At 59.0% G+C, this 55,948-nt stretch carries 35 protein-coding genes and 3 pseudogenes; 14 read left to right on the top strand and 24 right to left on the bottom strand.

The features are described 5' to 3' along the window. Window positions 1–776 (top strand): annotated as a pseudogene (locus AKN84_RS46375) (IS110 family RNA-guided transposase); the annotation flags it as partial. Between the two features lie 324 nt (window positions 777–1,100). Here AKN84_RS46375 and AKN84_RS33625 read toward each other — a convergent pair. From AKN84_RS33625 to AKN84_RS33600, 7 genes and pseudogenes are all read right to left on the bottom strand, one after another. After that, a pseudogene (locus AKN84_RS33625) lies at window positions 1,101–1,514 on the bottom strand (ATP-binding protein); the annotation flags it as partial. A 693-nt stretch (window positions 1,515–2,207) separates the two neighbouring features. Further along, the gene (locus tag AKN84_RS33620) at window positions 2,208–3,038 is read right to left on the bottom strand and encodes a Crp/Fnr family transcriptional regulator (RefSeq protein ID WP_050424761.1); all 831 of its coding nucleotides are present in this window, start codon (window positions 3,036–3,038) and stop codon (window positions 2,208–2,210) included. Between the two features lie 946 nt (window positions 3,039–3,984). After that, the gene (locus AKN84_RS33615; protein WP_050424760.1) at window positions 3,985–5,007 is read right to left on the bottom strand and encodes an IS110 family RNA-guided transposase; all 1,023 of its coding nucleotides are present in this window, start codon (window positions 5,005–5,007) and stop codon (window positions 3,985–3,987) included. Window positions 5,008–5,021: 14 nt separating this feature from the next. After that, complete coding sequence (locus AKN84_RS50820; protein ID WP_128971393.1) at window positions 5,022–5,225, bottom strand: hypothetical protein; 204 nt, start codon at window positions 5,223–5,225, stop codon at window positions 5,022–5,024. 693 nt (window positions 5,226–5,918) lie between these two features. Then, window positions 5,919–8,168 (bottom strand): di-heme-cytochrome C peroxidase, encoded by a 2,250-nt coding sequence (locus AKN84_RS33610; RefSeq protein WP_050424758.1) that lies wholly within the window; start codon window positions 8,166–8,168, stop codon window positions 5,919–5,921. Between the two features lie 64 nt (window positions 8,169–8,232). Beyond that, window positions 8,233–9,603, bottom strand: coding sequence for a hypothetical protein (locus tag AKN84_RS33605; protein WP_244485655.1), 1,371 nt, complete (start codon window positions 9,601–9,603; stop codon window positions 8,233–8,235). 108 nt (window positions 9,604–9,711) lie between these two features. Continuing rightward, window positions 9,712–12,912, bottom strand: a complete 3,201-nt coding sequence (locus AKN84_RS33600) for a hypothetical protein (RefSeq protein WP_244485654.1) — start codon at window positions 12,910–12,912, stop codon at window positions 9,712–9,714. Between the two features lie 1,317 nt (window positions 12,913–14,229). Here AKN84_RS33600 and AKN84_RS33595 point away from each other — a divergent pair. The 7 genes from AKN84_RS33595 to AKN84_RS33565 all read left to right on the top strand — a co-directional run bounded on the left by AKN84_RS33595 (window position 14,230) and on the right by AKN84_RS33565 (window position 29,638). Then, window positions 14,230–15,537 carry a carbon-nitrogen hydrolase family protein gene (locus tag AKN84_RS33595; RefSeq protein WP_050424756.1) on the top strand — a complete coding sequence of 436 codons (1,308 nt, stop codon included), beginning with the start codon at window positions 14,230–14,232 and terminating at the stop codon, window positions 15,535–15,537. 70 nt (window positions 15,538–15,607) lie between these two features. Further along, entirely contained in the window at window positions 15,608–17,284 is a 1,677-nt protein-coding gene (locus tag AKN84_RS33590; RefSeq protein ID WP_050424755.1) for a hypothetical protein, read from the top strand. Between the two features lie 720 nt (window positions 17,285–18,004). Continuing rightward, window positions 18,005–18,694: a hypothetical protein gene (locus AKN84_RS33585; RefSeq protein WP_128971392.1), complete on the top strand. Its 690-nt coding sequence runs from the start codon at window positions 18,005–18,007 to the stop codon at window positions 18,692–18,694. A gap of 827 nt (window positions 18,695–19,521) precedes the next feature. Beyond that, window positions 19,522–21,351 carry an AAA family ATPase gene (locus AKN84_RS33580; RefSeq protein WP_050424753.1) on the top strand — a complete coding sequence of 610 codons (1,830 nt, stop codon included), beginning with the start codon at window positions 19,522–19,524 and terminating at the stop codon, window positions 21,349–21,351. Then, the gene (locus AKN84_RS33575) at window positions 21,348–22,001 is read left to right on the top strand and encodes a 4Fe-4S single cluster domain-containing protein (RefSeq protein ID WP_050424752.1); all 654 of its coding nucleotides are present in this window, start codon (window positions 21,348–21,350) and stop codon (window positions 21,999–22,001) included. Before AKN84_RS33580 ends, AKN84_RS33575 begins: the two co-directional genes overlap by 4 nt. Window positions 22,002–22,007: 6 nt before the next feature. Further along, window positions 22,008–28,274 carry an AAA domain-containing protein gene (locus tag AKN84_RS33570; protein WP_128971391.1) on the top strand — a complete coding sequence of 2,089 codons (6,267 nt, stop codon included), beginning with the start codon at window positions 22,008–22,010 and terminating at the stop codon, window positions 28,272–28,274. Continuing rightward, complete coding sequence (locus AKN84_RS33565) at window positions 28,271–29,638, top strand: hypothetical protein (RefSeq protein WP_050424751.1); 1,368 nt, start codon at window positions 28,271–28,273, stop codon at window positions 29,636–29,638. Before AKN84_RS33570 ends, AKN84_RS33565 begins: the two co-directional genes overlap by 4 nt. Window positions 29,639–29,694: 56 nt before the next feature. Here the strand turns inward: AKN84_RS33565 and AKN84_RS33560 are convergent, their stop codons facing one another. From AKN84_RS33560 to AKN84_RS33525, 8 genes are all read right to left on the bottom strand, one after another. Continuing rightward, window positions 29,695–30,357: a nucleotidyl transferase AbiEii/AbiGii toxin family protein gene (locus AKN84_RS33560; RefSeq protein ID WP_244485653.1), complete on the bottom strand. Its 663-nt coding sequence runs from the start codon at window positions 30,355–30,357 to the stop codon at window positions 29,695–29,697. After that, complete coding sequence (locus tag AKN84_RS33555) at window positions 30,354–30,614, bottom strand: hypothetical protein (RefSeq protein WP_050424750.1); 261 nt, start codon at window positions 30,612–30,614, stop codon at window positions 30,354–30,356. Before AKN84_RS33555 ends, AKN84_RS33560 begins: the two co-directional genes overlap by 4 nt. Before the next feature lie 611 nt (window positions 30,615–31,225). Further along, window positions 31,226–31,702 (bottom strand): DNA-binding protein, encoded by a 477-nt coding sequence (locus tag AKN84_RS33550; protein ID WP_050424749.1) that lies wholly within the window; start codon window positions 31,700–31,702, stop codon window positions 31,226–31,228. Next, a complete protein-coding gene (locus tag AKN84_RS33545; protein ID WP_050424748.1) occupies window positions 31,699–32,883 on the bottom strand; it encodes a Wadjet anti-phage system protein JetD domain-containing protein in 1,185 nt (394 codons plus the stop codon). The genes AKN84_RS33550 and AKN84_RS33545 overlap by 4 nt, the downstream gene beginning before the upstream one ends. Further along, entirely contained in the window at window positions 32,880–35,168 is a 2,289-nt protein-coding gene (locus tag AKN84_RS33540) for an SbcC/MukB-like Walker B domain-containing protein (RefSeq protein WP_050424747.1), read from the bottom strand. The genes AKN84_RS33545 and AKN84_RS33540 overlap by 4 nt, the downstream gene beginning before the upstream one ends. Next, the gene (locus AKN84_RS33535) at window positions 35,165–36,337 is read right to left on the bottom strand and encodes an ATP-binding protein (RefSeq protein ID WP_050424746.1); all 1,173 of its coding nucleotides are present in this window, start codon (window positions 36,335–36,337) and stop codon (window positions 35,165–35,167) included. The genes AKN84_RS33540 and AKN84_RS33535 overlap by 4 nt, the downstream gene beginning before the upstream one ends. Beyond that, window positions 36,334–37,023: a DUF4194 domain-containing protein gene (locus tag AKN84_RS33530; RefSeq protein ID WP_050424745.1), complete on the bottom strand. Its 690-nt coding sequence runs from the start codon at window positions 37,021–37,023 to the stop codon at window positions 36,334–36,336. The genes AKN84_RS33535 and AKN84_RS33530 overlap by 4 nt, the downstream gene beginning before the upstream one ends. Further along, on the bottom strand, window positions 37,020–38,408 hold the full coding sequence (locus tag AKN84_RS33525) for a Wadjet anti-phage system protein JetA family protein (RefSeq protein WP_050424744.1): 1,389 nt from the start codon (window positions 38,406–38,408) through the stop codon (window positions 37,020–37,022). Before AKN84_RS33525 ends, AKN84_RS33530 begins: the two co-directional genes overlap by 4 nt. 524 nt (window positions 38,409–38,932) lie before the next feature. Between AKN84_RS33525 and AKN84_RS33520 the strand changes: the two genes are divergently transcribed. Continuing rightward, a complete protein-coding gene (locus AKN84_RS33520; protein ID WP_050424743.1) occupies window positions 38,933–39,598 on the top strand; it encodes a hypothetical protein in 666 nt (221 codons plus the stop codon). A 269-nt stretch (window positions 39,599–39,867) separates the two neighbouring features. Here AKN84_RS33520 and AKN84_RS33515 read toward each other — a convergent pair whose 3' ends face one another. Continuing rightward, window positions 39,868–40,689 (bottom strand): DUF3800 domain-containing protein, encoded by an 822-nt coding sequence (locus AKN84_RS33515; RefSeq protein ID WP_050424742.1) that lies wholly within the window; start codon window positions 40,687–40,689, stop codon window positions 39,868–39,870. A 746-nt stretch (window positions 40,690–41,435) separates the two neighbouring features. On the opposite strand from AKN84_RS33515, the gene AKN84_RS33510 reads away from it, so the two are divergent. Then, complete coding sequence (locus AKN84_RS33510) at window positions 41,436–42,731, top strand: CHASE2 domain-containing protein (RefSeq protein WP_050424741.1); 1,296 nt, start codon at window positions 41,436–41,438, stop codon at window positions 42,729–42,731. 1,413 nt (window positions 42,732–44,144) lie between these two features. On the opposite strand, the gene AKN84_RS33505 is transcribed toward AKN84_RS33510, so the two are convergent. From AKN84_RS33505 to AKN84_RS33495, 3 genes are all read right to left on the bottom strand, one after another. Then, on the bottom strand, window positions 44,145–44,753 hold the full coding sequence (locus AKN84_RS33505; protein WP_128971389.1) for a hypothetical protein: 609 nt from the start codon (window positions 44,751–44,753) through the stop codon (window positions 44,145–44,147). 768 nt (window positions 44,754–45,521) lie between these two features. Then, the gene (locus AKN84_RS33500) at window positions 45,522–46,238 is read right to left on the bottom strand and encodes a hypothetical protein (RefSeq protein ID WP_050424739.1); all 717 of its coding nucleotides are present in this window, start codon (window positions 46,236–46,238) and stop codon (window positions 45,522–45,524) included. Window positions 46,239–46,718: 480 nt separating this feature from the next. After that, entirely contained in the window at window positions 46,719–47,399 is a 681-nt protein-coding gene (locus tag AKN84_RS33495) for a dethiobiotin synthase (protein WP_050424738.1), read from the bottom strand. An 891-nt stretch (window positions 47,400–48,290) separates the two neighbouring features. Here AKN84_RS33495 and AKN84_RS33490 point away from each other — a divergent pair. The 4 genes from AKN84_RS33490 to AKN84_RS46355 all read left to right on the top strand — a co-directional run bounded on the left by AKN84_RS33490 (window position 48,291) and on the right by AKN84_RS46355 (window position 51,614). Next, entirely contained in the window at window positions 48,291–48,650 is a 360-nt protein-coding gene (locus AKN84_RS33490) for a Dabb family protein (RefSeq protein ID WP_050424737.1), read from the top strand. Window positions 48,651–48,760: 110 nt separating this feature from the next. After that, window positions 48,761–50,155, top strand: coding sequence for an aminodeoxychorismate synthase component I (gene pabB, locus AKN84_RS33485; protein WP_050424736.1), 1,395 nt, complete (start codon window positions 48,761–48,763; stop codon window positions 50,153–50,155). Beyond that, the gene (locus tag AKN84_RS46365; RefSeq protein WP_128971388.1) at window positions 50,152–50,736 is read left to right on the top strand and encodes an anthranilate synthase component II; all 585 of its coding nucleotides are present in this window, start codon (window positions 50,152–50,154) and stop codon (window positions 50,734–50,736) included. The genes pabB and AKN84_RS46365 overlap by 4 nt, the downstream gene beginning before the upstream one ends. A gap of 623 nt (window positions 50,737–51,359) precedes the next feature. Next, window positions 51,360–51,614 (top strand): helix-turn-helix domain-containing protein, encoded by a 255-nt coding sequence (locus tag AKN84_RS46355; protein ID WP_347337378.1) that lies wholly within the window; start codon window positions 51,360–51,362, stop codon window positions 51,612–51,614. Window positions 51,615–51,620: 6 nt separating this feature from the next. On the opposite strand, the gene AKN84_RS33475 is transcribed toward AKN84_RS46355, so the two are convergent. The 5 genes and pseudogenes from AKN84_RS33475 to AKN84_RS33455 form a co-directional block, all read right to left on the bottom strand. Further along, window positions 51,621–51,908: a hypothetical protein gene (locus AKN84_RS33475; protein WP_050424734.1), complete on the bottom strand. Its 288-nt coding sequence runs from the start codon at window positions 51,906–51,908 to the stop codon at window positions 51,621–51,623. 54 nt (window positions 51,909–51,962) lie between these two features. Beyond that, a complete protein-coding gene (locus tag AKN84_RS33470) occupies window positions 51,963–52,835 on the bottom strand; it encodes a hypothetical protein (protein ID WP_128971386.1) in 873 nt (290 codons plus the stop codon). Window positions 52,836–52,938: 103 nt separating this feature from the next. Then, entirely contained in the window at window positions 52,939–54,117 is a 1,179-nt protein-coding gene (locus AKN84_RS33465; RefSeq protein ID WP_050424732.1) for a hypothetical protein, read from the bottom strand. Continuing rightward, window positions 54,110–55,111 carry a nucleoid-associated protein gene (locus tag AKN84_RS33460; protein ID WP_050424731.1) on the bottom strand — a complete coding sequence of 334 codons (1,002 nt, stop codon included), beginning with the start codon at window positions 55,109–55,111 and terminating at the stop codon, window positions 54,110–54,112. Before AKN84_RS33460 ends, AKN84_RS33465 begins: the two co-directional genes overlap by 8 nt. A gap of 694 nt (window positions 55,112–55,805) precedes the next feature. Further along, window positions 55,806–55,948 (bottom strand): annotated as a pseudogene (locus tag AKN84_RS33455) (IS5/IS1182 family transposase); the annotation flags it as partial.

The raw sequence follows: 55,948 nt of genomic DNA, 5'->3' as shown, positions 1-55,948 counted from the left end.
GTCAAGCGGCAGAAGAACGACATGGCCGATGCAGAGGCGATCTGTGAAGCAGCGCAGAGGCCGACCATGCGTTTCGTTCCCGTCAAGAGTGAAGAGCAGCAAGCGAGCGCGGTGGTGTTTCGGACCCGCGACCTGCTGATCCGGCAGCGGACCCAGGCGATCAATGCTTTGCGTGGTCATCTCGCCGAATACGGGGTGATCATGGCAAAGGGCACGGCCCATGTCGGAGAGCTTGTCGAGCGCGCAATGGATCCAGAAACAAATGTGCCCGAAGCGGCACGGTTCGTACTCGACATATTGATCAAGACGATGGTGACGCTGGAAATGCAGATCAAGAAACTCGACAGCGAGATCACCCGTCGCGCCCGAAAAGAAAAAGATGCCCGCCGTTTGATGACAATCCCAGGCGTGGGACCAATGACGGCGACGGCGTTGCTTGCCCTTGCGCCTGCCGCCGAAGCTTCCGGTGCGGACGCGACTTCGCCGCATGGCTGGGGTTGACCCCGTTGCAGCGCTCCACGGGCGGCAAACAGAAGCTGGGTGCGACGTCGAAAATGGGGGAGCGAACGTTGCGACGGTTACTTATCATCGGCGCGACTGCGGTCGTGCAGCAGGCACGGCGGCGAGTCCCTTCACCGTCATCGTGGCTCGGGCGCATGATTGCCCGCAAGCCACCTATGCTGGTAGCCACCGCTCTTGCCAACAAGATGGCCCGCGTCGTCTGGGCTCTGATGGCCAACGGTGGGGTCTATAAAGCTCCGGCTGTGGCGGCATAGCCGTCCGGTCAGAGGTCGTCGAGATGTAGGAAGGTCAAACGGAAGGTATGGCGCAACAGTCGAGAGACGGGGTTGGGAAAACCAGTACATGCCCAAATGCTATGCAAGCACGCCGCTGTGATTTGGACCTGATCCGCGAACTCCCATACGGGCCCGCGACAAACGACGGTCGCGTTAAAGGCCGGACAGATGTCAGCACCCGACTACAGCGCAGCGCTTGACGAAAGATTCTTCTTGCATCCCCGGGGGCGTCCACAGAGGGCATGTGGGCAATGCCCTTCGCGGTCTCCAGGCGTAGCAACATGTCCACAGCGCCACTTGTGCTCAGGCCTTTCGGCTGTGTTTGCGGGTTCGCCACATGCTCTCGCCATTCAGATCGAGCCGGTGGGCGTTATGGACCAGGCGGTCGAGGAAGGCGTCGGCGCAGGTAGGGTCGCTGATCAGCGCGTGCCATTGGTCGACGGGGAGCTGGCTGGTGACGATGGTGGAGCGGCGGCCGCAGCGATTTTCGAGGAGATCTCCAGGAGGTCGTGGCGGACTGCTGCGTCGAGCGGCTCGAGGCCCCAGTCGTCGAGGATGAGGAGATCGACACGGCCCAGCGCACGCAGCAGACGGGGATAGCGGCCGTCGCCGCGCGCCAAACCGAGATCGGCCAATAGCCGCGGGACGCGCTGATAAAAGCATGGAGCGATTGTTGCTGCAGGCCTTGTAGCCGAGCGCCGAGGCGAGCCAGCTTTTGGCGGCCGGGGAGCAGGCAAGTGCCTATCTTCTAAGCGGTCGGCCTTTACAACAATGCATGCGAAGCGTGGAGAGCAGTCGAAAACGGCGAACTTGGCAACTAGGCCGGCGTCACCGTCGGCATACTGACCTCTTGAGCCGCCCACCCTAGCAAAAAGCCTCCCCGGATTCATTGAGCTGGTACACTGAGGCACGGGTGTTCTCAAAGCTCGGCAATGCTGCGAATCCCACCCGCGGAGTCAATGCGCGAGACGATCGGCCATACGGCCATACTCGGCAGTCGGTTACTTGAACGGCGGCGACAACGGCTCGCACGCGAAACGGTCAGCAGGATGAGACCGCAAGCGAGCGACTGCCGAGGCTCTATATGAACCTGGCGGATGGAATCGCCTTTCTCTACAGCAGAAAAGAAGCATCGAAGTCTGCTGCAGCGCAGACGTCTGCCACTGCAGGCAGATCCACCGTGCTGATAGCCATCTAATTCGCGCAGCGGCTAAATCTGGAAAAGTTCGTCAACGCATACCGTGGAATAAACCCGCATAATGGGCGATCGCCGCGCGCTAAATGCCAATCGGCGCAGGCTAAGAACCTACCAACGATAGTAGGACCGTAGGCAAAACAACAGAACAAGGCAGTTGTGTGAGTCCGATGATCATCGGAACCAGCAAGGACAGGATTGTCGCAAGTCTCAGATCAATCCGCGCACGAAGCAAATGCGGACAAAGATGAGGCATAAGCGCTTGAGACTAGCTTGTAACAACAGCAGGCTCTTTGCTCGAGAGATTCGCGCTGGTCGATCTGCAAAACGCCACGCATCTTGCGGATTAACCCTTGTTGTTCGAATCGAATTAGCGTCTCCGTAACCCCCGCGCGGCGCAATCCCAAGACGGAAGAAAGATAGTCGTGAGTAACTGGCAGCACGCAAGCATCAACAGCGTCACTCGCTAGACAGAGCCAGCTCGCAAGCCGCTGCTCGCGATTGTGCCGAACACCGCACAGTCCTGTCTGGACGCATTGAAAGGTCAGCGCCTGAAGGTACTCAAAGAGACGCTCTCGGATGTCCGGCCTTTCCTTCATCAGCCGGCGCAAATTCTCAACCCGAATCCGGTACGCGCTTCCAGGAAAGAGCACCACAGATTGATGGGGCGAAATATGTCCACCCCACAAGAACGAAGTGCCGACGGCGCCCCGATATCCTATGACCGCCGTTTCAAGCATGCTTCCCGCCGCGACGACCCTTAGCGAGACGAGACCCGATTCCATGAAATAAACGTGTTCGACCGGTCTTCTCGGCTCTTGCAGAACCAGACGTTCTTTCAGAACGATCGGCTCAAGGCTCCCCCCTATTGCGGCAAGGTCCTCTACAGAAAGTCTCGCCAGAATCGCATTTTTGACCGAAGCCTGCTTCTTGGAACTTACCGCTAGTCGTCCGTGAAGGATCGGCGGCGTGGCGGCCACCCCCTTGAGAGCTCCATCTCCAGAACAGTCACGCAGTTGGAGGACGGTGGTCACGTGATCGGTCACTGTCCTTCTCCTAGCATGCGGCTTCGATACCGCCCCTCGCTGACACGAACTTGGCCACGGCTTCTAGCACCCGCCCTCATTCAAATTGATGCAATGAACGCCGTGCCAACGCTCAAATCTTGCGCCAAGTGCCCACTCTGCACCGGATTTCAACCATTCAGTCGATCGGCCTAGAAGCAGGCAGAACGGCAAATCGAAGCTGGATTTGCACCGCGTGGCCGGTGTTGACAACCACGCCGCTTACTATGGTGCGACCGGATTCACCGGTCATCCTGACGACAAGTGGAGCTAGGCTGGTCAACTGGGCCTTTCATCAAAAACGTCCCTGCCGGTCCCGGTGACTCGATCAACTTGTTCCTCGCAGGCTGCTTGATCAATGAGCTCAATCCCGCTTCATGAGAGCCGCATGTTCCGGTAAATGACTGCCTTACCGCGACCCAAGCCATCTTGCGGAAGCCTAGCCGTTTCGGATCTGCCTCCATAACGGCGCGCTCCGCGAATGCTCTCACGTCGCCGGGCGCTCTGCTGAGAGTTCCGAATCAACCCATCAACGTGCTCAATCCTGTTTGGTAGGGCCGACGGGTTTGCCGGAACCGCTCCCTTCAGATGAGTGGCGATGAGAGCCTTGCTCGGGCCACATCGACGGGGCGCCGGCCAAGGCCTTCCGCCCAATTTGCTTGAGAACTTCATGTATAGACGGCCCCGCGGATGCAAGGGATTTCAGCAGCACTTTGGATACCGGTCGGGTGCGTTCATGTATACGGCCTGTTAGTGCGACCGATGCCATGGCCGCTGGCCCTGATGGAGATCGCGGATCGAGGCCTCATCAACGGGTCGCGCTTGTTGCGCTTAAAGCTCTTCGGGCTTGCTCGATCCCCAGCTCCGCCGGTGTCCATCATGCTGTCATTTGCCCTCGCACCATAAGGTGGCCAAGATGCGCGGAAAGTCAGGCCGCGAGCTTAGGCCGATAGAATTCCCCGGTCGTCATCATCGCCCAGACGATCCGGGCCAACTTGTTGGCAACGGCGATGGCGACGACCATGGGCCGACGCCGTTCAAGCAGGGCTTCGATCCAGCCGCCTCCAACCCGGGAGCGTGCCTTTGGGTACCGAACGACATTGCGTGCTCCGATGACAAGCAAGTGCCTAAGATAGGAATCCCCCTGTTTCGTAATCCGGCCGAGCCGATCCTTCCCGCCGGTGGAATTCTGCTTAGGCGTCAGGCCAAGCCAGGCCGCGAACTCCCGCCCGGAGCGGAACATTGTTGCGTCCGGTACAGTCGCGGCGAGCGCCGTGGCCGTTATGGGACCGATACCGGGAATTGAGGATAGCAACTTCGCCATCGGATTTACTCGCAGGATCTGAGCTAGCTCGCGCTCGATGGCCTCGACCTGCCGGTCCAATTCCTTCAGTTGGTTCACAAGGACGGCTAGTGCGATGCGGGCGTGGGCCGGTAGCGTCACTTCCTCGTCATCCAACAAGTCCACCAGACCATCCACCCGTTGCCGGCCTTGCCCGACAATGATTCCGAATTCAGCAAAGTGAGCCCGAATCGCGCAGGCTGTCATGGTTCGTTGGCGGACCAACAAGCCTCTTGCACGATGAAGCATCAAGAAGCCCTGGTTCTCGACGCTCTTGATTGGAACGAACCGCATATTGGGACGGGCGACCGCTTCGCAGATCGCGGCCGCGTCAGCGGCGTCATTCTTGGCTCCTCTTCGTACGTAGGGTTTAACATAGGCTGGCGGGATCAATCTCACATCGTGTCCAAACTGCTGAATCTCCCGCGCCCAGTGGTGAGCAGTCGCACAGGCCTCAATGCCGACCAGGCAAGGTGCGAGCGAGGAGAAGAACGACACGATCTCGCCTCGCCGGAGGCGTTGGCGACCGGCCACTTGGCCTTGGCCATCAACTGCATGGATGTGAAATACGTGCTTCGAAATGTCCAACCCAATTGTCGCGACTTCCATTGGTGTTGCTCCTTTTAGCGGTTTCGTCCATTGCCAGTATATCGCCGGCGCGAGGGAGCGGGGCCGTCTTCCCCATCAACGGAAGTCTCGCCTCGCGATGCGGCTTCTAGAATTTTGGAAGCGACGTGCGCTCGGGTGCCCGTCTCTTGAAGCGGCCCCCCCTTGCAAACTTCATCTAGCACTCGACGGAGGCAGGCAATAGTTTCGGAGTCGAGCATAGCAGGTCCCCTCCAATCGAGGCGGCGCAATGAAGTACACCGCAAACGCAAACTTCCCGACGAAAATATTCTCAATTCGATGACATGAATGGCATGAGGCGAATTTTACACCATGCTACTTATGGTTGCATTATCATACAGTAAGCAGCTCGCGTGTCATCAAGCCTGACTCCTTTGGCGAGCCGACACACTTGGGCAGATCGTTCGATAAGCCTGACCATCTTGACGCCAAACCAAGGCTTCGCCAGTGAACATATCCGCTCGCGGAACCTCCTCAACGATCGCCGAACTATTCTTCTGACGAAGCTCGGTTCATGCGCCAATGATCCGCGTACGCACCCCAGTTCACAGTTCCGAGTAGATGTCTGCGCATCAGTATGAAGCTCGATCGCGGGAGCACCTCCCGAGTTAGTGGCACGAAAGGACATCGGACTTCTACTCTCGGCGGCCAGAGCCCAGCCCTGCTGCTTCAATTGATCAACGAAGCTGAGCGGAGCCCTGGACATGAACGCTCATCAAACCAAGGACCACCGCCATCATCCAATGCCCCGACGACATTGGACAATTCTTTGTAAGGCACCGAATAAGATGTCTCGACACGTGCACAGTTCTTACGTCGACAGTATTCTTCCCGCAGATCGGCTTGCTCTGTATCTCTGTGACGAACTCTGAGCTCTCAAGCTAACGGCTTCCCTACAGCGTCTTCAAATACTCAAGAAGTGCTCGCCTTTCGGCGTCAGTCAGTTCCGGACCGACGACCCCAGGCGGCAGCTTCGTAATATCAGTTTCCTTGCCCTCGAATGAATGCCCACGATTGCTGTTCCCAAGCAGCGATACGTTGAAGTCCGTCAGGCCGGCCGCGCAGGCGTCATTCGCGCGCACTTTCGCAACAAGCCCAACGTTAACAGGATCGAATTTGCGGCTACCAACGCAGAAAGAGCTTGGCCGCCGGCCCTGCGGCAATAACATGTCCTTGAGCGTCGGCACCGATCCGTTGTGCAGATACGGGGCTGTTGCCCAAACACCGTCCAGCGGACGCGCGCGGTACTGAGGTTCAAGGGCAAGGACTTCTTCGTCCTTGCCGTTACGGCGCACCCGCGCTCCAATGTATGCTCGCGGGTTTTGGCAATTCTTCCTCGGCCCCCACATCTGCTGCTTGGTATTTTCGGAAGAGTTGTTCGCGAGGTTCCATCGATCTATCGTCTTGCCCACCACGTCCATCAGGGCTAGCACAAATAGCGGATCTGCCGCCCGATCAGTTGGAAGGCCGCAGCCCCAGGTCTTGTTGAGGTCATCGACTGGATTCAGACCGAGCGAGTCGGGTAGGTGGACACGCCGCGTCGTCAGGACGTTGGATTGTTGACGATCGGTACCGATCACGTTCACCGGCAGTTGAACGACATTGAAATAGTGGCGTCCGCCGACCTCGACCCAATTTTTCTCGCCCTTGGCCGATCGATCCGGGTTCTCCGGCTTCCAGAAGGAATCTTCCGGCCACTTTGCGTCGAACGCGGGATCATTCACGGGCCCTCGGTGGCATTCAAAGCAATGCGAGTGATAGAGATCCCGACCTTTCTCAACGAGCTTTTCGTCGATGGCCCAAGCCGGGTCGCCTCGGAACTTGTCCTGCGCGTCCTTCCACCGGGGCGCGACAAGCCCGTTGAATTTCGTGCCGCTTGCCTCCGGCGACGAAAAGGGATCGGTCCCGCGCAAAAGCTCCTCGAAGCGCGCAATGTCCGACAGATGGATGGATGATTCAAAAAGCGGCCGGCCCGGCGCGGGTGCCCTCATATTGATTTTCGCGCTGACGCCGAGCGCTTCGCCGGAATTGCGAACAAGCTCGTTGAGGACAGAGGCGTCGTACTGCGCCCACAGGAAGTACGGCGTGTCCCAGATCGGCGGAAAGCTTACAGGCGCGTCGTTACGCGCAAAGTTGCCCTTGAGAAGCGGATCGGAAAGTTCTCCGGTCACAGGATCCAGGAAATTGGTATAGAAGACCTGGTTTCCGATCCTGTTCAAGGCATCAAGTCGGCCGAACCCCTCATCGAGATCCGCAACACCCTGACCCGCCAAAAGACCATCGCTTGCAGCCTTTTGAGCCTTGATCTTCTGGAGTGCTAGTTCGAGATCACTTCGCAGCTTCTTGCGGTCGACGCTTCGACCTTCAATGCTTTCTAGCCGGTTGGCGAAGCGCTCGAACCGCCACGGCAAGATCAGCGTGTAGCCGATCGATAGTCCAATGACCCGTTCCACCTCACCGAGGTTGACCATTGCCGGTCCACCATCGAAGCGAATGCTGACATTCTTATACTCGAGATGACCGGTATGACAGGCGGCGCAGGTTAATCCGATCTGATCTTCGTAGAAGGCCCCCGTTGTCGGATCGATGCCGCCTTTCAGAATTGCGAAGCCAACCGGCAAACCAGCTTGATTATCAGGCGTGCTCGCCGTCCAAGAGGAGCCTGTCCCCTTCGCATCCTCGCGGTAGCCGTATGCAGGTGAGCTCGCGTCAAAGTCCTTTGAGCTTGGACTTGGGATGAAACCAAGGCGTCGCAGATACTCATTGTCGGTCAAGCTCGTGTAATGGATCGATAGCTCGGGACGTTCGAGAGCCAGAAACCATCGATAGGGCACGGGAATGGTCGCCGTGCCCTGGGAGGTATGGTGGAACCAGTAACGCAGCCGCGAACTCCAGTTCTGGGGCAGCCAATACGCGCTATCGATCTTCGACGGCGCCGGCAGCGTCGCCGGCAGCAGCTGGGCAACCAGATTTGCGCTATTCTTGATCTTGAGCGCCGTATCGCGAAGCTTCTCCGGTACAAAGTATGCCATGCCCGCGACCAGTGCCGCGACCACGAATATGATCGCGACCAAGAGACCGATGGCGTGCGGCAACCGCCTCAGCCGGCCACCGACCCAAGACCTGAACGAACGTGCCCCCATGGCAATCCTCCCTCATTTCAAATAACGCGCGTCGCTCTGCGAGCGCGCCGGACGACGGCGGCCCTTACTTGTTCAGCAATTGGCTATTGATGAAGGAGACGACGTCGGCGGTCTCGGCTGCTGCGCGTCGCGTGATGGTCGCGGCCGCAGGGCCACCATGCAAGAACGAGGGAAACCAACCGAAATTACGAACATTCCAGTCTTCTTTCGGGAGAACCGCTCGGTTCACACCGGGCACCGTGAAGCCTTGCACGTTCCTTTTGAGGGGCTGTGCCGTCTCGGTATGACAGCTCACGCAATCCGTATTGAAGAAATGGCTCTTCTTCGTATCCGCAACGATGTTGACGATCTCGAGCACGCGGCTATTGGGAACGTTGCCATCGATGAAATCGGCCGTGGAGACGCCCTTACGGTTCGAGATCGGCAAGGGAGGATTCTGCAGCGCCGCGTGGCGGCAGGTCACTGGATTTTGGTTATTCGTGACCGGCCGCGGGACCACATGCGTGTCGCCGACGATACTGAACATCTGCGCGGCATGTAGGCCATCGAGCGTCGGACCCGGCACGGGTATCAGCCCGGCCTGCGGCACCCTTAGCATCGAAACGAACACCCAGGGCTCGGGCGGTGAAATGCCCATGACAGCCATGGTGTTGAGGCGCTGCGGCGAGAGATGCTTTTCAAGCAAAGCTTTAACCGCATCACGAAACGGCTTTGCAGATGAACCGACCAGCCCGGGGTGCACATTCATGTCGCCGACAGTCGAGATCTTGACAGTGCCGAACTTTCCAGCGGCAAGTTGATCGCGCAGAGCCGCAACGTCCCGAATAATCGCCTTGAAAGTTGCGTCGTCAGGCTTGAATCGCGGGAATGGCGCGCACCCTTCGAGCGGCGGATCGGGATCGAGGTTGAAGCTGAAGATCAGGTGGCCGGCAGTGTCATGGACCTTGAATCCGTCAGGGCCATTGGTCACGGGTTGAATGATCAGCCGGATTTGCGGCTGCCGTCCAAACTGGGCGACGACGTCTGGAGATAGGCCCGGTGCTCCCGGATCGATCCGGATACCCGCAACGAACCAGGCATTAATCCTTTTGACGGCATCCGGCAGATGGATGTGGCGCGCGCCGGAGTCCGGCACGCCTTCGCGCTCGGGATTTTCGGCGTTTGCGACAAAGCGCGCGAAATCATCATCTGACAACAGCCGGTGCGCGTCCCCAGCGGGACCGGCAAGGTCGGAAACCGCAATCAAATTGACGAGGTCTGCAGGCGACTTGGGGGGCGGAAACAGGATGGACACGTCGTTGGCCGAAAGTGGCTTCGATGGCGTCTGGCCCTCTGCTGTTGCTGGTCCCAAAGCACCGCCCAAGATCAGTCCCGCTGCGAGCAGATTTGTAAGGACCCACCCAAGCATCGAGCGGCGGATTTCACCTTTCGCCATCGTCGGCATTCCCTTGTAAGATTGAAAACTCGAACGTCTGATCGAGATACAACCGTCTTCAGCGAGATATCCTGCAAATTTTGCCGCGCAGCCGCGGATAAAGGACGCTCACTCGCTACCGTAAAACTTGCTTTGCAACGTCTTGAGTTGAGTAGGATGCAAAGCCTCATCTATGCAGTTGAAAAACATCTCACTTCTTGCATTGACACGCTCCCGATCAAGCGGGCCATGGTCCATGTCTGTTTGCAGGGCGCGCACGGCGATCCAGTCCTTCGACGGATCCTTGAGCAGCTCAAACAATGTTCCATTCTGATAGGGATGAAGACGAAAATGGGCAAAAGCCACCTTGGCTGAGATCTTGGCATCACGAAGTGCGTCGGGGAGCGCGAGGAGATCAAGCCCCTCCAGATCGCCGATATCTTGTATTTGGTTCTGTGCTTCCTGATACTGCTCCCGACCCACCAGTTGATACATTCCTCGTGGACGAAACAGCCAACCATCGTCCGTGCCCGCCTGGTTTCCGAACGGGTTGCCCTCGTAACCAAGAACAAAATTCGCCAATTCCTTGGGATGATTGAGCAATGTCTCGATCGCGATCGGCGGCTTGCTCGCCGCCACCAGATCGGCGTTGTTTTTGGCGATCCGGTCGCGCCATTTGCGTGGCAATTGCGAGACCGCGCTGTAAGAGAAATTCTCGCTGCTGCGGGTAAAATCAGCGCTGTCGTAGGAGATTGCTCCCAGTATATAGGCAAGGATCCGCGGATCGGTCTCAGCGACGCGATCCCATTCCTGCAACAATGCCTTGACCTGCTCGGCCTGAAAATACGCCATATAGCTCTTCCGATATGGCGGCAGGGGCGCCGGAGGCGGCGAATGGTCTTTGATCGATACCGCGAGCTGGTGCTCATAGGCGGCAACTTGGTCGCGGTACTTCTGATAGCCGCGCTCCTGCAACCACTTCCTCTCGTAACAGGCAAGTAGCGGCTGCGGCTTGATCTTTGGAGCGGGCCGGTACTCTTTGCCCAATTCATCGGCGTAAGCCGCTTGGGCCAGCTTCGCATCTCGGAGCGTTTCAAAGGCGGATGCGACGGATCCGTTCAAGAGATGAAACAATTTCACCTGCAGGCAATCAGCATTGCTCTGCTTGGTCCGGGATTGATCGAAATCATCCTTTGGCACGCAATCCCAAAAGCGACCGCTGCTCAGCGAGATGATATCCTCGGTTTGCTGAGATAGGGTCCAGCCAAGCGGCAGACTGTAAAACAAGCCGGTTATTTCGGTGCGGCCGAATGTCGGAAAGCGCTGTACACTGGCAACCAGGTCGCTTTCCGGCGCGCGATCGATCGTGGTTGCGTGATTGAGTGCGACATAGGTCCGCGAGGTACGCGTGCTCAGGAGCGCGCGCACCGGCTCCATGAGCTCACCGAACATGAAGGACCCATGATCTTCGAACTGACCACTCACCAGCGACAAAAGATAGATCCGGAACTTTGGCGCATCAGAGGTGCCCTTGATGCTGTTGAGCCGCTCGATCAGATCCAGAGCAGTCTCGATTCCGGAGTTCTCGACATATCCGCCGTCCACCAGGCGCGCCTGTCGATTGGCGGTCATGCAGTCGTTCTTTATAGGAACCGTCGCCGCCGGCGTCACCCATGGAAAGCGCGCGCTGGTAAACGCCGCCGCGCTGAGCGGAATATGGAGGGAATGGCTTGTGACGGTTTGATCGGGTCCAATGCCGACGCGATCAAGCGCTGCGAGAATGCACAGGTCCTTGTCTTTCGCGTGCAGCGGATCGATATCGAAGGGAGAGATCACAACGCGCTTGCCGCTCCCGGCGTCCGTCGTATTCAACAACAGCGCGGGCATATTGTTGTCTGGCGCCCAATGTGACTGAAAATCGGCTTTCAGGAGGTTGGACTGTGCGCCGGCCCCCTTCTGGTTCCTGAGCATTCGGTCTGTGGCATTTTCCAGCGTGTATTCCAGAAAGCGCGCGCGATCGAAACTCGGAATCGCGAAGGGGGAGAACAGCTGGGTGAAGTCGGTAAAAAGAAAGCCGGCAACCAAAGGCGAGAGAAAATCCGTCTCCAACACGCTTGCTACGCGCTGTTCTACCGGCCCCGACGCATCGATGTCCTCGGCGCGACCGACACCGGCGAGAAAATCTGCGATCTTGGGGCATGTCTTGGCGTCAGGAGCTATCGCATCTAGTGGCGCATTGTCGGCATGAAGCGCAGCCGCGAAAATTGCCGAGCCGACACTTCCGCCGGAGACGCCGCTGATCGCAAAGAGATGCTGCCGAAATGCCGGACAGAGATCCTGCATTCTGGCAAGAAAGCGGGCCGCGTTGTTGGCCGCATAGATGCCACCGCCCTGGGCCGCCACAATGAATACGGGATATTCGCCAAGCCTCTTGGCCTCGGCGACCCGCGGCTTTTGCAAAATCCATTCGCGAAATGCCTCGACCGCAGAAATGCGGCCTTTGTCTTCCGGCTGGCCGGCTGCAATATCGACAGTACGCAGACCGTGATCGTCACTTCCAAATAAGGATGCAACCAGGAACAGGCCACCGAACACAACTGGTATAAACGGAAAATTGAGCCTGATTGTCAGCAGCGCAAAGTGGGTCGAAAGAGCAACCACGCACATCGTAAAAAGAGCAATCACGCCAAACGAGCCGACGAATTGCGCAAGCCTATCGGGAAGCAGAAGGAAGCCAGCCGTCAATAGTGCGATGCCGGCAATCGTGAGCGCAAGAAATCTATAGCGGATGAAATAGGCATTGTTTGCCCTGCTCGCGAGCTCGGTGGCGCGATCTCTCGCTCCCATCCGCCAGGCAAATACGACAAATGCGGCTAGCAGAATCAACATGGCGAGGGCCAGGATGAGCAGCAGGTTGCGCTCGAAGGCAAGCGCCTGAGCCTGGATGCGGAAGATGCTTCCGACTTCCTCGACCTCACCGATCTTTTGAGCCGGCCGCGAGCCGAGTTGACCTGCGGTCGCAGCCAGTATGGGCAATGCGCCGAGGATAACGGGCGCAAGTCTGATATACAGGGCCAACCGGCCTGTCGCGCGCGGCATGCGAGCTATTGTTGCAGCGGTGAGCTGAAACGCAGCCGCCCAAATCGTTATCGCGATCACGCCAACGGCGATGAACTCTTTGACAGTTGTCCAGCCAATGTCGTCGGCGCCTATTCGGTAGAGCTCCTGTATCTGATCTGGCAGGTAGAGCAGAACGGAAATGGCGACCGAGAGAATGATGATCCATCGCAGGTTGCGCAATAAAGTGAACAATTGCTCGCGCACAGTCATCGCTCGTTCCCTAATACTGTCTACAGAAGATAGTCCTGAGCAAATATTGGCTTTGCTCCCAAACACACGGCCGAACGCTCACCGAACGCGAAACGCTCAAGAGTGCTCGCCGCACGCAATGCAACAATAGATCCGCTATCGGACAGCGGGTTTAAAGCAATAAGCTTAACCTGCGGTAGTGGAGCGATTTATCGAATATTCCGCTAGACGGTCAAGAGATTTTCGATGCAGATGAGACGAAATGGAGCGCTCGATGTTTTTCATCTCGCTCCAGCGCACTTGCGCACTTTTTCCCCACTCATTCGACTGAGACGCAAAGAAGGCGCACGGCGCCGCCGCACTTCTTCCTGCTATCGTCGGTCGCATTTTATCGATCGGTTCATTGATCGATGCGGCATGACGTTGACGAGGGCTCGGACGCTTTAAGACCTGGCCTTCTTGAAGCCGACTTTGAGCAAGAGGAGAAGAGCTTGCCCGCGACGAGACCGCAGACGCGCTCAACCGGCCCTAGCATCAATGATCGTGCGCTGACGCCAAGCGTTCGCACCGATTTAGGCCGATCAGTTCGCCCTACCCAGCGATTGGGCCCACTCCATGGATGCATACGTGATGACCTCGCCCTGGTCCAAACCACCTCGCTTTTGAACAAAAAGGTGCCCCATCAACACCGGCTGTTTGATCGGTACAAGTCGAGGATTCTGCGAACCGACAACGCAAGCCCCGCCCCGGCAACTGTCATTTGCTGCCAGAAACAGCCGCACGTTAACTTTGCCGCCAGAAACAGCCGCACGTTAACAAAGCAGCAGCGCGTCAGATCGCCCTTTGTAGGGCACGGTCGCACAAAGAGCCGCGCCAGCTAGATGCCTCGTCCAGGATGAGTTCGGTTTGGTTTGATCAGACATGCATCCTTCATTCCGGCCGGAATCATGGCCCCGAGTGCCCGGTCGTAGCTGCATAAGCACGCAGGCATTGACCAGCGAGACAGCGATCAAGGCTTTCTCTTTGCGCCCAAAGATCCTGCACTTCATACCCTCGCTGGTCGGACCTTTCTGTGCGTGCCCCGCGTATCGCCGCACGCTGACATCGCTGACGATCGGCGACGGCATTGTTTTGTCCGATTCGGACAATCATCTGGACATCGGGCCACCGAACAATAAGTAAGAGCCGCATCAGTCATTTGCGTCTTTGAGCAAACCTTGCATCGATCATCGTCGATGCCTTGTGAGAGTATACTCAAAAGTCTAGCGGGACGCTTGCGCGTCGGCTATCAACCCGGCGAATTTTAGAACGCGGAATCATATTCGGGCAGTCACGGCTTTGGACATCACCGACGAGCAGTGGCGGGAGAACGCTTTCAGCATTCCCGCCAATCTGAGAGCTGTGCCTCGCAGCGAGGACGACGACGGTTTGCGACACGCCATGCTCATCGTCTGGGCCGCGCTCGCCAAGGCATCGGCCACGATCAAACATTTATACTCGCTTGTCCCGGAATCGATGATCCTCGAGTTCGCTGCGACGCTCGACATGCAAGCGCCGGACTATGGTCTGTCGTTCGACGGCACGGAGACCTACGAGGAAATCGTGATGCGGCTCGGCGGTTGTCTTCGCGCCATGGAGCGTGAATACACCGAACAGGATCTGGGCTCGAGGCCGACTGATCCAGCCAGGTGGCTCGTCGAACACGCAGGGCATTGCGCTTATCTCATCCCCATGGGGCGCTTAGCGTGGAAGGACACAAAGAACCCTGCCCAGGATATGCGCAACTTCGACCAGCGCGGGCTGCTGCGTGTCCGGTTCGTCCCAGCTGTCGTCGACGGCGCGGCGGTTCAGATCGTGAAAGCCGACCGGATGGCCAGGAAGTCGTCGACATTCGGCGCCGTATTGTTTCCTGATCCCACCTTCGACTGCGATGAAACACCGACGAGGTTCTTCGTCAGAGCGGTTAACATCCCTAATGGCGAAACCATTATTTCCGATGCGTGCAAGGCGGCTCACACCGAACTCTGCCTGACCACCGTGTTTCCGGAACTCATGATTGACCCGCAATCGCGTCGTCTCATCGAAACTCAACTTGTCGAGAAGCCTTGGCTTGCCGAGGGTGAAATGCCGGACGCACCTGGCATCGTGGTCGCAGGCTCTTGGCATGAAGTGGAGCACGGCCAGCGATACAACATCGCTACGATCTACGACGGTCACGGCGTGCAAATTGCTCGGCACAAGAAGCGCATGGCTTACAAGGACGCTGAAGGCCGCGTGGAGGACATTCGGCATGGGACCGAGCTTGTGGTCGTGGTGCTGGAGGAAGCCCTTTTCGGCTTCGGGATCTGTCTCGATTTCTGCAATAGGTGTTATCATACCCCTTATGGATGGCTCGATGTTGACTTCGCAATCGTCCCGTCATGCGGCAACGCGGTCACCATGGACGGACACATCCGGACCGCGAGGGATTTGGACAATCAGCGAAAAACCCGCAGTTTTGTGGTCCAACAGGCCTATCCGCCACTGGGTCAGGCTGCCGGTTTTGTCCTGAATCCGGACGGGAACTCATCACGCTGGGCCGCAAAAGAGCTTCTGACAGACACTCCCTGGAGCGTTTTCCGCGGCGAAACGTTACATGACCGTTGACTTGGCGTTAAAGCGAGCCAATGTAAAGCGTACCAAAACGAGTTCCACGCCCCCTTTCTCAGCTGGTCTAATGTCCGCCACCGACCGCAAGGCCTTCGAAATATCGCTCGATCGGATCGGGCGCGGCGATGCGACGCCGGCCGAAGCGGCCGCCGCGATCCGAAAAGCGCTAACCAGCGAGCCCTCTTTGACAGAGCGGGTCTATGATGTGCTGCGCGACGTCACGTGGCGCACGCTGACCTCGCGCTCCTTCGGCGGCGAGCTTTCGCAATGGTTTGAGGTGGTGCGACACGCTTCGGCACTTGCCGCCAGCAGAAATGCCGGCGGGATGTCGGAGAGAATGCGCGCCTTTGCCGACCTGATCTCGCAGTCAGCGAGATTTGCTGAGCTCCAACCATTGGAAGAGGTCCTCAAGCGAAAGCACACCAAGTCGCTTCTGAGCGCCATCGCAGGCGCCGGTAAGGCCGTCAGCAACATCGCACTGATGAGCATTCTCGGCCTTCGAGAGTCCAACCTTTCGAGGGTGACCGGTGCCCTGCAGGGAACGGGGCTGATCGAGCGATCCTCATCGGGAAAGGAAGCAAGCTTCGCGCTGACTGACCTCGGTCGCCGCGTGGCGCGAAAACTCGACATCGCCGTTAATGATCCAGCGACAGATCGCGAATGGTGGCATCAAGCGCCCTATCCGTTGGCGATCTGGACGGCAAGCGGCGAGCCGGTCGGCGCGAATGCCGCGTTCTATCGATTGACCTGTTCAAAGGAGCCTCATGTCCTCCCGTCGCTTGCCGACTGGAAAATGACAATTGCGAAGACGGCGCGCGATGAACGGTTGACCTCCAAAGATACTTGGCGGCTGCAGATCGACGACGCGACTTGGATACAATTCATGGAGACTGTCACCTCGGATGGCAGTCTGTGTATCCTTGGATCAGACGTATCTTTGGCCATGAAGGCGATGAGCGAAGTCGAACATGCGCTGAAAATAGCAAAGGAGGCGGAGGCGCTGGCTCGACGCGAGCTGGCAGATATACAAAATCGCCTGGTGGCTTACCAATCCGCGAACTCGCACGTCAGAGACGAGATCATGAGCGTTGCCGCGCGGTCGAACCAGCGCGTGCGCGAGACTATCCACGGCTGGACACACACCGCGGAGAATCAGATTGTACCGAACGAACTGCACGCGGTGGAGAAAGATCTTGGCGCAATGCAGGTTGCAGTGCGCAACCTCATGGGCCCTGTCTTTACAGAGGGCAATTTCGCTTCTGGCTGGATTGACCCGAACCATGTCGTGACAGAAGCCATGAATACGGCAAGAGAGCTCGATCCGAGTATTCATGCGACCGCATCGTTCGGCAAGGTTCCGAGAGTACGTGGTGCGGCATCCCCACTGCGTACGGTTCTCAATCACATGGTCCTCATAGGCACTCGTCATGGCGCATACGAATTTCGTGGTGCGTTGAAAGGATCCAAACTGGTCACAACGGTACGCGTCAAAAGCCCCGATGAGCACGCGCAGCTCACGCCGTTCGAGGTGGTGACGAGTTTGGGCCTCGGCTATTGTCGTGCCATTGTAGAAACGAACGGCGGAGCTTTCGAAGTACGGGAAACCGGTTCGGGAACTGACACCATGATCGTGTTTTCTTGGCCTATAGAGGACAGGACTGCGCACGGAGGCAAGATAAAGTACGGACCGCCGGCCAAGGCGAGCAAATCGCGCAGGCGCCCTGTTCGGGGAATCGTCGATTAGCCGCTGAGGCTGCGCTCGATAATTGGCTCAAGCCTTCAATCTACCGGACGACACCTTCAATCGTGTTGTTGGCGGAGAATACGGAGGTCCAGGGCAGTCGTTGTATTTTGTAGATGCGCTCGCCGCACACATGCTTTGGCCAACGTCTTGGTTCTCCGCGCCAGGAGCGGTTGTGCCGAACAGGCTGCTTGAACACTGAGGCGGACTTGGTGGCATGGCCCCCTCTTCCGCGTATTCATCGACGGCCGCAGCGCGATGATCATCCTCCCGAATCCGCGGGGGCCTCATAGGCCGCCTCCAACTCCTCGAAGGAGGCGGCAAGGCCCTGACTTTGACTCCCGAAGCCCCGCCGGCGCGACGGGGGGAGCTTCCAGATCTGTACGTTCCGAGCAGCGTCATTGCTATGAGACGGCTACGGCCGACTTGAAAACAATTTCATCAGCCTGCTCTACCGGGTCCGGCAGATGCTGATGTTCATCGCTGAGCCGAGCTCTTGCATCCTCATATCATTCGCTCCACAGCATTGCTGCCAGCTCTGCTGGCTAACTCTTTGACGATATGGTGCTCCGACGCGCGCCACGTCGCTCGGCTCGAGGTGAGCCTCGCCCCGCCGCATCGCAGGACACAAGACCGCCGGCTGTCACGCCTCCTCTGACTGAGCGGCAACCCTCTCGCAGAGGCCGACCCCACTTCTGCACGAAACGGACAAAAGAGTCACCGTTGCGCAACAACGTGCGGAATTATCCCGAGCCAGCCAATTCGCGATTTCCATCGGCGCAGCTCCGACCGATATTTGGTTGCATTGCAATGCGTCCACCTGCAGTGCGGGTGGGCACACGGCAGGATGATCTGCCCCGAATTAAAAGCGAGGTCATTTTGATGAAGGATTCGAAATCGCGCCGTGCAAGCTCCCCGAAAACGGGACTGCATCGCGGCACCACAGGATACGCGATCAACTTCTTCCGTTCGGACATCCTGGTCAATCTGCAGCTGGATCTTAAGAGGCTCGAGAAGTCAGGCATTGATGAAGATGTCTGTCGCAAAATCAGAGAGTTGCTCAGTGCGCTTGTATCTGCGGCATCGGCTGAGCCAAAGGGCTCCTTTTGGGGAAGGGCCGTCCACGAAGTGTTGCGGGACTACGAGTCCACCTATCGGGAATGGAACAATGTAAAAGGAAGCGACGCCCAAGCTGCGCATAAACGAGATGAATTGCTTTCCAGGCTGCAAGACTTAAGGCATTCGATCGCGAACGTCTGCCGCCGCAATGCTCACAGCCTATCGGAAGCGCACGATCTCGAACTGATCACAGCAATCAACGAGGCTTTGAAAGAGGCGATCAAGGCCGTCCCAGGAACATTTTCTGCTCTCACCAAGAGTGCCGAGCGATTTGCCGCTCGTGCTCTTACGTGAAGCGCTGTATTGATCAGGTTCGATCGAAAGCCAACCATGCCTTTTGTTTCATTCTTGATCTCTTGCCTCTTGCAGGTTGGGGTTCGAGCCGCCGCGAACACCTTCCGTCCGACGCAAGAATGCCAAGCAGCCACACTTCTTACGCCCGCAGGCGCGCTTCTTTTTTTGCTCTTCATGAATCGCCTGGATAGCGTTTAAGCGTATTCAAGGTCAGGTCGAAGCGAACTTGGACGCGCCGGGCCGCGGACGCGTCCCTCGGCCCAACCTCAGCGCGATCCCTCAGCTCTTCTGATGGGTAACGATGTGCTGCCTGCCGTTCGCGAAGTCTTGCCGCCGGGGAGCCATAGTCGCTTCGGTCATTTGCGCGTGCTAGGTGACTTCAAGATGATCCGCTCGTGCGATCAGTTCGTGCTGGAGCCGATGCCTCCAAAACCTGCGTCTTGGGCCGAAATCTGCGCTCTCGCCAATCCCACCGGAGTCCGGGATCAATCGATCCTCGCTCGGCGCCGTCAATCATGCTGCCTCACAGCGGTCAGCATCAGTGCAGCCAGACTCATTGAATGATTTTCGAGGTCGGCAGCAGCAGCATTTAAAATCGCTTTCTTTCCGGGTACAGGCCAGCCGTTTGGATCACCCGGCAGATCGCAGGCATCTGACGAACGCTACGCTTCGACGCTCCCATTTGCGAGCCGCGGGATCTCGTCCGCTCCGTCCATCTCCTCTTACCGGCTTATCCCAATTCCCTATGGACTCCTGGGAATTATTCTCGAAATCAGCGAGTGAGATGCCGTATAGTCGCGCGATACGCGCAAAAGGGGGCTTTTTCGGTGCACGACAATTCGGTGGAAAGAGCCAGATGGCTGCGCGATTTGCTGCGCTTTCTGCCGCTGCGCAGCCAATTCGTGCTCTCGGGCAATACCCGCGACCTTCAGATGCATGAGATCGCTCCTGGCGAGGTGACCGCAGCGCCCTTGTCCAGAGTTCTGCCGGATGTCTTGAGAACAGCTGGTTATGCGCAGATCGCCTGGTTTGATCTTCTGAATGGATTCCGGGATGTCGAGCCGGCGGACGGAAGCTACCTCTCTCGGTTGGGTCTGATGCCGACAAACGGCGCTGCGGCAGGCGGTATCGATCTTCTGTCGACGACGCTTGAGCGCCACGTCACAGCTGACGGACAACCCTCCGCCCTGGTTGTCGACTTTGCCTCCAGGCTGGTTGCGCGAAACGACGCGTTGTCACCTGCCGAGCACCAGCTTTTCTCCCGCGCGCTGATCCTCTCCAATGCGGCGCGTGCCCGTCCGGCGGGCGAGAAAAGGCTGCCTTTCTTCAATACAGTTGTCTGGATCGTCGACAAGGAGGGGGATCTGCCGGATTGGTTCCTGATTGGAAACCCCAAGGTCAGGCACATCCCCATCGGACGACCGGATCATCCTGCCCGAAGGAGCATGATCCGCTCTTTGGTCCGGGGTCTGCCGGGCGCGCAGAACGCACAAGAGCCGTCATTGGAGAAGTGCGCGCAAGAGTTCGTGGACGAGACCGAGGGCCTTTTGCTGCTGGACGTGAGCGCGGTCGCGCAGCTCGCCCGCAGCGAGGCCGTCCCATTTGATCGCATCGCCGATGCGGTCCGACGCTTCAAAGTGGGCGTGACTGAGGATCCCTGGCGCAAGATCGACCGCGAGAAGATCACTTCGGGTGAAGAGTTCGTCAGACGCCGCGTCAAGGGACAGTCTCACGCGGTCACGCATATGCTCGATATCGTCAAGCGCGCGATGACCGGGATCGGACAATCGCCACGGGGTGGCCGGCCAAGAGGTGTCGTCTTTCTTGCCGGACCGACGGGCGTCGGCAAGACGGAGCTTGCCAAAACCATCACCAGCCTGCTGTTCGGCGATGAATCTGCCTATATCCGCTTCGACATGTCCGAGTTCAGTGCCGAGCATTCCGACCAGCGGCTGATCGGCGCACCGCCCGGCTATATCGGATATGACGTCGGCGGCGAGCTCACCAACGCCATTCGCGAAAAACCCTTCAGCGTCGTCTTGTTCGACGAGATCGAAAAGGCTCATCCGAGAATTCTCGATAAATTTCTGCAGGTTCTCGACGACGGGGTCCTGACCTCCGGCCGGGGCGATCGGGTCTATTTCTCCGAAGCCTTCATTGTCTTCACCTCGAATTTAGGCATCTACGTACCGGGGCCATCCGGCGAGAGAATTGCCAATGTCACGCCCGAGGAGACTTTCGAGGCGGTACGCAGCAAGGTGCGCGGCGAGATCGAAAGGCACTTCAAGCAGGTCCTCAATCGGCCCGAAATATTGAACCGGATCGGAGAGAACGTCATCGTTTTCGACTTTATCCGCCCCGAGGTCGCAAACGAGATATTCGATTCAATGGTCGACAACCTGCTCAAGGACGTCAGCTCGCTGGGCCATGACGTCACCATGAGCGGAAGTGCCCGCGAGGCGCTTCGCGGCCTGTGCCTTTCTGATCTTTGCAATGGCGGCCGAGGCATTCGCAACCAGGTCGAATCTCACCTCATCAACCCGCTATCGCGGGCTCTGTTCGATCGCGGAGCGGAAACGGGGCACAGATACAGGATCGAAGCGGTCCGCCCTGGGCCATCGACCTCGATTGATCTCGTCAGCGAGAAGTCCTCATGAGCAGGATGATCAACATTTCTCGCATTCATTTCCCGATCACGACCCTGGGGCCTGGCCGCAGGATCGGGATCTGGTTCCAAGGCTGCTCGATCCGTTGCCCAGGGTGCATCTCCATGGACACATGGGCGCAGGGACGGGGAACGACCACCATAGAAGACGTCGTCGAGGCTGTTTCACCATGGCTGTCGGCAGCCGACGGGATCACGATTTCGGGTGGCGAGCCTTTTGACCAAGATGAGGCATTGTTCGATCTTCTGGTCCAGCTTCGCGCGCGAACCAATGCGGACATCCTCGTGTTTTCCGGCTACCCATGGACCGCGATCTGCGGTGCGCTTGCGGCATCGCCATCTCTCATCGACGCGATCGTTTCCGGGCCATTCAAAGTCAATGAGGCGCAAACTCTTGCGCTTCGTGGCAGCGACAATCAGGAACTGCACCTGCTGACGGCCTTGGGCCGCGCTCGGTTCGCGAACTTCGAGCGCCGCATCGACGAAACAGACCGCGCCTTCGATATCATGTTCGACGACCATGGCGACCTCTGGCTTGCCGGCATTCCTGCGCGCGGCGACTTCCGGCGGCTACGACATATTCTCGAAGATGGCGGATCAACGCTTGGAACTTCGGAAGATCCCCGTTTCCTTTCTCTTTAGAATTTCATGATGATCAGACTTTGCCCGAACTGCACGACCGAACGACCTGTCACCGAAATCTTCTGTGAAGGCACGGTGAATGGACAAACCTGCGGCTGGGACCTGTCGGCGGTCGATATAACTGCTCCCGGCACAAAAAAACTAAAGCCTAGTCCGCAGGTGACGTCGCCGTCGAAAGACCCGACCTGCCGAAATGGTCATCAGGGCTCTCCCGGCGACCTGGTTTGCGGCGTCTGCGGCGAGCCGATCATCGAAAGTGCTGAGCAGCCCTCACCAGCCGAACCTCTTCCCACGCCGGAGCTTCCACCAGAGACCGAGACGGTCGTCGACGGTTGGCGTCTGCAGGATCGGATCGCCTCGTCCAGCGCGGTTCGCGAGCGCTTCGTCGCAACCCGCGCCTCAGATGGACAACGTGGAATACTCACACTTTACGCTGTAGGTTCGGAGCCGGATCAAGCGATCTATGATCTGCTCGTAAAGCTTCCTCGAGATCACGTCCCCGAATTCTTCGCGACCGGCCGTTGGCAAGAGCGCGCCTACGAGGTCGCGGAGGAATTCAAGGGCGGCACGCTGGCGGATTTTGCCGTCGATCCCGCCGATCCGGCGTCGTTTGAAATTTTAGTCGGCGAGCTCGGCAAAGCGGTTCATGCGCTCACCGAAGCCGGATTGCGGCACAGGGATCTGCGCCCTTCCGTCGTCTTCGTGCGGTCAAAAGAGCCGCTTGACCTTGTCGTCGGCGGCTTCGGATCGGCACGGCTGTCCGAATTCGATCTCGATATCGTGTCTCCGCTCGAAACCACCCGCTATATGGCGCCCGAGGCGATCGCCGGCGGCGTAGCTCCAGCTTCCGACTGGTGGAGCATGGGGATGATCCTGCTGGAGAAGATCACCCAAGGCGCCTGCTTCGAAGGCATCAATGAGCAGGCCTTTCTGATCCACGTTCTCACCAACGGCGTACAGCTGCCCGAAAACCTGGACGAGCGGATCAGCACCTTGCTGCGGGGCCTGCTGGCCCGTGACAGGCGCCAGCGCTGGCAGTGGAAGGAAGTTCAGGCATCGCTGCGCGGAGAGAGCGTATCAGCACCGGCAGCTGAGGCAGCGGGCGAGAAGGAGGGGCAAAGCTCGATCTCTCTGGGCGGCAAGCAATATCGCTCCGCAAACATGTTCGCATTGGCGGCGGCGGAAGCTGGGAATTGGGACCAAGCCAAGGCCCTTGTCCTCAGAGGCGCCGTTGCAAGCTGGGCGTCCGAAGCCGGCTTCGAAGCGGCGGTTGCGGCAGGTCTTCGGCAAATCGTGCGGACCGAACATCTTCAGGAGGATTTGAAGCTCTCCATCTCTTTGAAGACGCTCAATCCTTCGATGCCGCTGATCGTCAGGGGCAACATCGTCACGCCGGGTTGGCTCCTCGATCACCCGAGCGACGGTTACACTCTGATCACGGGGCCGGCCCCCGACCTGCTCCGAAAAATCGATGCGGACGATTGGCTTTGGCGTCTGAAGGTCCGCTCGGATGCGGTTCGAAAGCGATTGGCGCAACTGGAAATCGCGGTCGAGGAGGATGCTTTGCGCGTCCACCTGCTGTCGACCTCGATGGCCCGCTTGGCCGCTCTCTGGGAGGAACGGCGAAAGCTCTTGCCCGATAGCGACCATGCCGGCGTCGCCACCCTCACCGAGCGCCGCATCTCGGCGGAAGAAGACCTCATCATCCTGCTCAGCGCGACGTCGAACCAGTTCCGCTCCGCCTCCGAGGTCATCGAAGAAGCAGAAAAGGAAGCGTCTATAGCAGGGCTTGGCAACTTTTCGGCCGAGGAAGCGATGCAACTGCTTGGGCGGCCGCGTCGCGAGATCTATCAGGCAATCGACGAGCGCATTCAGAACTTTGCCAGATGCGGCATCCAGCAGGTCGACGAATGGGCGGATCAGTTTCGCCTCGACAGACGCATGCCGCTTGGCCGCGCGCTCGCCCTGCTCTGTGTGGAACTGGGCGCCTGGAGACCGCTTCCAAAGCAAGGCTACGTGTCCACCATCCTCGACTTCTTCGCCAAGCGGATTTCGGGAGGGGTCTTGCGCGGGCCGCTGACGCGGATGCTGATCGGCAAGTCGACCAGGATCGACCTCACCGAGCTCGATACGTCCAGAGTGCCGGCGACTGAGATTCTCGATCAACTGATTGGTCGCACGAGCCGGACCGTGAACCTCGATCCGGCAGCTTTCACCGATGATGATGGCCTTGAGCGAAGGTTGCGATCGCTGCATTCCCACGCGCTGCTTTACAAGCGTGACACCGGCATCGATGGCCTGTTCATGGGATTTCCGTTCCTGATCATGCGCGATCATCGGCCGAACGCCAGGCCTCGGATCGCCCCGGTCCTGCTATGGCCGGTCCGCATCAATCCCGAGGTCGGAAACCGCGGTCATGTCACCTTAAGCTACGGACGCGAGAAAAACCCGGACACAGAGATCGAGCACGTCCTCGTCAACCCGGCGCTCGAAGCCATGCTCGGCATCCCGGAGGCGAGACGTTGGCAAGAGGCTGCCAATGAGCTTCTGACCCATGCAAGCCTGTCGGTCCAGGCGGCGATGGACGCATTCAGCCGATTGGCCGAGCCGGCCGGCAATGAACTGACGGCCCTTCCTGGAAAAGACGTCCAGGTCGGCGCCCAGGAGCGTCAGCTGGTGCCAGCAGCCGTGCTGTTCCACCTGGCCTTCATGGGCCAAGCGGTGATGAAGGACCTCGAGACCCTCCGCGGCTTGCCGCCGACGGCCACGGCACTCGAGGCCGCTCTGCGCCTGAATGAACAGCAGGCGGCATCGTCGGCATTCCCTCCGGTGAAAGAGGCCGACCGCTACTTTACTGCGGACAGCGATCCCTCACAGGAGGCGGCGGTGCTCGAAGCACGTCAGGCTCCCGGACTCGTGATCGAAGGGCCTCCCGGAACCGGCAAGAGCCAGACCATCGTCAACATGGTCGCGGACGCGATCGGCACCGGAAAATCGCTTCTCGTGATCTGCCAGAAGCAAGCCGCCCTCGAAGTGGTCCGCAAGCGCTTGGAAAAGGAACGTCTGACGGACCGTTTCGTCATGATTACCGACGCCAATCGCGACCGCGAGCCGATCGTCGGCGCAATCCGTTCGCAGGTGGAGGCTTTGCACAACCGGTCTGCTGGCGGATCTCCGGCCTGGAAGCGCGAGCGCGATCGCCTGGCCGCGCGCATCGAGGCCCTCGAGATGGAGCTCGACCGCCGCCAGATCGCGCTTCATTCCGTGGATGATCGGACCGGACTGTCCTATCGAACATTGCTCGGCGAACTGCTCGAGATCGAAGAAGGCAGGACTAAGCCGATCGATGCCCCTGAACTCCGCTCTCTATTGGCTCTACACCCAGCGGACGTGGCGACGATCGAGGAAAATTGCGGGCCGCTCGCGAGATCCTGGCTGGCGTCAAAATTCGAAGACAATCCCTTATCCGCCCTCAAGCCATTCAATCCTGACCGAGGAACCGCCGCCGCCCTCGCCTCGCATCTGCAAGCCTTTTTGCAAGCCGACGCCCGGCGGGAGCAAACCGACGCTGAGACATCGAATTGCCTGAAAATATCGGATGCCGTGGAATTTCGTTCCTGGCTTGCCGAAGCGGAAGAGCTCCGCTCGATCAGCGATTCAGTCTGTGCAAATCTCGCTCGGTTGCGGCCGCTGTTTCGGAACGTCGAGGATGGGACATCGGAAGCTCGACGTATTCTCGATGGCCTATCGGCGATCAAAGAAATATTCTCATCGCTCGACGGTCCGTCCTACAAGCCGAATTTTTGCTCCAAACTCATCGCCTTCGATGAGGAAGAGCTCTGCTCCGCTGAAGAGCTCGCGGGCCAAGTCCGCTTGCCGGCACGCGCCCTTCAATGGCTCAACCCGCTCCATTGGCTACGAACGCGCCGTGTACGTCAGCTCCTTGCCTTATTGCAGCTCCCGCAAGATAACGACGCCATCAGCTCGTTGTATTATGCGGTCGAGCTCGAATTGGCGATACGCCAGCCACGGCGCGAACTCGAGCAATATTTCACGATCCTGTTCGGCCGCGCGCCTAATCTGGATCTGTCGCCGGGCAAGCTCGCCGACTTCGCCGAGCGCCTTGGCTCGTTCCTCAATGGTCTGGGCGGCCACAATTCGCTCATCGATCGGTGCCCCAGCCGGCTTGAGCTCGATAGAGCGTTGTCCGCCGGCACCACCGAGGAGCTCGGCACGTTCTTTGAGCGGGCTGATCTTGCGCTCACAAGGCATGACACCCGAGAGGACAGCCGCGCCGCCTTGGAGCGGCTCAACACCTATTTTGACGAACTGTGGCTCGGATCGAGACGCTCGGCGATCGAGAATGGCCGCTCCAATGCGAGCGCCATTGACCAAATCGTGCAGGCTCTGCCGATGCTCAATAACTACCAGGAATATCGCCTTCGATCTTCGCGGCTGGAAGCCAAGGAACGCGCTATATTCGCAACGCTCAGGTCCAGAGAGAGCGAACTTGCGGAGGTGGCTTCCGAGGACCTCGACGCCTGCATTCGCGCCACCATAGGGCGCGAGGCCCGTTTGGCATGGAAGGCCGAAATGGAGGGTGCAAATCCTGACGTCTTGTTCGACGCCGACGAGCTAGATGCGAAGGTAAAATCGCTGGCGGAAGCTGACGCGCAGATCAGGCAATACAACCGCGATCTTCTCGTCCAAGGGATCGATGCAGCAACAGTGCGTCCGACCGGCGATTGGGATGCGATCACAAGGCTCCGTGGCCCAAGAGCGCTAAGATTGCGCGAATTCATCGATCGCGCCGCTCCACTCGGCCTTTTCGCGCTCCGACCGGTCTGGCTCATGACACCAGATGTCGCAAGCCGCGTCCTGCAACCGCGCGCCGGACTATTCGATACCGTCATCTTCGATGAGGCTTCGCAGATGCCCGTTGAATATGCCCTGCCCTCCCTATTCCGAAGCAGGCTCGTCGTCGTCAGCGGCGACGAAAAGCAGATGCCGCCGACCTCCTTCTTCGCAAGCAGGGTCGAGAACGACGAAGCGGCGATATTCGACGGTGAAGAACCAGAAGAGGGAGCCAGCGAGGAGGAACGCGAGGCCTTCGCCGAGACCTGGAATCGCAGAGAGATCAAGGATTGTCCCGACCTGCTCCAACTCGCCCGCTCCGTCCTTAGGACCCGTACGCTGCAGGTGCACTATCGCTCAAAGTATCGAGAGCTGATTTCATTCTCGAACGCATCGTTCTACGGCAACACGCTCAGCGTCCCCGTTCGCCATCCTCAAGAGATAATCCGCAGGCTCAAGCCGATCGAAGTGGTGCGCTCCGACGGCACTTACAAGGCCCAGACGAATCAAAAAGAAGCAAGCGATGTCGTGCAATATCTAGCCGAGCTTTGGGAGGATCCATCGCCGCCGTCCGTCGGCGTAGTCACGTTCAACCGCAAACAGGCCGACGCCATAGAAGATGCTTTGGAAGAGCGGGCCGAAGACGATGCAGCGTTCCGAGAGGCATTGATGCGCGAGCGCGAACGTATCGAGCATGGCGAGGACATGGGCTTTTTCGTCAAGAATGTGGAGAATGTGCAAGGCGATGAACGTGACATCATCGTTTTCTCCACGACCTTTGGTCGCAACGAGCACGGCGTCTTCCGCAAGACTTTCGGCGCGCTGGGGCACGCTGGCGGCGAGCGCCGCCTGAACGTCGCCGTGACGCGCGCAAGGGAGAAGGTGGTCATAGTAACGTCCATGCCCGTATCGGAGATATCGGATCTATTGACCAGGCGGAGCGGACCCAGGATCCCGCGCGACTATCTGCAAGGCTATCTCGAATATGCCAGGACGATCTCCGACGGTCTTACAGATTCCGGAAAGACGCTTCTGGACCGCATGGTCAGCGAACAGCGCCCTCACAACGATTCTGGAAGTTATGAGGACGACGGCTTCACAAGATCAGTCGAAGCCTTCCTGGAGGCCAACGGCTACAAGCCCAGTCGAGCCCGCGATGGCGGCGCATTCAGCCTTGATTTCGCCGTAACCGATCCCCGGACCGGCCTTTACGCGATCGGAGTGGAATGCGACGCGCCGCGACATCGGTTGCTGGAAAGAGCGCGTGCCCGCGAAATCTGGCGTCCCAACGTGTTGGGAAGAGCTGTCCCTTACGTCCACAGGGTTTCGTCGTATGCTTGGGCTCATGCTCCAGACGCCGAACGCCTACGACTCAAGAAAGCTGTCGAACACGCACTCGGTGGGGGAGGATTGCAATGAGTGGACCCAAAGCATTCAGGATCGTTACCCGAGCCGAAATCGTCGCCATCTGTCGCCGCAATCTGGCGCGGCTTGACGCAGCGATCGAAAGCTGGACGTCCGCAGGGAGCCGCAACGGGACGATTGAGCAGAAGGACATCGACAAGGTAGTAGCCCGGAGAGACGAACTTCGTCGCCTGCTCGAGGCCGATCGTTTCATTGAACTTCAGAAGCAGGTTGCCGCCGAGATCGGCTTCCTTCAGGCAGACTCCGAGCGCCGGATCGAACGGGCTGCCGAAATGGCAGCCCGTTCGATCCGTGATTTGAGGCGTTCCAAAGCCGCAGCCGAGGCGCTGCTACAGAGGCTGCAACGCCTGAAGGTCGAGATTCCTGCTGACATTCGAAGCGAGCTCAGTGGCTCGGTGGCAACTTCCGAACGCCTGGAAGCGGCCATGGCAAAGGCGCTCTTGCTGCTTCCTTCCGAGGCGTCACAGGATACCACAACGAACCGGCAACGGGAGCTTGCTGCTCGCCTGGGAGCGGGCGAACGCCGTGACACTCTGCAGGATTGGATTGCTCGACAGCCTCAGGAGATGGAGGATCCCGCGCTGGGGCGCGTCGATGCACTTCTCGGCGAGTTGCGCGGGCTCGGCATCGATTCCTCCCCATTCTCCGCCCGTGTCGCGCTCTTGGAAACCGAGCCGCCGGCTCGAAGATCGCTTATCGCAGATAGCGTTCTGTTGGACCTGGCCGCGGCCGTGAAGCATGGCCGCGCCAGGGCGCAGCTAGCGGACGAGCTTCGGGCGCGACGCGCCGAGCTTTCCGTGATGAAGTCAGCGGAGGCTGCCGCGATGCTGACCGAGATCGAGGAGTCCCTCGCCTCGCCGACGCTCAACAACGGACAAGACCTCGTCGAACGCGCAGACTTTCTCATCGAGGAAGAATTCAAGGCAATGGCCGCCGCCGAGCGCAGGCGCGCGGTGCTCGAAGGTCTTGCCAGCCTGGGATATGAGGTATCGGAGGGAATGGCGACCGCCTGGGTCCAGAATGGCCAGATCGTCCTGCGTAAGGCGGCCAATCCTGGCTACGGAATAGAACTCTTGGGTGGATCGAGATCGGATCTCCTCCAGGTGCGCGCCGTAGGTATCGGCAGCTCGGCCGAAGCTCGCGATGCGAATCGTGACCGCGACATGGAAACGATCTGGTGCGGCGAGTTCGATCGCCTCAAGGCGCTGGTCGCTAAAGCAGGCGGCAACGTTGCGATGGAATTCGTAAGGCCAGTCGGTCAATTCCCACTGAAGATCGTCTCCGATCCGGGTGTAAGCCACGAGGCGGCGGTTTCCGAAAGATACTATTTGTCCTTACCAGTGAACCGGCCGAGCTAGCTATTTTAAAAAGCCAGTTGCTCTCTTGCGAGAGATCTCGCAGATGTCCGCGAAGATCACACTGACCTGAGTATCTCCTTTGCTCGGTCAAGGGCTGTTGCGGCAACTCCTTTATAGCCTTCCATTATGATAAGACTATCTATTGCTCCGCGCACAAATTCAGGATTTAGCCTATCGACCTGAGCGATGGTTTCCATCACGTTCTGTCGATATGGGTCCAGCTCGCGGATCAGGTCAGCGGAGTGATCGACGCTTGCTGCAGCGATATCAAAGATATCTCGTGGTTTGATACTTCTCCCACGAAAGATGATCTTTTTGGCGATGATTTCCGGGATCGTTTCTAGCAGGACGTTCGTACCTTCAATTTCTCTCTCAATCGTGGGATTGGCGGTCTTGTGACCGGCAACGATGAAATCGATCTCGCCAACAGCTTCGAACGCCAATTTGAGAAAGCGATTCCCGTCACCCTGGTATTCGCTTGGGCGTATCTCAAAGTTGAAGTCCTGCTTCTGCGGATCTAAAAACGGCAGCAATTGCGGATCGCAAAGGAAGATGTCCACGTCGTGGCTCTCGCGATGTGCAATTTGCAGCATCATCGCGGTGCCGCCACCGAAGGTCCAATGGTCTATGACTGTTCCGTGAGAGTTAACCTGACCAATTAGGTTGAGCGCTATCCGAAATAGCTGCGCCCAATCCGAGCTGGTCTTCTCGGTTATCACGCTGCAATCGGGTAATCTTCACCCGAATAGCTGGAAAATGCTTTTGCGGAAGCAACGAGCTCCGCATCGCTGATGCCGAACTGATGAGCGAACTCTTTCTGCAAAGATGGCTCAACTTCGCCGAAGAAAGCAGACATGTGTCCCGGCATAGTCTTGGCGGCAGCTGGATTCTTAAGACAAGAAATGAGTGCCTGCGCGTCCAGCTGTTTGCTGTGAGGCGCATTGATAGCGCACAAAACTAGCGTGGCGATCGTCATTTGCGTTCCTTGTATCCCGAGAGCGAGCGACGGAATTCCACTGAAGGTGGTGGAATGTCGAACAAAGTCAACCCAGCGAATTAGCTGACCTTGCCGAGGTACTATATTACCTAGCGTAATCGCGGTTAAAAGACGGCTGACACCGCCATGAGAGGCCCGGCTGCGAGCGAGTACGTCGCCGGACCCACCTCCTCTGCTCCACGTGCGCAAATCCGATCCGGACGCCAACCGCCTTCGCCGGCTCGCGGATCTCCCTGGCGGACTTTGCGATCGAGACAAACCTCGGATCCGCATCTCCCGGTCGGCAGAATCACAGTCCCGTTCAGAAAGGTTTTGGGTACCTCGGACTCCCGCCGAAAAGCGCTGCCGGCACCGCCGCGCGGAGTTCGTCCTCGCTCGCCGGACGCACCCGGCGGGTGGGCGCGTCGGCGGACGGCGGCAACGGCCGGCGCATGCCGCCGGGGGCGGTGCGGCAGGATTTCAAGGATTCGAATGCCCCCTACTCGGCGCCCTCACTCGCCCGGGTCGGCACGTTCCGCACGAAGCTTCGAGGCGGGACTCTCGGCGGTGCGCCGGCGAGCGCCGGAGGCGTCGCAGGCGTCGGGGACCGGCTATTCCGCCCGGCCCCGGTTGGCGATCTCGATCTCCCGCTGCAGGGCTTCGATGGTGCGGCGGTGCCGGATCTCGTCTTCGCGCCGGGCGTTGCGCTCTTCCTCCAGAAGGATCTTCAGCACCCGTATCTCGCTCTGCAGCTGGGGAAGCCCGCCCTCGGGCGCCGCGTCCGTGACTTGGCCCGTCATGGCCAGCGGGACCGGGGACGGATCCATCGCCCTCGCGGGGGCGCCGGCCACGGAGGCCGGGCCGGACTTCGACGGTCCAGAACGTTGATTTCGGACCGCCGGCGGTCCGGACCGCTGCGGTGCGCCTCCATGTTCCCCTTCCGCGTACTCCTTGAGCAGCGCGGATATGCGGGTCGATCCGCCGCCGCCGAGACGGTCGCGGACGGACGCGCGGGTCAGTCCCTTGCCCTCGGCGGCGAGCGCCTTGATCGCGGCGACGATCTCCCCGTCGGTGAATTGTCTGCTCACTGTCCCGCCTCCAGAGGATCCACGGGTCTCAACATCTCCTGCTCGAAGGTGCGGCAGGAATCGCCGGAAAGATACCGCGCGAGTTCGCCGAAGTCGTCGTCTCTGGAGGCTATCCCCGCGACCCGGGAGAGAGGGCGGCGTTTGGTGCCGTGACGCTCGGCGAGCGCGACCGTCATGAGATGCAGCCTCACGGGCCGTCCTGCCGCCTCGCGGATCGAGTCCGCGATCAGGAGACCGCCCGCATCGACGTCGCCCCAGTGGTAGATCGGAGTGTGCGGCCAGAGCGTCGCCATGCGCCCGACCAGCATGCGGACGGGCGGCGGCGGAAAGCCATGGGTATAGATCACGGCGCCCCGCCCGACCTCGCGGCATTGGCCGTTGAAGCTGGTCCAGTTCTCGACCGTCATGATGAACTCGGGCTCGTCGCCGTCCGCGGCGCAGCCCGCGACCAGGTCGGGGTTCACGGCGCTCCAGGGAACGGCCCGGCCCGACACCGGGATTCCCGCCGCGTCGGCGAAGCGCACCGGAGCACGGAGGCAGACGGGATGTCCGAACCGGACCAGACCGAGTGTCTCCCAGATCTCGTCCGGTCCGGTGTCGTCGGGAAGAGCCAGCGCGCCGCGCAGGATGGCGCAGACCGCGCCGCCGTGGCGTTCGAGGAATTTGGTGGAGCCGGCCGTCTGGACGGAGGCCGTCCGGAAATGCGTGCCGAAGGCGACGTCGAGCAGGCCGGCGGCGGCGGCGAACACGTTGCGGACGAGGTCCGGCTCCGGCGGCAGGCGATACCAATCCACGCCCTTGGCCCATTTGGCGCCGGCGTCCTCGATAGCCTGATCGAGACCGTCGCGGCCGGCGGCCACCTCTCGCGCCGCCGCCACAGCGGCGGCCGCGCGCGTACCCGCCCGCGTGATGCCGAGGTCGCGGGCAAGCAGGTCGGCGTCGACGAGACGCACGCGTTCGATGACGTCGCGCCGGTTACCGGCTCCGCGGGCGAGCGCGACCGCCCCGGCTCGTTCGGCTCCTTCGAGCCGTTCCCTCCAGGCGCGCCGCGAGGCTGGCGAGGGATCCTGCGGAGATCCGGCGGCGACGGTCAGCGTGCGGGTCGCGGTCGCGTTGCGGTCGGCCGATTCCAGCAACCTGACGAGCACCTTGCGTGCGGACTCGCCGCCGGAAACCGTCATTGCGCGGCCTCCAGCGCGGCGGCCTCGTCCGCGGATGCGGCACGTTCGCGGTATGCGTCGTATCCCTTGACGCGCGGGTCCTCATTCGCGAGATCGTCGCGCAGCGCCTCGGAGACCTTTTCCGGGACGATGTGGATGTACTCTTGATCGTCCCGTGCGACGTTGATGAACGTCTCCATCCCGTGCGCGAGCACGCGGGACTTCGTGTCGGGAGCCGCGGCGACGATCTGCAGATTGGTGTCGCTCATGAACTTCAGCATCTTCACCGTGTGCTCGGTGTCCAAACCATCGAGGGCGTCGTCGAGCAGGATGATGCCGAGCGATCCGTTCTTGCGGTCCGGGGACGACGATTTGGCCGACACCGCGGCCGCCATGGCGATGTACTGGGGAACCACGCCTTCTCCGATCGAGCCCTTCTTCATGCGCTGGCGCAGCGTCGAGACGACCTCGCCGGTGGCCGCGTCCTTTACCAGCACGTCGAACGTCCAGTAGGCCTTCGGATCGCGCAGATCGTTCAGCGAGCTTTGATCGTCGCTCTCGATCATCTCGGCGATGGAGCGGACGGCGCGCGCCTGCTCGGTGTCGGCGTCGAGGGCGAGAAGGGCGGGCATCGCCCAATTGGGGTCCTCGGTCGCGCGTTCGACAAGATCGACGATCGCTCCGAACTTTTCGACGTGGTTCATCCTGAACACGTACTTCTCGCCGTAGAACTCGTGCCGTTCCATCTCGCGATTGAGGTCGTCGCGCGTGTCGCGGATCTTCGAGAACGCATGGACGAGCAGGCTGACAAACTCGTTTCGGAACGCGTCGGAAAGCTGACGGCCCGCTTCCTCGGCCTCCGCGGTCTTGTCGAGCAGCGTCGAGTTCTGCAGCAGATCGCGCATCGCACGCGCCTCGCCGAGCCGGTCGCGCCACGCTTCCACGCTAAGCACCGGCATCGGCACCTCCGGAAAGTCCGCTGCGTGCTGGCCCCATGCTTCGTGCCCGCGCGCGACCCCGGCGCGGCTCTCCTCGGCGCGGGTCTCGGCCGTCTCGAGCGTCTGCTTGTGCTCGCGCCAGAAATCCTTGGCTTCGGTGAGGATGCCGAGAACGCGACGTCGTACCTCCTGCGCAGCATCGTGTTCTTCCAACGCCTTCGCATCGCGCTCGAGAACCGCCGCGGCGAACTGCTGGCCTGCGACCTCCAACTCCACTTCCGTGCGCGTGACCGCGCCGTGGGCCTTCCGCGCTTCCTCGCCCGCGAGCGACCATTCCTTCTCACGCTCCTTCCGGGCCGCCTCGAGCTCGAGTATCAACCGCTCCCTTTCGGGATCGCGCTGGCCGCGCAGCCTCTGCAATTCCTGCTTGTGGCCGTCGACGGCGGTCTTGGTCCGCCGCAGATCGTCGACGACGGAGGCCAACGTCGTCTGCGAGGTTCCCGACTGTCCGATCAGCGTCCGGTAGCCGTCCCTGGCGGTCTCGAGGACCTTCCTTTCGGTTTCGGCCTCCTTCAACTCGCCGTGCAGGCGTTGAAGTTCTGCCGCCGCGTTCTGGGCCGCCTGAGCCCGGCCCCGACGCCCGACCAGCAGATAGCGTGGCGGGCGCATCTTGTAGGAGGAGAAGCGGGTCGCGCGCATCAGGTCGGTCGTCACGGCGTTCGGCTCGCGTTCGATGTCGGCCTCCGTGCGCACGCGCTTGATTCGTCCCAACACGGCGTTGATGTAGGCGCCGGCGGTCGCATCCTCGGCTTCGACGACGGCGGCCAGGGAGTCCGCGGCCGGCGGCTGCGCGCCGACGGAGAGGACCGATGGCTTGATGATCTCGATTCCGTCGCTGACCGTGGATCGCCGTTGGACCCGCACGGCGTCGATGTATTGCCGGCCGTCCTTCAGGATCATCGCTTCGCGGGCGTTGCCAAGCACCGATTCGACGGCGTTGCGCCATTCCTCCCTGCCTTCCCTGATGTCGATCAGTTCGCACAATGGGGTGGCTACGATTTCCGCATCGGTCAAGGCGTCGCGCAGTTTTTCCGCCTCGGGCCTCAATTGCGCCTGATCGACGGACTCCGATCGCGCTCTCCGCCTGAGATCCTCGCGCGCGTTCGATATCCGCTCTTCCCGGGCCGCCGCGGCGGTGTGGGCGCGCGTCAGCTCCCGCAGCGCGTTGGCTCCGACGTCGTCGATGACGCGCTGTAGCGCGTCGGCGTCGGAAGCCATGGACTCGATCTCGACGTCGTCCTGCGCCCGACGGAAGTCGGCGCCGGCGTCCGCGACGCGGCGGACGTTGCGGCTCTCGGCGTCCTTCATGTAGCCACGGCAGTGCGGATCGCGTCGATCGCTTCCGCGCGGCGCCTGAGCTCCTTGCGGACCTCGCGAAGTTTCGTCTCGCTGCCGGACAGATCGCGGTCGGCGTCGCGGATGCGGTTCTCGAGCGCTGCGGCACCGGGGGCGTTGCGCGCCTCCTCGACGCGTCGACCGGCTTCGTCCTTGCGGTCGCTCGCCGCGGTCTCAGCTTCGTCGGCTCTCTCGGCTTGCCCCCAAAGCCCGATCAGTTTCTCTTCGATGGCGTCGATCTCGAACTGTCGCTGGCCGACGGCGGCCTCCGTCGCCGCCGCCACGCGGCCGCGCGCCTCTCGATCGTCCTCGGCGGCCTTGGAATAGTGACCGATGACGATCCCGAGCGAGGTGATCTGCCGGTTGATGCTGGCAATGGTGCGCACGATCTCGCGATAGAAAGCCAGGCGTTCGCGCATCCGCCCGATGTCGATGATGTCGGTCTCGAGGACATGGGTACGCATGAAGGCCGTGATGTCGCCGACAGGCTGAAAGACCAGCGCGCGCTTCACCGCCTTGTAGTAGGAGTGCGCGTCCGCATGCCAGGAACCGTAGGTGAGCAGATTGAGCAGATAGGTGGAATAGTCCGACGCGCTGTCGCACTCCTCGACCTTCCGGCCGCTTGCGCGCAGGCCGTCGACGGCCTGGTCGAAGCCCTTCGCCATCTCGCCTTCCTCGGTCGGAAAGACGAGGTCCGCCGTCGTCACGCCTCCGCCGGTCACGATCATGAAGCGCGTGTTGGGCCGCTCGCGATGTTCGTGCGCCACGACGTGCACGACGCCCGCGACTTCCCCGCCGTCGCGCGTCCGGAAGGACAGCCCGATCCAGGTCTGCGAACTCTTGCGCACGACCTTGGCCTTCTCGTTCTCGTCGTGCCGGACCACGCCGAGGCAGTATTCCTGGAGCGATCTGTGCGCATCCGGCCGGTTCTGACGGACGGCCGCCGCGTTGTAGACGACGAGGTCGCCGGCGCCGCCCGTCAGTCCCGTCTGGATCGCGTCGATGCACGAGCTCTTGCCGCTGCGGTTCGGGCCCAGAAACACGGTGTTGCCGGAAAGCTCGATGTCCTCGCGTTCGATCAGGTAGAAGTCGATGAGGGAAAGGCGGACGATCTGCGGCGTCCCGAGATGCGGCTCGCTCATGCCTCGACCTTTTCCTGATCGGTACCGCCGGCGTCGGCGTCGGGTCTGGCTTCGCGGGCGTAGCGCTTCAGCGCCGCGAGTGGCTCGGAAACGGCGACGAGACTGATCGACGGCCGTACCGTGAAGGGCATTCCTTCGTGGAAGGTCGGCGGCAGCGATGCCTGGATGAGCCCGTGGTTCTTCAGGAACCGGAGGATGTCGAGCATCCTGACCTTGCCGGGCGGCTCCTTCCTGGTCTTCTCCTTCCAGAGGTCGTAGAGCCCGTCGGTATGCCAATCGGCATGGCCGTTCACGAGCCCGGTGCTCTGGATCGCCTTGTCGTAGTACGCGCGCAGCAGCAGAATGGCGATGGCTTCGTCGACGCGCAGCGGCTGCGCCTGATGGGCCTCCCGCTTGTCGCGCGGCGTGTCCGGCGCCTCCGCGATCGGCGGCATCAGGCAGACCATCTTGATGTTGCCCGACGTGTTGAACTGGAGCCGCCAGCCGAACACGTCGAACAGCCGCTCCGCGAAGGGCCGGACCTCGTCGTCGTTCAGAAGCTCGTAGATGTCCTTGGAGCCGAAGTCGTTGCCGAAGACGAACTGCCGCTGCATCAGCGTGCGGAAAGCCCGCTGGAGGGCGGCCTTCGGATAGCGCGTTCTGGCGAGCACTTCCTCGTATTCCTGCAATCCCGACGGCGCGTTCATCGCGGAGGCTCCGTGATTCTGGTGGCGGTGAAGTTGGGAAGCTCGCCGTACCGGCATACGGCGACGCCGCCGGCCGGCTCGAGAAGCCAGCCCTTGATGCGACGACCGCGGCCGGTCAGCGCCAGAAGGGCGATGTACCGCCAAGTGAACCAGTCCTTGGCGTTCGAGGGCGCGAGGGCGACGGCGTCGCCGTCGCCCTTCGAACCGAGATATGCGAGCGCGTGTCCGGCGGTCGGTTCGGAGGCGAGATCGAACGCGCGGCAATCCTTGATGAACCGCTTCCGGTAGGGATCTTCGGGCGGACGGCGGAGGACGCGGGGCTCCGGCGGAGGCAACGGCTCCCTCGCCTCGGGGAAACGGGATTCTCCGACCGGCTCGAGGCAATTGAGAAGCGGGAGGACGCAGGGCAGCTCGACGTGATCGTCGAGATGGGCAAGCTCCTCGAGGCAGGACTCGACCCGCTCCCGGATGGTCGCCGGATTGCGGCCGATGAAGCGAAGGATGTCGCGGATCCGACCTTCGATGCCGACCTGACCCTGGTCGATGCGGACGCGCAGACGCTCGATGTCGTCGAAGGACGTCGAGATCTCGGCGAGCCTCCTGCGGATCAGCGTCTCGGCCTCGCTGTCCGTCGCGGCATGACCCGCCTCGACGTACGCGGCCATCGCCTGTTGGATGGCCGTCGAAGAGCCGAGGATTTCGCGGACCGCGCGGGTGACGTGATGGCGGGATCGCCAGGGGTTGTTCTGGGACAGGATCTTGGTCCAGTCGCGGATCAGGATCCGGTCGACGAATTCCGCGAAGAAGACGTCCACCGACTCGTCCATCCCCTCGGCCGAATTCAGCCGGCGGGTCACCGACAGCAGCGCCGCGTCGATGCCGGCCATATGCCGCCGGAAGCCGACCGCCGTCTGCCACGCCGCGTCGATGTTGGTGGCGTGCATGGTCGGATCGTCGGCGGCGGCGCCGATGAGGGAGGAGACCTGGGACACCAGTCCCGTGAAGCTCTTGGCGACGTTCTCCTTCAGATCGCGCAGCACCGTCATCAGCCGCCGGTAGCCCTCCGGCATCGTCACCCTGATCAGCCAGCGTTCCGATTCCTCGACCAGCCAACCCCCTTCCCTCATCTTCAGATAGAGGTAGTCGGACGACGCCGCTTCCGGCTCGTCTGCGTCGTCCTTGTCGACCGCCGCGGGCGGTGCCGGCATTCCCTCGATCGCGGCGGCGATCGAATTCTTGACCTGATCGCGCTCGGGGTTTTCCGGAGCCATTTCGCCGAAATGCGTGGCGCAAAGCCGCAGCAGCGCCGCTTCGGCCGCCGAGGCGTGCCGGCCGGTGAATATCTTGAAGGCTTCGGAAGGAACGCAACCGAACAGATCGCTCATGTCGACCGCTTTTCCGATTTGCGGAAGACGGGCCCGGTCATGGCCATCGCGACGGGCTGCGTGTATGTGCGGTCGTCGCGCGGATGGCGGCCAGGCCCGCGACACCTTCGTTTCGCGAATGCGAGAAAAGAAGCCGTTTCATGCCCTGAACGCGACTGCCCCATGTCCGACCAATGGTGGCAATTTCGGGAGCAGTCAACCACCCAGATCGACCTATTGCCCGTCCTGGCCGGACATGCGCGTTATCGCAAATCCTTGAGGCCACGCCGTGGAACGCGCGGATTACCGCTGTCCGTTGAAAAGGTACCCATTTCCGTCGCGGGTCTCCCCGGGAGCACGTTGCCGCTGAGCCAGCGGCGCTACGAATCGCTGTCCCCGTTATTCACCGGCGGATTCAAGATTTGGCCGCCGAGACCGACGAAAATTTTTCTGCGAATGACGCCAGTACCATGGCTGGTTCGTCCCACTGGCCGGGGCGTAGGATTCAACATGATTCGAACCGTCCATCCACAGGCGACCTTACGATGGGCTCCAATCCGGAATGGCGTGGCGCGGCTTTGAGGCTGCGCGAGATGTGGGAAAGCAAGGCATGGCCTGACGAGCCTCTCGGGCCGGGCTGGACCGCCGCGTTCGCCGACTGGATCGCGGAGTTCGGCCTCCCGCGCGTTGCGGATGCGCTGCAGATGGCTTGCAAGCCACGTATCTCCGAGCACGGAGAGCGGCGGCCTCCGGACATCCGCGATATTCCGAAATACGCAGCGGTCGAGCGCGCCGAGGACCGAGAGCCCGGCGCGAAGGCCTGCTATCTCGTTCGCGGTCGGATGCGCGTGAAGTTCTACTCCTCGGAACACGATGACGAGGTTCTCGACTTGCTCAAGCGGCTAATGCGGTCGGGGCTGACCGAGTCCGCGATGAACGAAGCGGTGGACGAAACCGATACGCTGGAAGATTGCTTAGCTGCGATGGGCTTGGACCGCACGGAGTTCAGAATCGCATTGGGGCACCCGATCGTCGAGTTCGGCGTCAAAGGCGGGATTTTCGTCCGGACGGAAGATCCGGAATGGCGCATCTGGGATGGCTATCTGCGTCGCACGACCGGTAAGGGGGCGCCGATCAGTAGGCGTGGCGGCTGGTATTTTCCGAGCCGGTTGCCTCCGCCCGATCCGGTCCAGAAGCGGTCGAGGCGCTAGGGATCTGGCGTCAACAGAGGGTTCCGGGGGCGGGGTGGCATCTTCACTCCCTGGATTAGCCGCCATTCGCCGTCGAAATCTCCGAATCACTTTTGGGGGACAGGTCCGAACCGGATCGATTTAGGAACCGCTAACCGTTCCATTGGAAGGCGAAAATATACCGATTGACTAAGGGGCGCCGGTATCTATTTTAGACGCAGGCCTAGCCTACGAGGTCACCGCGAGTGGCCGCCCTTCCGCCCGAGCAGAAATGCTTGGGCGTTTGTGTTTCAGGGCCGACGTTTGACGTTGTCGAAGCAGTAGTACTTCGTCGCCAGCATCGGCCACTCCTCCGACGCCATTCCGCACTCGATCAATTTGCCGTCCTGCATCAGCCGTTGGAACGGACGATTGCCGGCGTGGTAGCCACCGATGCAGATGGGCCAAAGGAACAGATCGGCGAACTGCGCCATCGGAGACGACTTCTTCTTCGGCTTGAGCTCGTAGAGCGTTTCCTTGAATTGCTCGGCCGTCATTGGCGCATATTTGTCAGAGGTGTCGACCGCGAAGGGAGGGCCCTTCGTCTTCAAGTCCTCATAGTACCCCTTGATCATCGCGTCTTCGGGTTTGTTGCATCGCTCGGGCGAGACACGAAGGCGATATCCCATCGAGCGGGCGTACTTGGCCGCGCGCTCGACGGCGATGTTGAAGGCGCTCTTGCAGAGCATCCATCGTTGCCCCGCGTATTTGTCGGCATATCGCGCGTTGTAGCCCGGGCGATCTATCACGCAGGCCAGACCCGTGACGGGAGCGATCCTCATCAGCTGATAGAGTTCCTCAAAGAACTTGTCCTGGTTCGGCTGGCTCAATTCCATGAGCCACAGGAAATTGCCGGTGCGACCTCTAATTTCAACCGAATGAATCGCGTCGACGATGTTCCATTTGTCGCAAAACGCTTTGTGCAAGGCCCGCGCCGTATCTTCGTCTTCCTCTTTGACCAGCACTCCTCCCAAGGCGAACCAGTCGTATCCGTGCGCAGCCCGCTTTCCTTGGGCGTGATCCGGATGTCTGGTGCCCGAATCATCGAGGTAGAAATTCACGACTTTCGGCATGGTGTAGGACGGTCCGTCGTGTGGGAGGCATCGTCGAGCCGAAGCACACTCACGTGTCGGTTCGAACTGCGGTATTAGCCGTTTCCTTGATGGCATCAAGCGCGGTGTCGGATCAAAGCCCCTCTGATGCTATCGGCGCTTGAGTGGAGTTGCAGCAAGGTTGACGTGGTCCACAGCGTTGAACTGGAACTACTTAAGCAAGGCTATCCTATATCGAAGCCAATCGAGAGCTGATGACCTTCAAGGTGCAGGCGGCAGCCTTGAGGCAAGCTTCTTGCGACACCCCATATCGGCAGCAGTGGCGAACGCGGCGCTCGACGATACACGACCTCGTCCGTTACGTACCAACTAAAACTCGGAGACTGCGATGGGGCGCATCTAGTCACAGACAATCGCTTTGTGCCATATGATCTTCTGTAGGAGCTCGGTCGTCCTGGACGAGGGCCATGCCGCTAAAGTCGGTAGATATCGTTTGCGTCTCGCGCATGGCTGTTTCGGGTCATACACGGCGAAACGGTCGTCCGAAGGTCGTCAACGACCGAGTTGCCTTCGCGTGGTAGCGACAATGTCGCGCCGTGCAGCTTGTAATTTCCGCTCGTTTGTCCGCGCCAACCAACTACCTCCTCCTCACTCACTTTGAGGTAGACAAGTTTCCCTAGCGCCCGTCAAATGGATGAGCATAATGCAAGTCTACGAACTCAAAGCTCTTTCTTTGCTTTATTGCCTTGTGGTGGACCTGCCCGCCGATGTCTCAGACAGTGAATCAACCTTCGCAGATCGCCTCTCTCCTACGGCGCTTGCGCGAAAAGAAGCTATCATATTGGCTGGTAGCGGCTCTTATCCTTATATTTGCCGAGTTCAGCGCACCGCTTTTGTACAAGCATTTTAGGTTGGCACGCGCCCGCGCAAGCTTCTTTCAAGCATTGCTCGATTGGGGTCCGCGCCCAGCGCGACCGCGCTATGTCAAAATTGTTCTCGTTGGAAATGATGAGTATTGGGCGGGCCCACTGGCGGGACGTCGGCCAATAAAGCGGGACTACCTCGCGACAATCGTTACCAACCTCGCTCAAAAAAACGTTCACATCATCGCCCTCGACTTCGATGTGCGTTTGCCGACCCCTCAGGCCTTTGAGATCCCCGCCGATTACCGCGATGAGACACAAAAATTAATCGAAGCGATCAGAAAAGCCGCTCGTAGTGATAAAAAAGTCATCCTCGCGACTCCGATTTCGAGTGCGGCCAAGGGCAAATACCATCGCGATGCGGATATCTACCAGGCAAGCGGCCTATGCACGTCAGCAGCCGGTATACCCTCTGAAGCCGCCATGTCGAATATCTTCTGTGGCTACATCGCCCTCCCTCGAGATGACTTACGGATTCCCCCGCCGATAGAGATGGATGACGGCACCACGATGGACTCCTTCGCCATGGCGATCGCCCGGGCGCAGGCTCCTGACTCGGTCGAGAGGTTCACGCCGGACGAGCAAGAACTCGGTTATTTAGACTTTTTCACGCACGACAGATTGGAGAAAGCCAAAGCCATTTTTTCGGCACGCGACGTCCGTCTTGGTACGCTTGATCAATCGGCGCTGGATTCAACGATCGCTATCGTCGGTGGCGGCTGGTCTCGAGACGCCATCAATCGAGGAGGCCTCGTCGATCTGCACAACACGCCCGTTGGCCCCATGCTCGGTGTGGAAATGCACGCGAATTATGCGGAAGCCATCCTGGATTCTCGGGTGCGCGCCGGATTGTCCGAGCGGGTATTGGTTGTGGCCGAACTCGTTTTTGGTGTGCTCGCGGCCATTGTGCTTGGGCTACTCTCCCGAATGTGGACGAAACTGTTTGCCCTCTGCGGGCTTGCAGGACTAGCGTTCGTGGTCTCGTTGCTAGCACTGCATATCCGCGGCGTATTTTTCGACGCTTTCATTCCATTGATGGGCTTAGGTATCCACGCCGTCCTCGAGCCTTATGTCGAGCGCTTTGAACATTACCTCAAGTTAAGGCAGGCAAAGAGCAATGTTTTGGCGCCCCACTCCTGATAAGGCAAGAGTTGAAACAGAAGGCCAGAAGACAACTATCGAGAAAAACTGGATGGCGGAAATGATGAGCGCGGTACTAACCAGAACATTATTGGCCATAGCCCTCATCGCATCATTCTGCGGGGCCACATTCGCCCAAGAAAGCTTTAACCCTCCAGCGGCCAAGCAAGGCCCCGCCAAAGACTTCCCCAAAGCAAAATTGGACCGCAAACGCGTGCCGGCTGCCGCATCTGCAACTCGTCTCGATGAGCGGCCACCACGCACTGGGCGCGTTCCCCCCGACTCTCCCGATGGGCCGATCGACCCTGATAACTCCGGCGGCCCGCAGTATCGCCGATAGCGACTTGGCTTCGCCTAATTAGGGGATCTTCGCCGACCGACGTCTGGATTACCGCTAGTAGATCGGTTTCGAGCATAGCGGACTGCTTTGTAAGCCCGACTGAGCCGCGGCTTCTCGTTTCAGCTACTCGAGCCAAATGGAAGCGCAGCCCGGTATCCCTTCGACGATGCCACAGCCGTCGTCCACAAAGAACTCGAAGTGCAGCTGCGGATCCTCAGGAGCAGGGTGCCGCAAGGCGCCGCGGTCTTCTCGAGGAAATCCGGATCGGTATTCATCTTCTTTTTAAACCATCTGACGTCGGAAGAAGCCCCTGAACTTGGCGGGTATTGGCCACTGATGTACCGGCCATCGTTAAACCGTCGGCGGGCATGTAGACCTTCCCCGCGACCGCGAACAGGGAGCTTACGCGGGCGTTCCGCACTTCCTTTCGATCCGCGTCCGTTGGAGCATTGCGTGGCGGTAACAGCCTAATTTAGGCAATTCCTAGACTAGATCAGGCCGTCAGCGGGCCACTCTGCTGCCACGGTCTCCATGCACGGCGCTGCGTCCATCCCCTGTGATCGATGATGTCGATTTAATCGCATCGCCAGGACGAAACATGGCCAATAGGAGCGGACCTGTTCGACTCATGAAGCCGTCGCCTTCAACGGCGCCGGACAAATGTACATTGTGAACATCTCGCTCATTCAGTGAGATCGAGGTCCGACCGATTGCGGCCGCCGCTTATGGGCCAGGCTCTATGCGATGCATTCCTGACCGAGAGCCTGCCTCCCCAACAAATCCCGTGAAGATCAAACGAGGCGGATTCCGTGGAATGCAACGCGATGCCGGGATTCGCTAAAAGCATGCAACGGGCACGATCTCGCCAACTGCTTCCTTGGCTTTCTACAGCGGAGCCTTCTGGTTGGCCTGCCCGGCGAGGTTCGTCGGAGCCGAAGAGTCCTTCTTTTTTGCGACAGATGTGGGAACCCGCGGCAAGTAATAGCTGACATCCTGACCCGCCGGTGCCCTGCACGCTGCCGCCATCGACTGTCCCGTAGCTGCGGCTTTGGCTGGCGTCTTTGCGTCCGCCTTCACGGTTGCTTCCGTCGCGTTCGCATCCAGCTTCGCTTGGGCGTCCGGCGTGGGCGCAGGCTTGTTATTGTCCTGCGTAGCTTGGCGTCGCTCTCGGCCTTGGTCACTGTTTGCGTTAGCTTGATGAGCCCGGTCTGAAACGTACCCGCACGATAGTAGGTCTCGAGATCACTCAGCGCGAACCCTATTGGATAGACGGAAACGGGGCAGTACATATTCGCATATATGACGGCCGCTTGATCGTGCCGCGCTGTGCGCATTGCCGACATCACGTTCTGAATGATCTGACTCTTGAGAATCTTATCATTGTATGCGGAGTCCAGGCCATTTATCAGCGTGGCGGTCTCTGCAAGGGCATGCGAAGTCCCGAGATTGCCGATCAGTCCTGCTGTCGTCGTCAGGACGCCAGATGTGAGTTTTGTGCTGAAGTCGACGGCCTGTCCCTCATGCATCAGCTGTCCCTCATACTGCGTATACTCCATGTCGATGACGTACATCCGCGCCGCTATCATGTTGTTTCGCGCGGCCACTTGGTCGGCTGCACTCCCCCTCGACAACTCCGCGTAACTGTTCGCATAGATCTTCATTTCGGCGACTTCATCAGCCACCGGAGCCACTCGTTCGGGTCCGCCAAGGGAGCCCGTCCAATTGCAGGCGGCAAGCGCGCACGAAGTGAGAGCCAGAACCAAGCACGCCGACACATTTCGAATGCCGTGGAGCGCAAGAGGTAAATACCGCCTGGTAGCGCTAGTATTCCTAAGATGACGGCCAATTGCCTGGTGCAAAACGTTGTTCATAGCGCACGCCCCAAAAGTTCATGACATATGGAATGACTGACCGCCTCCGTCAGGCGACGAAGACAGCGACACAAACGCCAACATCTCCATCTCCAAAAGGGAGACAGATGACCGGATCGGATCGCGAGGAATTGCTAAGTCAAATCGGACAAATCAGCTGATGCAACTCTGGCTAGTATTCGCCGGATTCCGGCAGTGTCAATCTACGGATGTGGATATCCCTGGCGGAACGCGCACGAGCCGCTGAGATCCACAGCAAAAATAGACCGAAACGACACGGCCGCGTCTGCAAGCATCACATCCTCGTTCGGCACGAATATTCCAGAGTGCCTAGAATGCAATGGACCGGCCCGACGTTGAATTGAAGTGCAGCGCAGGTCCGAAACAAAAGACACTCGCGTCGAGCACGTCCGCGCTGGCGCGCTTCTCCAATGAATCTTTGCTTCATGGGAGAATAACAAAGCGCATTCATCTGGGCCGCGCCCTGTGCGGGGTTAGCCGACCAGGGCGCGAAACTATCATCACCGAACAAACCACAAGCGATTCTGGCGAATGCCATGGTTCGCTTGGTCAACAGCATCACGACACAGCCGGACCGACCATCGGCAGACGGTAGAAGTACGTCCGTAAACCTATCGCGCTATGGGCGTCAGTGAACGTTTTGACAGTGTAATTCTGCTTCCATCGCGCAACAGGATCTCTATGCGAAGGGCTGTGATTTGAATAGACGAGGCGATCGCCACCTTTGCCCGCGCCCAGAATACCTACATGACCAACACCTTTGCTGGTCGTCGGCGAGATAATCAACGCCCCCGGCGGAAGATTGTCAGCTTTTTCGGGCTTCATACCGCCTCTTTGAAGCTCATCATAGAAGGTCGCTGTGCCATCGCTCTTCGTGATCCAGACATTCACGGCGAAAAACACAACATGTCGACAGGCCCACATGCACGCCAGGTTTCCATGATCGGGTCCATCTCCAGTCTTGAATTTATCGACCTGGTCAATCGCCTCCTGAGCGACCTTTGCATGATCGCTGTCGCTCATCGTGCCGCTGTAACTAATCGCGGCTTGAATTACCGTTCCTTCGGACGGGAACTCTACGACATTGTCTACAGCAATCAGCTCCGCATTTTGCGCCGCCATCTTGAAGAGATATTGGCCTCCTTCGTGATCGGCAAAGTGCTGGGTAACGCGGATATATGTTTGGCCTCCGCGTTCTTGCGTTTCGACCTTGCTCACCTTGCCCTTAGGGTCGAGTTGAGCCTTCAGCCCAGGATAATGATCAATACTATTCACCGGCAGTCTCCATTTACGGGAGGATGAAATTGACGAGCTGTAACAACTTTAGGTTACACTTGCCGTTCGGCTTTCGCAAATGGAAGATCGGGATTTCTAGGCCAGCACCGTCAGAATGACGACCTGCCGGACTTCACCGGTGTCGGCTATAGACGGCAGCACAGCCGGCTAGCAATCAATGATCTCCGGGTCGTCCTAGGTCCTGTACCCGACAAAATGCACAAATGAGGATCACCATTAAGCCGCTTACCAGCGACCGTAACTACCAACCAGCGTGACTATCGAGGAGGGCCGACCTCAAAACCCCAGTTGTGCGGTTCGGAGAATACAACAAGACGCGATCTCGGCTTGCCGCTCCTCTCGCCCATTATGTGCAGGAAACCTGCGCTTTTCCTGCTTGCTTGGTCGAAGCCCTTCGTTCTGGCGACGGCTCGTTTGGCCTGCATGCGAGAAGGCGCCTTACACGACGCGGACCGCGTCTCATGACTTGAAATCGTCACGCAAGAAGGAGGCCTTGAATGCAGCTTCCAGGCTATCCGCCGACAGGGGCGAAATCCATGGCAGTCGCCCCAACCACCGCACCCGTCCAATCTCGCAAATCGCTCTCACGGCATCCGGGTTCTTTTCGCCAATCAAGGCGACTCCAAGAATGTCGATCTGGCGCCTTCGGATCGCCTCTATGGAGAGCAATGAACAATTAATTGTACTCGCAGTTGTACTGGTGCACAGCACTACAGGAATTCGCCACCTCTCCAACAGGTCAACGTAAAGCGAACCACAATTCAGCGGCTCCATGAGCCCCCCGGTCCCCTCGATCACGAGCGGCTGTCCTCCGGTGTCCGGCACGTCCAGCAATTCAGGCTTAATGCGAGCCTCGTCGATTTCCGTGGAACAGTGCGGCCAAGCGGTCGTTTGCAGTCGGTACCCCTCAGGTACAATGCGATCCGGCGGAAGACTGGCAAGCCGAGCAACGCACTCGGTGTCCGTCTCTCCTTCGAGGCCGGCCTGAATCGGCTTCCAGAACCTTGCGCCAAGGAGATTGACGAGCCCTGCGCAGAACACGGTCTTTCCGACGCCGGCGCCTGTAGCCGTGACCACGATCCGCTGCTGGCTCGCCGATCCTGATCTGTTGTCAAGCGTTGTGCCCACCTCATTCTCCATTGTATGCAGCGGGCGCCGGCGCAAAGACCGCTTACTCTTCGCAAGTCGTTGACGCAGGTGCCCTCAACTTCTGGATCTACCAACGGCTGCTCATCGACGCTGCTGCGTGCATCGTCTACCCCTCAACGCCGAACAACAGTGCGATATACGCGAGATGCCCGTCGTGATTGGCGTCCGCCGACCCGTCTCAAAAAGCTCCGAATGCGGACTATTACGTCGAACTATAGACGGTCGGCCGGCACGATAGCCCCCTCCTAGAGTTGCGCTTGATGCCTTGTGGCAGGTTAAGATTGTTATCGGCGCGCAAATATTGTCCGGATCGGACGGAGACGTTCACGGGGCGCTGGGTGTATCCCAATAGACGCAGAACGGTACGCCTCGAGCAACAGCGGTGCGATTGTGGAGTGATTTCACCTGATGTCTCGGAAAGTAGCCGATCGGGGGCGTATTGGCCGTGACTCTAGGGGGATTTTTGCGCGTTTGACCTGAGCACGCGAGTTTATCGATAGCGGCCGGCCCCGGCAGGTTTTCTGCGTGATCAATCACGATGATCCTGCAAACAACACATCGACGCCTCGCTGGGTGTTGGTTGTTACGCACCCAGTGTCTCTTTTCCAACGGAACGAATCCCGACCTTGTTCGATGTGGAGGTCGCGAGCAGCGCCCTTACAGGAGCTCAGAGCGCGCCACATCGATCACCTTTATACGTAAGCTACGTTCGGACCATTGGGCACGACAATTCTCGGGTCCTACTCAAGTGCTAGCTCTGCTGCACATTTGCGGCATTATCGATGTCAAAGATGCTCCGGCTGTCGAAGCCGTCAGCATTGCCTCAAGCTAAATCCCAAGATAAGAACGGGACCAAGTTGCGGCGTCACTTTTGCGGCCACCATGATCCGTCATATCGTCTTCTTCACAGCCAAGGAAAAAGCCGACCTCGACCGCATCATCGAAGGTTTATCGGTTCTCACCTCGATCACCTATGCGCGCCGGCTCGAGATTGCCCGCAATCGCAAGAGCGACCAGCTCGGCAATGATATCGATGTCGTGGTGTATGGTGAATTCGACAGTGAGGCGGATCTCGCTGCGTACAAAGCCCACCATTTATATCAAGAAGCGATCCGATGCGTACGGCCGCTCCGGGAGTTGCGCTTTGCCGCTGACTATGAGTTGTCGACAGACGTGCATTTCGCTGGAACGGCAGGCCTAGGGCAAGTCGCTCGGCGCAGCGGACCGGTTGGTCGTGAGTAGCTCGATGATCATTCACAGGACTTTGTACGTATCAGGCGGAAATAGCCCTCGTTGGGGTGGCAATTGGGGCGCGGACCTCACGACCTGCGGATCGTCGTAGCAGATAGCCTATGCACGTCTGCGAGTTGCCATGGATCGAGCCTATCAAGGCGCTGCGCTGCCTTGCGCAGCGGCCGCAGCTTACCTTTCTCGATAGCGCGGCAGAGCATGAGCTGCTCGGACGTTACTCATACCTGGCTTGCGAGCCGTTCGGCACCTATTTCGTCGCCGATGGACAGGCAAGTTGGAATGGACAGGCACTTATAGGGAATCCATGGGAGGCCCTCCGCGAGCTTCTTGCCAGATACAAAGAAGCGCATCGCCCGGATCTCCCCCCATTCCAGGGCGGCGCAGCCGGCTTTCTTGCCTACGACCTGAGCCGAACACTGGAGCGGTTGCCGGCACCGTCAATTCCGGGTCTCGGGTTCCCCCAGTCAATACTGCATTTTTACGATGCGGTGGTCAGCTTCGATCACTGCGCCGAGAAGTGCTGGATCGTCTCGACCGGCTGGCCGGAGCAGGAGCCCACCCGACGGGCCGAGCGCGCGCGTCGTCGCGCCGATGAGTTTGCAGCACTGCTTGCCAGGCCCAAGTCGCCGCGGATCGTAATCCCCAGCACCGCGGGCCAATGGCATTCGAATTTTAGCCGGGAAGGGTTCAAAGCGGCCGTCCAGCGTGTCATCGATTTAATCCTGGCTGGAGATATATTCCAGGCGAACATTGCACAGCGCTTCAGTGCCAAGGTCTCCCCCCTGTTCGATCCGCTTACCTTTTATTGCCAGCTCCGCTCTTTGAACCCAGCCCCGTTTGCAGCCCTCCTGCGTTATGACAGGCTGACGATCGCCTCGAGCTCTCCTGAGCGATTTCTGAGGCTTGAGGGCCGGCAGGTCGAAACACGACCGATCAAGGGCACAATCGCACGCTCCGCTGATGCCGCGGAAGATATGCACCGTGCCGAGCTCCTTCTCGCGTCCGAGAAGGATCGCGCCGAGAATATTATGATCGTCGACCTGCTGCGCAACGATCTGTCACGCGTTTGCACAGACGATTCGGTCGAAGTTTCAGCTCTTTGCAACTTGGAATCCTATGCCTCCGTGCACCATCTTGTGTCGGGGATCGAAGGCACGCTTGGTGCAGACCAAGACGCCGTCAGTCTACTTCGCGCCTGCTTTCCGGGCGGCTCCGTGACGGGAGTTCCAAAGGTGCGGACAATGGAAATTATCGCGGACATCGAGAAAGTGGCACGAGAGGTCTACTGCGGGGCGATCGGCTTCATCGGTTTCGATGGATACATGGACACGAACATTGCGATTCGCACTGTTGTGATCGACGATGACGTGGCTGCGTTTCATGCCGGCGGCGGAATAACGGCGATGTCGGATCCCGAAGCCGAATATGAGGAGACACTTGCCAAGGCAAAACGACTGTTTCAGGCCTTCGGTGCCGATCCAACAGGTGCATTTTGATTGTCATCATCGACAATTACGATTCCTTCGTATTCAACATTGCGCGCTATTTCCGCAAGCTTGGTGCAGGGACGCAAGTGGTCCGAAACGACGCGATCAGCATGGCTGATCTCGGTGGGCTCCAGCCTAGTGCAATCGTCATATCGCCCGGCCCCTGCACGCCAACGGAGGCTGGCATATCCAACGCGGTTGTCCGGGAACTCTCGGGGCGCGTCCCAATCCTTGGTATCTGTCTCGGTCACCAGTGTATTGGAAGTGTTTTCGGCGGACGGGTCGTGCGTGCACATCGTCCAGTGCACGGCCAAGCCTCCCTGATAAGACACAATGGTCGTGGGTTGTTCAAGGAACTCCCGTCGCCATTTTGTGTCGGGCGCTACCATTCTCTAGCGGTCGAACTCGATCAATCACACGCGCCGAGTCTCATGGTGACAGCCCGCTCAGATGAAGGAGAGATCATGGGCCTGTCGCATCGGCATCATCCAACCCATGGCGTGCAGTTCCATCCGGAGTCAGTCCTTACTCAGCAAGGGCCCGTGCTGTTTAGGAATTTCTTGCGATTAGCCGCCAATTTTAAAGTGTGAGGTCGGAGACTTCATCGAAGGTAAGCTGGGTATTCGCGAATCGCTTGGCAGAGCCGGGTGCAAGACGTAACGAGACAGCGAAAACACCCAAACAGTACGTTGCGTACGCAAGTTTCTCTTTTGGTACAGCCTCAATTGAATTACCTGGTCAAACATCGACCCTTCGCATCACCTCCATTGGGAGAGGCGGCTTTTTTTCTGATTTCCTCGTAAACCTTTATTCGAGATCCGCCAAGAGATTGGCGGTGCCTAGGCGGTAGTCTCGCTACCGCTGCCCTAGCGGGCGTTTCCTCCCTTGACTTGGCCGCCGGTCCAATCGGATCGGCGGTCCTCTTCGACGTCGAGTCGGCGCTCTCATGATTGAGCAATTTCCTACAGCGATCTGCAGCTCGACGACGCCGGCTGTAGCTGCAACGTCTGTCATCGTGGTTGAAAGCATTCATGCAACATAGAGGTGTCCAATTCAGCATTCGAGAAGTGCACCCCGGCGAGTGGCGCTACAGTTTCGAGGTCGATAGCAAGAGGATCAGTGGCAAGACCCGAACGAGGCTGCAACTTCTTGCAGTCCGACGAGTTAAAGATCGCATTAATCGTGAACTGAATCGCAGCACGGAACATGGAAGTTGACCGGTTGCCCGTGGGTTCGAATCCCACCTGCACAATCTCGGGCCGCAAGGGGGCTTCTGGACTGGTCACAGACGACGCTAGGCGAGAAATCGAACCTGAGCGAAAGCACCATCCGGGATTTTGAGAAAGGACGCCGGGTACCTGGCCCTAACAACATCGCTGCGATGCGCGCAGCGCTCGAAGGCGCTGGCGTTCTGTTTATCGAGCCTAACGGCGAGGGGCCGGGCGTGCGCTTGAAGAAAGCGCGCTAGCTCCACTCATGGAGCAAATTCTATGACTTCATCATAAGCGGACGGCTCGACTTTGAACAGCGCGTCAAGGGCCTTGTCGACAGCGTGTCTGTCCCAGCGCTGCAGCTGGTAGAACTTCGACGCCTTCGGCATGCTGCCATCTTCAATCATGCGGTCGAACATTTGAGGCGTCACGCTGCAGTAGGCTGCAGCGCGAAGCTTCGAGAGAGCGCGCGGCCAGTGTGGTTCGCCATTATGGCGGTCGTCCGTAGTCGGCACGCCGAACAGACTGACGAACGAAATGTCATCGCGCAAGTGCCGACCGTGTAGCCAAAATCGGGAATCTGCGGCGGTCGGATAATCTCGGTATCAACGCACGATCAAGTGCCAAGCCAATTGCGCAAACGTCATCAGCGTGGGGATAGAAAGCAACGCGAATCCGACTCCGTAGAAGAAGGCCACCAGCACGCGCAGGCGCGGCCTCGCGTTGTCCAGCGCCATATAGTGCATCAGTAACATGTCATTGCGATGCGCTTCGGATGCCGCCTGTGTCTGGAATGCGCTTGTGAACCATTGAAGACGGCGAAACCCAGAAGTCAGCGCCTTAGCTATCATATAGGAGTCGGGTCTTCCGCGCTTGTCGTAGAATGGCTCATCATTAGGGTCTATTTCTATAGGTGTAGGCGAGCCGTCCGCTTCAAGCGATACCGTTGGCTCTGGAGGTTTTTCAAAGTGCTCGGGAGGCAAATCCGAAAAAATCTCAAGAATGGCAACTGAACACAGATTTATGAAATCGTCTGGCTCACTCATTCGCGTGATTATTCCGCGCGGAGCCATGTCGTCGTACTCGTCGAAGCCCAGTGCATCTATGTAGCGACGAGACACTTCTGACAGAAGCAAGGCAACACGCGAGCGAGTTACTAGGGAGCTTTCGGCCTGTACGCATTCGATGGCTGATGCATAGCTTTTCACGATCAAAGGGCAGAATAACGCGAAAAGAGCCGACCCAAAGCCAAGAGATGTAAGCCCGAAATATACATAGTAGAGGCGAGACAGCGTGATTTGCCTAGCGACTTCCTCCGCGCCATTCATCGGCAGGTTTAACCAGCGACGGATAAGTCTGGCGACAGTGTTAGAAGCTCGACGACGTGTTGATTGAACAGAAGCAGCGAACCGAGAAACGGCACCACTATCGTCAATGATAAAAGGCGCGATTGCCCGATGCGCCGTATGGACGACCAAGGTAACATCGCAATCGGTCGGGCATTTACGATGCCCATCGCAAGGCACCTAGCCTAGAAAAAAATCTCGTCAATGTCTTTGGAAGGCGCACTCTGCTTGCCTATCACCAGATACAACCGGCCAGCTTCACGGTCGTTAGTGAGCTGAATGCGTATGATGCAAACGCGGCGCCTACGAGACCAACGACCGCGATCACAATGAACACAAATCGATACCAACATATCCTGTTGGCCAAAGAGTTGAACGTTCCGACAAACTTTGCGCTGACGGCTGCAAAGTCGCTTTCCAGCCTGTTTCGTTGACGTTCAACCTCGCTACCGATCGCGCTTAGCGTGAAAAACTGATTTGCGATCGAAGCGCATAGAAAAATCACAAAAATCCATGCGCCCGCAAGGACGGCGATATTAGTCCAAGCCTCGATTCCACAAGTCGTCGCAGTTTTCATTTGGGATGCGACGACAACAGTAGCAATCGGTATACCCAGTAGCTGTCCCTGTACGTCGACAAAGGTCTTATGAATGCGGGTCAAGAAATCAAGGTTCGCGTTCTCAATGTCAGTTCTGATCTTGTCATAAGAAAAGCTCGATACGAACAGGCGATAGCTGTCGTCGAGACTACTGGCGAGATGATCCAGGTTGAGCAGTATGCGCTCGAAGCGCACAGGTTCGGATTGCGGTCTGACGAGCGTTGCTATCGCATCGCTCAGCATCGTCAACTTTTGAGCGCGATGCAGAGGGTCCTCGAATTGCTTTACGAGTCGGTCGATTGCAGCAATTTCGACGAACTTTAGATTAGCTGCGCTATAGCGAACGGGAACTTCGACCTTACCGTCCTTGAAGAAGAACAGCTTTTGTTCTTCCCGATCGAGAAATGTTGCTGCGTCAGCCAGCAATTTTATGAGGGAAACGACTGCACGATACGATTTGAACTGCGGTGTAGATGTATCTCGGTCGCTCAGACGGCCGTCGATGACATAAAACCGGGCTGGGAATTCTAAGAATCCCTTCGGAGCCGATAGCAGGCCATCAAGATTCTGAGCAAGGACGCCGATGGATAGTTTTGGCGCCCCCACGTGCACAGCGATTTTGTCGCCGATGCTTGCTCCACTGATGTTGGTCATTGGATAGAAATTAAAGTCGCTAGACGTCGGTTCATCTGCATCGATCGAGAGAATCGTATTTAGAACTTCGGCGTTGGCGATCGTAAGCACGCCCTCCCGCTCGCCGGAAAACTCGACGTGGTCGTAACACCGCAGTAGGTCTTGCCAACTCAGGTTAGCCATTAACCTTTAGCTCTTCCGCCAATTCCACAGGAATATCACTCAACGTTAAAGAATTTGACTTCTCGTTGTACCGTACTTTGCCCTGAGTAATGGCCTCCCGATCGAATTCGACGGACCAAAACGAGGTCTTTGCTTTGAACCGAACCAGCGTCGCCAACGCGCGCCTGTCGGGGATGAAGCCGTCGTTGATCTTTCGGGCGTCGTCAGTGAGAACGTTCAACAGCAAGTCAGGTTCGCTAGGGAACAGCTCATTTGAGAACGCCGTAAGATGGAGTTGCTCCCGCTTTTTTGCTGACACGTCGCAGATTGCTTTCGCCTTCGCTAGGAACTCGTCTCGATCGGCGCCCACCATGCTTTGGGAATCGGCGAAATGCTTCAAAGCAGCAACAAGCGAATTGGTATCTTCTCGATCCTGTACGGTCGTGTCGCAGCCTAAAAACTCTTTGAAGTACTCGGCAACGTCTCCTTTACCTTTCAGAAATCCGACATAGCGCTCTTCTTTGTTCGCCCACGCCGTCAGATTGATGCGGCCAGCAAAACGAAAGCCATCAAGGTCCAGTGTCGTGACGTCGCTAACATCGTAGTCGTGCGTGATGGCCGCTCCGAGTCGGTCGTTTACGATCGCGATCATGACAAACTGCTTGGCGTCATCTTCGAAATGCACGAAGAAGACATGACCGCCCGTTGCGCCGGTTTTGCGTCGAGCTTGAGTGACAAGCGTAGTCATTAGCGATGTTGTAAGTGTCTCGAAGTCCTTTGACCCTCCATCAATGTAGACCCGCAAGAATCCTTGCGTGGGAAAATTGACGTCGTCGGCCGAAAACTTGCCGTGGGATTTGGATGCGCGTCGTGCGTACAGTCGATGAAGCTCATCGACAACTCGAATAAGGGTCGGGCCTTGTTTCAAGTCGTTTTTGCCGACGACAAACTCAAAGTCATTTTCTTCCTTGCGGCGCAAATCGTGAATGGCAACGTGAAAAATCTTACTTGGCATATGTGCTCCCCAGATTCGCGACAGTCATAGCGTTCAAGGGCAGGGTTGGCCACGTCCAAAGCACAATGCAAAGTTGCGCCTGTCGTTGGGGTTGACATAAGAACAAAATAGGAACATATGGTGTGCGGGTCAAGAGAGGAGAGACGGCCCACGTTTGGACCGCCCCTGATCGCTACAACACTCTTGCTGACTTCGCTTTTCTTAAACTTCAGACACGACAGTGGCGGGCAGCGACGCCTCTAACCGCGAGATTTGTGCCTGAACACGTGCCAGCCCAGCGGCATCAGCGCCCTTCGCATCAATGCTGATGTTGATTGGCACGTTGGTATCTCCGCCCCCGCCGCTGAGAGCCGCCATTGTGGCCTCTCGCCTGCTCCGCTTTGAGCGTCGCCACCGAAATCATGTTGCCAAAGATCAGCTCGCAAACTTGCTCCTGGGTATAGCCGTGGGATTAGCCGGCCACCTGGCTGGGAACCCTCACTGCAAAACAGGTTGAGCATGCCGGGCCAGGCACGATCGGTTGGGCGATGGTGACGGGCTCTGGCCTTCATCGCTGAGAGTGGGACCAAAGACCAAATCGTGGATGTTTCAGCTCACTTCGCCCGTAACTCGCAAGCCTCGTGAGATGGGCCTTGATCCAGTAGGCGCCGTCGCCAAGAGGCGCGTGGACTTTGACCTTTAGGTGGTGTGGACATTAGCGCATCCATAGAACAATGGCAGCGAGAGTGACGACGGCGCGATAGTTCCGTGCCGTCTTTTCGAAGCGGGTTGCGACACGCCGGAACTGCTTGAGCTTTGAGAAGCAGCATTCGACGAGATGACGCTGGGCATAGAGAG

It is taken from the genome of Bradyrhizobium tropiciagri, assembly GCF_001189845.1.
Taxonomy (GTDB): domain Bacteria; phylum Pseudomonadota; class Alphaproteobacteria; order Rhizobiales; family Xanthobacteraceae; genus Bradyrhizobium; species Bradyrhizobium tropiciagri.
This window is presented reverse-complemented; position numbering and strand designations above follow the sequence as displayed.

Excerpts from the sequence above, each read along its gene's own strand:
- AKN84_RS33495 (WP_050424738.1), bottom strand. The coding sequence starts at position 47,399 with ATGGAGAATGAGGTGGGCACAACGCTTGACAACAGATCAGGATCGGCG.
- AKN84_RS50820 (WP_128971393.1), bottom strand. The coding sequence starts at position 5,225 with ATGCTCGACTCCGAAACTATTGCCTGCCTCCGTCGAGTGCTAGATGAA.
- AKN84_RS33530 (WP_050424745.1), bottom strand. The coding sequence starts at position 37,023 with ATGAACGCGCCGTCGGGATTGCAGGAATACGAGGAAGTGCTCGCCAGA.
- AKN84_RS33555 (WP_050424750.1), bottom strand. The coding sequence starts at position 30,614 with ATGACGATCGCCACGCTAGTTTTGTGCGCTATCAATGCGCCTCACAGC.
- AKN84_RS33600 (WP_244485654.1), bottom strand. The coding sequence starts at position 12,912 with ATGACTGTGCGCGAGCAATTGTTCACTTTATTGCGCAACCTGCGATGG.
- AKN84_RS33520 (WP_050424743.1), top strand. The coding sequence starts at position 38,933 with ATGGGCTCCAATCCGGAATGGCGTGGCGCGGCTTTGAGGCTGCGCGAG.
- AKN84_RS33535 (WP_050424746.1), bottom strand. The coding sequence starts at position 36,337 with ATGAGCGAGCCGCATCTCGGGACGCCGCAGATCGTCCGCCTTTCCCTC.
- AKN84_RS33590 (WP_050424755.1), top strand. The coding sequence starts at position 15,608 with ATGTCCGCCACCGACCGCAAGGCCTTCGAAATATCGCTCGATCGGATC.
- AKN84_RS33515 (WP_050424742.1), bottom strand. The coding sequence starts at position 40,689 with ATGCCGAAAGTCGTGAATTTCTACCTCGATGATTCGGGCACCAGACAT.
- AKN84_RS33460 (WP_050424731.1), bottom strand. The coding sequence starts at position 55,111 with ATGCCAAGTAAGATTTTTCACGTTGCCATTCACGATTTGCGCCGCAAG.
- AKN84_RS33510 (WP_050424741.1), top strand. The coding sequence starts at position 41,436 with ATGTCTCAGACAGTGAATCAACCTTCGCAGATCGCCTCTCTCCTACGG.
- AKN84_RS33605 (WP_244485655.1), bottom strand. The coding sequence starts at position 9,603 with ATGGCGAAAGGTGAAATCCGCCGCTCGATGCTTGGGTGGGTCCTTACA.
- AKN84_RS33610 (WP_050424758.1), bottom strand. The coding sequence starts at position 8,168 with ATGGGGGCACGTTCGTTCAGGTCTTGGGTCGGTGGCCGGCTGAGGCGG.
- AKN84_RS33615 (WP_050424760.1), bottom strand. The coding sequence starts at position 5,007 with ATGGAAGTCGCGACAATTGGGTTGGACATTTCGAAGCACGTATTTCAC.
- AKN84_RS33545 (WP_050424748.1), bottom strand. The coding sequence starts at position 32,883 with ATGACGGTTTCCGGCGGCGAGTCCGCACGCAAGGTGCTCGTCAGGTTG.
- AKN84_RS33525 (WP_050424744.1), bottom strand. The coding sequence starts at position 38,408 with ATGAGCGATCTGTTCGGTTGCGTTCCTTCCGAAGCCTTCAAGATATTC.
- AKN84_RS33490 (WP_050424737.1), top strand. The coding sequence starts at position 48,291 with ATGATCCGTCATATCGTCTTCTTCACAGCCAAGGAAAAAGCCGACCTC.
- pabB (WP_050424736.1), top strand. The coding sequence starts at position 48,761 with ATGCACGTCTGCGAGTTGCCATGGATCGAGCCTATCAAGGCGCTGCGC.
- AKN84_RS33465 (WP_050424732.1), bottom strand. The coding sequence starts at position 54,117 with ATGGCTAACCTGAGTTGGCAAGACCTACTGCGGTGTTACGACCACGTC.
- AKN84_RS33570 (WP_128971391.1), top strand. The coding sequence starts at position 22,008 with ATGATGATCAGACTTTGCCCGAACTGCACGACCGAACGACCTGTCACC.
- AKN84_RS33575 (WP_050424752.1), top strand. The coding sequence starts at position 21,348 with ATGAGCAGGATGATCAACATTTCTCGCATTCATTTCCCGATCACGACC.
- AKN84_RS33565 (WP_050424751.1), top strand. The coding sequence starts at position 28,271 with ATGAGTGGACCCAAAGCATTCAGGATCGTTACCCGAGCCGAAATCGTC.
- AKN84_RS33540 (WP_050424747.1), bottom strand. The coding sequence starts at position 35,168 with ATGAAGGACGCCGAGAGCCGCAACGTCCGCCGCGTCGCGGACGCCGGC.